This is a genomic window from Hydrogenophaga sp. (assembly GCF_965657535.1).
Taxonomy (GTDB): domain Bacteria; phylum Pseudomonadota; class Gammaproteobacteria; order Burkholderiales; family Burkholderiaceae_C; genus Hydrogenophaga.
Genome location: NZ_CBFHOP010000007.1, coordinates 170926 through 225353, shown reverse-complemented (window position 1 = coordinate 225353; position 54428 = coordinate 170926). Strand labels below are relative to the sequence as shown.

The window sequence follows — 54428 nt, the reverse complement described above, 5'->3', positions numbered from 1 at the left end:
CTTGTGGTGGCCGACGGCCAGACCGCACCCGATGCGCTGCTGGCCATGTGCGAACGGGCTCAAATCCCGATGTTTTCCACCACCGAATCGGCAGCCTTTGTCATCGATGTGTTGCGGGCCTACCTTTCGCGCCATTTCGCCGACCGCGCCTCCATGCACGGCGTGTTCATGGACATTCTGGGCATGGGTGTGCTGATCACGGGCGAGTCGGGTCTGGGCAAAAGCGAACTCGGGCTGGAGCTGATTTCACGCGGCCACGGCCTGGTGGCCGACGACGCGGTGGACCTGTACCGTATCAACCAGACCAGCATCGAAGGCCGTTGCCCCGAGTTGCTGCAAAACCTGCTGGAAGTGCGCGGCATTGGTCTGCTCGACATCAAGGCCATCTTTGGCGAAACGGCTGTGCGCCGCAAAATGCGCCTCTCGCTGATCGTGCACCTGGTGCGCAAGGAAACCATGGAGCGAGACTACGAGCGCATGCCGCACGAGCCGCTGTACCAGGACGTGCTGGGCGTTCCCGTGCGCAAGGCGGTGATTCAGGTGGTGGCCGGGCGCAACATCGCGGTGCTGGTGGAAGCGGCGGTACGCAACACCATTTTGCAGTTGCGTGGCATTGACACCTACCAGGAGTTCGTTTCGCGCCACCGCGCGGCCATGTCGCGGGGAGAGTGAGGAGCAGCTGCCCCCACGCTCCCCGCTTCGCGTGGTTCGCTACACCCCGAGGGGGCTGGCCTTGCTTGGGGCGGCCCGGCGCTGCGGCCTGCTGCCCCCACGCTCCCCGCTGCGTGCGGTTCGCTGCCCCCCGAGGGGGCTGGCCTTGCTTGGGGCGGCCCGGCGCTACGGCCTGCTGCCCCCACGCTCTCCGCTTCGTGTGGTTCGCTGCTCTCTCAGGCCCTTTTGGTGCGGTGCTGGCAGTCGGTCTTGGTGCAATTCGCGTAAAGCGAGAGCGCGTGCTCTTGCAGCACGAAACCACGCGTCTTGGCCACCAGGTGCTGGCGTTTCTCGATTTCTTCGTCGAAAAACTCTTCCACGCGGCCGCAGTCCAGGCACACCAGGTGGTCGTGGTGCTGGCCTTCGTTGAGTTCAAACACGGCCTTGCCCGACTCGAAGTTGCTGCGGGTGAGCAGACCCGCCTGTTCAAACTGCATCAGCACGCGGTACACGGTGGCCAACCCGATGTCGGAACGGTCTTCCAGCAGCACGCGAAACACATCCTCGGCGGTCATGTGGCGCTGCTTGGCGTTTTGAAACACCTCCAGAATCTTCAGTCGCGGTAGCGTGGCCTTGAGCCCCGTGCTTTTGAGTTCTTCGATGTTGGTCATGGGAGGGCAGGATGCAAGGGGTGGGGTGGCCGCCAGCGGCTGGGGTGCTGTCGGCGTGTGGAGCCGGGCCTGCGGGCTGCTGTACCCCGGGGCTACAATGTTTGGATCATATCGCCAGCGCGCGCGATGTGCAGCATGGCCATACTGCTGGTGGCTGTACCACGCGCCTTTCACGGTTTGCCCACATGCATCACCTCACACCTCCTCGCTCTTCTTTATATGAGCGCCTGCCGCGTCTCAGCCGCCCGGGCCGTGTGCTGTGCGCCCTGAGCGCCGTGCTGGCGCTCACCGCCTGTTCCAGCCTGGGTGACCGCATGCCCAGCATCGGCAACCTGGTGACGCCCTACAAGATCGACATTCAGCAAGGCAACGTGGTCACGCGCGAGCAGGCCCAGGCGCTGCAGCCCGGCATGTCGCGCCTGCAAGTGCGCGATATTCTGGGTTCGCCCCTGCTCACCAGCGTGTTCCATGCCGACCGCTGGGACTACGTGTTCACCTTCAAGCGCCAAGGCCAGCCGCCGCAGCAGCGCAAGCTGGCGGTGTTTTTCAAGGGCGAGGTGATGGAGCGTTTTGAAGGCGACGAGCTGCCCACCGAGGCCGAGTTTGTGGCCTCACTGGACGTGCGCCGCAAGTCCGACAAGCCGCCTGTGTTGCAGGCCACCGAAGCGCAGCTGCAAGCGTTTCAGGAACGCAACGCCAAAACCGCGCAAACCCCACCCACTCCGCCCACCGTGGCGCCCGGCACCAGCTACCCGCCCCTGGAAACCCCGGGAGCTGCCCGATGAGCGCCACCACTTCAAGCCCGCTGCGCATTTGTGTGGCCGGCGCCAGTGGCCGCATGGGCCAGATGCTGGTGGACGCGGTGCGTGCCAGCGGCGACTGCGCGCTGTCGGGCGCGCTCGACATCGCCTCCAGCCCAGCCCTGGGCCAGGACGCGGGTGCCTTTGGCGGTCAGTCCACCGGCGTGAACATCACCGCCGATCTGGACCTGGGGCTGGCCGGTAGCCAGTGCCTGATCGACTTCACCCGCCCCGAGGGCACGCTGGTTCACCTGCGTGCGTGCGTGAAGCACGGCGTGAACGCCGTCATCGGCACCACCGGTTTCAGCGAAGAGCAAAAAGCCGAAATTGCCGAGGCCGCGAAGTCCATTGCCATCGTCATGGCGCCCAACATGAGCGTGGGCGTGAACGTGACGCTCAAGCTGCTGGAGATGGCGGCCAAGGCGCTGTCCACTGGCTACGACATCGAAATCATCGAAGCGCACCACCGCCACAAGGTCGACGCGCCCAGCGGCACGGCCCTGAAAATGGGCGAGGTGATCGCTGACGCTTTGGGGCGCGACCTGAAAGACTGCGCCGTGTACGCCCGTGAGGGCGTGACCGGTGAGCGCGATCCGTCCAGCATCGGTTTCGCCACCATCCGCGGTGGCGACATCGTGGGCGACCACACGGTGCTGTTTGCCGGCACCGGCGAGCGCATTGAAGTCACGCACAAGTCGAGCAGCCGCGCCACCTACGCCCAGGGCAGCCTGCGCGCGGTGCGCTTCCTGGCGGGCAAGCCCGCGGGCTTGTACGACATGTTCGACGTGCTCGGCTTGCGCTGAGCGGTCTGCACCCATGGGCATTCTGGACACGCTGGCGCAAGCCGACGCCCTCGGTCGCGCCGTGGCCCTGCTGTTGCTGGCCATGTCGGTGGCCAGCTGGGTGGTGATTGTGTGGAAGAGCTGGCTGCTGCACCGCGCAGCCCATGACGTGCGGCTGAGCACAGCCGCCTTCTGGCAGGCCAGCGACCTGGACGACGCCGACAAGCGGCTCGCGGCCTTTGACGCCCGCCAGTTGCTGCTGCCGCTGCTGCGCGCCGCCCGCGGCCTTGGCGGCGCCCCGGCCCACACGCTGGCCGCCGCCGGCGACCGCTCGCAGCAACTCACACGCGTGCTGCGCGACGCTTTGCACCGCGTCCTGGCCCGGCTGCAATACGGCCAGGTGCTGTTGGCCACGGTGGGCTCTACGGCGCCTTTTGTGGGGCTGTTGGGCACGGTCTGGGGCATTTACCACGCGCTCACCAGCATCGGGCTCGACGGCGGTTTTCGCATCGAGCAGGTGTCGGGCCCGGTGGGCGAGGCCCTGGTCATGACCGCAGCCGGCCTGGCCGTGGCCATTCCAGCGGTGCTGGCCTACAACGTGCTGGGCCGCAAGGTGGCCGAGATTGAGGCCGAGCTGGAAGGCTTTGCGCGCGACCTGCGCGAACTGCTGTGCCACACGGGCACACAGCCAGCGCCCACGGCCTGAGCACCATGGCCTTCGGCAGACTGGAAAAACCCGCCGGCCACCGGCCCATGAGCGACATCAACGTGACCCCGCTGGTGGACGTGATGCTGGTGCTGCTGGTGATCTTCATTTTGGCCGCACCCCTCATGGCCAGCCGACTGGCGCTGGAGCTGCCCCAGGTCGAAGCGGCCGGCACAGCGGCCCCGGACGCACCCGCCGCTTTCGTGACCTTGAGCGTGGACGCGCAAGGCCAGGTTTACTGGGATGACCAGCCCCTGAACGCTGATGCCTTGCGCCAGCGTCTGCAAGCCACCGCCGAGCGCGACCCGGCCACCGAACTGCAGCTGCGCGCCGACACCGCCGTGCCCTATGGCCGCGTGGTGGCGTTGATTGCGTTGGCCCAGGCGGCGGGTCTGTCGCGCATCGGTTTTGTGGCCGATCCATCGACGGTGGCCGCCTCGGTGCCCGTGCCAGCCCGCTGAATTTCGCCGGGGGTCCCCAAGGCCTAAAATCGTGGGTTACCGTCTTGGGCGGTTGCGGGCCGATCGCTATGTGCCCAACCCCGTCCCCGAACCCTCTTTCCCGACAGTCCTCCTTACCGCTCGCCCGGTCCCTGCTTCATGCAAGAAAAATACGCCCACAAGGAAGTCGAGCGCGCCGCGCACGCCCACTGGAACGCCACCGACGCCTACCGCGTGACCGAAGACGCGGGCAAGCAGAAGTTTTACGCCTGCTCCATGCTGCCGTACCCCAGCGGCAAGCTGCACATGGGCCATGTGCGCAACTACACCATCAACGACATGCTCACGCGCCACCTGCGCATGAAGGGCTTCAACGTGCTCATGCCCATGGGCTGGGACGCGTTTGGCCTGCCGGCTGAAAATGCCGCGCTGAAAAATGGTGTGCCGCCCGCCAAGTGGACGTATGAAAACATCGCCTACATGAAGCAGCAGATGCAGGCCATGGGCCTGGCCATCGACTGGAGCCGTGAGGTGGCCACCTGCGACCCGAGCTACTACAAGTGGAACCAGTGGCTGTTTTTGAAGATGCTGGAAAAGGGCATTGCTTACCGCAAGACCCAGGTGGTGAACTGGGACCCGGTGGACCAGACCGTGCTGGCCAACGAGCAGGTGATTGACGGCAAAGGCTGGCGCACCGGTGCGGTGGTGGAAAAGCGCGAAATTCCGGGCTACTACCTGAACATCACGTCGTACGCTGAAGAGCTGCTGGACCATGTGCAGATCGGCAACCCCAAGGCCACGCTCAACGGCTGGCCCGACAAGGTGCGGCTGATGCAGGAAAACTGGATCGGCAAGAGCCAGGGCGTGCGCTTTGCGTTCCCGCACACCATCGCGGGTGCCGACGGTGCGCTGATCGGTGAGGGCAAGATGTACGTGTTCACCACGCGCGCCGACACCATCATGGGCGTGACCTTCTGCGCCGTGGCGCCCGAGCATCCCTTGGCGCAGCATGCGGCTGCGAGCAACCCGGCGCTGGCGGCGTTCATTGAAGAGTGCAAGAGCGGCGGCACCACCGAAGCCGAGCTGGCCACGCAGGAAAAGAAGGGCATGGCCACCGGCCTGTTCGTCACGCACCCGCTCACTGGCGCGCAGGTGGCTGTGTGGGTGGGCAACTATGTGTTGATGTCGTATGGCGACGGCGCGGTGATGGGTGTGCCCGCGCACGACGAGCGGGATTTTGCGTTTGCGCTGAAGTACGCGCTGGCGATCCGCCAGGTGGTGGCGGTTGAAGGCAAGTCGTTTGACGACAGTGCCTGGCAAGAGTGGTACGGCGACAAGCAGAGCGGCGTGTGCGTGAACTCAGGCGATCTCGATGGCATGAATCAGAAGGGCGCGGTCGACCGGGTGGCCGAACTGCTGTCCGCCAAGGGCCTCGGCGAGAAGAAAACCACCTGGCGTCTGCGCGACTGGGGTGTGAGCCGCCAGCGCTACTGGGGCACGCCGATTCCCATCATCCACTGCGATGAACACGGCGCGGTGCCGGTGCCTGAAAAGGACCTGCCGGTGGTGCTGCCGCAAGACTGCATCCCCGACGGCTCGGGCAACCCGCTGCACAAGCACGAAGGTTTCCACGCCGGTGTGGTTTGCCCAGTGTGTGGCAAGCCCGCACGCCGCGAAACCGACACCATGGACACCTTTGTGGACTCGTCCTGGTATTTCATGCGCTACTGCGACCCGGCCAACACCGAGAAAATGGTGGCCGAAGGCGCGGACTACTGGATGCCGATGGACCAGTACATTGGCGGTATCGAGCACGCCATCCTGCACCTGCTGTACGCGCGCTTCTGGACCAAGGTGATGCGCGACCTGGGCCTGGTGAAGGTGGACGAGCCCTTCACCCAGCTGCTCACGCAGGGTATGGTGCTCAACCACATCTACAGCCGGCGCACCGCCAAGGGCGGCAAAGACTATTTCTGGCCGCACGACGTGGAGCATGTGCTCGACGAAGCCGGCAAGGTGGTGGGCGCCCAGCTGAAGAACCCGGCCACCAGCGGCGACGGCATGTTGCCCGTGGGCACGGCCATTGACTACGAGGGCGTGGGCACCATGTCCAAGTCCAAGAACAACGGCGTTGACCCACAGGACCTGATCGAAAAGTACGGCGCTGACACGGCCCGCCTGTACACCATGTTCACCGCGCCACCCGAGGCCACGCTGGAGTGGAACGACGCGGCGGTGGAGGGCAGCTACCGCTTCTTGAAACGCGTGTGGGGCTTTGGCGCCAAGCATGCCGACGCGCTGCGCCTCGCCACGGCCAGCAACCTGTCCAGCGCCGCTTTGCGACCCGAGGCGAAGAAGCTGCGCCGCGAGATGCACCTGGTGCTCAAGCAGGTGAGCTACGACTACGAGCGCATGCAATACAACACCGTGGTGTCGGGTTGCATGAAGCTGCTCAACGCGCTGGAAGATTTCGCTTTCGACGGCAGCGTGGGCGACAACGCCCTGCGCTGCGAGGGCATGTCGCTGCTGCTGCGCATGCTCTACCCCGCGTGCCCGCACCTGGCCCATGCAGCCTGGGTTGAACTGGGCTTTGCCACCGCTGCAGGCGAGTTGCTCGACGCCCCGTGGCCGGTGGTTGACGAAGCTGCCCTGGTGCAGGACGAGCTGGAGCTGGTGCTGCAGATCAACGGCAAATTGCGTGGCAGCGTGACCGTGCCCGCCAGCGCCGACAAGGCCGCCATCGAAGCCGCTGCACTGGCCAGCGAAGCCTTCATCAAGCAGGCCAACGGCGCCGCCCCGAAAAAGGTGGTCGTGGTGCCCGGCCGGTTGGTCAACATCGTGATTTGAGGCCCCTCACCATGCATGGCACCCGTTCCGTTTTGTCCCGCCGCACCGTGTGGCTTGGTGCCCTTGCCGGGGCCTGTACAGCGGCGCTTTCGGGCTGTGGCTTTGCCTTGCGGGGTGCGCCCAAGTTGGCGTTTGAGTCCGTGCGTTTGCAGGGCAGCGAAGCCACGCCCGTGGCGCGCGAGCTGCGTCGGGCGCTCGAAGGCGCGGGGCTTCGCGTGTTCACCTCGGCCACACCCACCAGCCCGGAAGGCGACAGCGGCCAGGTGGTGATGACCGTGGTGAGCGACCAGCGCGAGAAAACCGTGGTGGGCCAGACCGCCGCCGGCCAGGTGCGTGAAATGCAGTTGCGTACCCGCTTCACGTTTCGCTTGGCCACGGCGGCAGGCAAGAGCTTGCTGGACGCCACCGAGCTGCTGCTGGAGCGCGACATCAGCTTCACAGAAACCGCGGTGCTGGCCAAAGAGGCTGAAGAGGCGCTGCTGTTTCGCGACATGCAAAGCGACATCGTGCAGCAGGTCATGCGCCGCCTGGCGGCTGTGCAAGCGCTTTGAGCACGCCCTGAAACCCGCCCATGCAAGTCGCCGCGCCCCAACTCGATGCACAGCTGCAGCGCGGCCTGAAAAGCCTGTACACGCTGCACGGCGACGAGCCGCTGCTGATCCAGGAAGCCGCCGATGCCTTGCGCGCTGTGGCGCGCCAGCAGGGCTACACCGAGCGCACGGTGCACACCGTGGCCGGCGCCCACTTTGACTGGAGCGAGGTGCTGGCCAGCGGTGGCTCGCTCAGCCTGTTTGCCGACAAGCAGCTGATCGAAATCCGCATCCCTTCGGGCAAGCCTGGCAAAGACGGTTCGCAGGTGCTGCAGCAGCTGGCGCAGGCTTCGCAGGGCAGCGACAGCATGCTCACGCTGGTGATCTTGCCGCGGCTGGATGCTGCGACGCAAAAGGGCGCCTGGTTTGCGGCGCTGGACAGTTTTGGCGTCACGGTACGTGTGGACCCTGTGGACCGCAAGGCGCTGCCGCAGTGGATTGCCCAGCGCTTGCAGCAACAGGGCCAGCGTGTGGCGGCGGGTGAAGAAGGCCAGCGCACACTGCGGTTTTTTGCCGACCGGGTGGAGGGCAACCTGCTGGCCGCGCACCAGGAAATCCAGAAGCTCGCGCTGCTGCACCCGGCCGGTGAAGTCGGCTTTGACCAGGTGGAGTCGGCAGTGCTCAACGTGGCGCGCTACGACGCTTTCAAGCTCGCCGAGGCGGTGTTGGGCGGGCAGAGCCTGCGCGTGCAGCGCATGCTGGATGGCTTGCAGGCCGAGGGCGAGGCGGCGGTCTTGGTGCACTGGGCGCTGGCGGAAGACATCCGCACGCTCAACCGCATCCGCCGCGCCATGGACGCGGGCCGCCCGCTGCCCATGGCCTTGCGCGAAAACCGGGTGTGGGGCGCCAAAGAAAAGCTCATGGAGCGTGTGCTGCCGCAGCTGACCACGCCCACCCTCACGCGCTGGCTGCGCGACGCGCACACGGTGGACGGCATCGTCAAGGGCCTGAAACAGCCCGACTGGCCAGCCGATCCCTGGGTGGCGCTGCAGCAACTGGCCCTGCGCGTGTCGCAAGGCTGCGCGCTGCGCTGAGCGGGCGCTGAATCAAACAGCTGCTGACTGGCGCAGCGCAGTTTCCCGGAAATCGCTTGGCGACAGGCCCGCGTGTTCGCGGAACACCCGGCTGAAATGGGCGCCATTGTTGAAGCCCCAGGAAAAAGCGATGTCGGTGATGGTGCGCTGTGCCTGAGCCGGGTTTTTCAGGTCGCGCATGCAGGCTTGCAGTCGCCGGCGCAAGATGTAGTGCGCCAGCGTGTCGTCTTCGGCACTGAAGGCGTTGTGCAGGTGGCGCTTGCTGCAGTTGAGCGACTGCGCAATGCGGTCGATGGACAAACCGGGGTCGCGCAGGTGCTGCCCGATGTGCTCACGGATGCGGTCGCGAAACGCTTCGAGCTGGGTGGTGGCGCTCTCGCGACCGGCCAGTTCCTGCAACGACAGGCGCACCAGCTCAATGATCATTTCACCCGCACCGCGCGCGGTGGTGGCGTTCATGGCGGGCAGCTCTTGAAAGGTGCTGCGCATGGCCTCCAGGGCCACGCGTGAAATGCCGCTGGCGCCGCCCACGTGGCGCGCCATCAGGGGCTCCAGCCGCAGGCCGCGCTCGGCCAGCTGTTCTCTGGGCAGCATCACGATGAGGTGTTCCACCCGCTCCGGGTTGGCAATTTCGTAGCTGCCCGTGGTGTCGTAAATGGCCCAGCCACCCGGCTTCACCCAGGCTTGGCGGCCTTGCTGTTCCACCGCCGCACTGCCTTGCCAGGGCGCCACGATTTTCAGGTAACCGGTGTCGCTGGCGCGAGCCAGGCGGGGGCTGCGCAGCACGCGGTGGCGGTTGGCTTCCAGCTTGGTCAGTACCACGTCACCCGCTTGTGAAGCGCTCATGTGGCCGTCAAAACCGGTATCGCCGTACAAGTCGGATTCCAGCCCGCCGAAGTGCGTCCAGATCCAGTCGCGCCAGGCCGCAGCGCGCTCGCCCGGGGCGACGGCGTCGGTGGTCATCAGGGGCGCGGGTTTCATGGTGGTTGCTTGCGTGGGCTGCGGATAGCAAATTATGGGTGGTCTGTTGAGCCCTTGGGGCGCGGATGGTTGAGGGTTATCCCGCATCCGTGTGCACGTTCAGACAAGCCGCTTGTGCACAGCCAGCAAAGCGCCCGGGGCAGGGCCTGCCTAGTATTCAGTGGTCCGTATTTCTCGAACACCACAGGAGACACACCATGGCTCAAGCCAATCGCCGTCTGGTCATCAAGAGCGCCGCCGCTGCGGTGGGCGCCATGTCGTTCGCTCCCCAGCTCATGGCGCAGTCTGCGCCGGTGCGCATCGGGTATTCGATGTCGCGCACCGGCCCCTGGACGGGCGGTGCGCAGGTGAGCCAGGAGCCCAACTACCTGCTCTGGGCCGAGCAGCAAAACGCTGCGGGCGGCCTGGATGTGAAAGGCGTGAAGCGCCGTATTGAGCTGATCAGCAGCGACGACCGCAGCGACACCGAAACCGTGGTGCGCACCTACGAAAAACTCATGGGCAGCGACAAGGTCGACCTGGTACTGCCGCCTTGGGGCTCCAACGCCAACTTCGCCGTGGCCCCGCTGGCCAACCGCTTTCAGTACCCGTTTCTCGCGCCCACCGCGCTGTCACGCCGGCTGGTCGAAATGCGCTTGCCGTATTTCTTCTTGCTGCTGCAGCAGCCCGCGCCCATGACCAACGCGCTGGTCGACATGCTCAAGGCCAACGGCGTGAAGACCGTGGCGCTGATTTACGTGGACGACCTGTTTGGCCTTGAAAACTACGCCGCGTTCAAGGTGGCGCTGCAGGGCAGCGGCATCACACTGGTGGAAGACAAGAGCTACCCCGGCGGTGTGAAAGACCTCTCACCCGTGCTGCGTTCCATGAAGGACAAGAACCCCGACGCGTTCGTGGGTTTCACCTACCCGCCCGACACCATTTTGGCCAGTCGCCAGGCCAAGGAAGTGGGTTTCAATCCGAAGTTTTTCTACGCTTCGGTGGGCACGGCGTTCCAGCTCTACCGCAACGTGATGACGCCCGCCGGCGCAGAAGGCGTGCTGGGCATGGGTTCGTGGAACGGCAAGACCAGCCCCGGAGCCAAGGCCTACTTTGACGCGCATACCAAGAAGTTCGCCGGTAAGGAACCCGACCGCTGGGCCAGCGGCGCCTGCTGGGCCGGCCTGGAGATCCTCACCAATGCGGTGAAAGCGCAGGGCCTGGACCGCAAGGCCATTCGCGACTATGTGGCCAGCACCACGCACAAAACCATCATTGGTGACGTGAAATTCAACGGCAGCGAAAACGTGGGCACGCCAGGCACCGTGGGGCAGTGGCAGAACGGGGAGTTTGAGGTGGTGTGGCCGAAGTCGGTCGCCACGGCTGCGTTGAACCCCAACAAGCCTGCCTGGAAATAAGGTTCACCCCCGCGCCGCGCCTGCGGCGCGTCACCCCCTCAAGGGGGCAATGCCTGCGGGCCGGCGGAGCCGGACCCGCGGCATTCTTGGTTAAAACCCTTCGCTCCGGTCATCTCCCTCGCTCACCTCTCCATGTCCTTCTCCGCCTGGCTCGAACTCCTCGCCTCCGGCCTCATCACCGGGGGTATCTACGCGCTCGTGGCGCTCGGGCTGAACCTGCAGTACGGGCTGATGCGCATCCTCAACATCGCGCACGGTGAGTTCCTCATGGTGGGGGCCTACCTCACCTGGATGGCGCAGACCACGCTCGGGCTGAACCCGCTGTTCATGGTGCCCATCTCGTTCGGCATGCTGTTCGTGCTGGGCTGGGTGATCCACCGGCTGTGCTTCCGGCGTCTCACCGTCACCTCGCCCAACCTCGACATCTTCGAAGCGCGCGGCCTCATGGTGGCCTTTGGCCTCATGTTTCTGGTGCAAAACTTTGCGTCGTGGATGTGGGGCGGTGACCTGCGCGGTTACGATTTCCTGACCGAGCCGGTGCAGATTCCCCTGCCCGATGGCACCGCCCAGTTCGCTGGCAACAAGCTGCTGGTGTTTGCGTTGGCACTGCTGTTCTCGGGCGCGCTCATCGTGCTCATGCGCACCACGCTGCTGGGCAAGGGCGTGCGGGCGCTCATGCAGTCGCCTACCGGCGCCCAGCTCATGGGCATCAACACCCAGCGCCTGCACCCGCTCATGTTCGGCATCGGCCTGGGCCTCTCGGGCGTGGCCGGGGCGCTCTTGTCCATGTCCTACACCATCAGCCCCTCCATGGGCGAGCCCTACACCGTCACCGCGCTCATCGTCATCACCTTGGGCGGCTTCGGCAGCATGGGCGGCGCGCTGGCTGGCGGCCTGCTCCTGGGCGTGATCGAGGCCCTGGGCATGCACTTCACCAATCCCTCGCTCAAAGCCCTGTTGAGCTACGTCGTCTTCATCAGCGTGCTGTTGCTGCGGCCCGAAGGTCTCTTCACCCGAAAGAGCCGTAAGTCATGACCCCCACGCTCGTCACTTCGTGTACTTTGCTGCCCCCCGAGGGGGTTGTCGACCCCTTGGGGCGGCCCGGCGGAGCCGACCATTCATGAACTCAAGACAATTCCTCATCCGCGACCTGCTGGTCCTCTTCGGTCTCACCGGCTGGGCCATTGCGCTGCCGGGCTTTGCCAGCGAGTTTGCCGTGTCCATGGCGCTCACCTGCCTGATGTACATCGCGCTCTCGTCCAGCTGGGCGCTGTTCTGCGGCACCACGCGCTACCTCTCGCTGGCCACCTCGGCCTTCTTCGGCATCGGCGCCTACACCAGTGCCATCCTGCTGGAGCAGGTGTCGTGGGCGCAGGCCATTGGCCTCGGCGCGCTCATTGCCGCTGGCGTGGCTGTGGTCATGGGCGCGGCCGTGCTGCACCTGCGCGGCACCTACTTCGCCGTGCTTACCTTCGGCATGACCGAACTGATCCGCCACGCCATCAGCTACTTCGAGAAGAGCGTCACCGGCACGGTGGGTCGCGTGCTCATGGTGGTGCCCGAGCGCGACACCATCTACCTCACCGTGCTGGCGCTGGCCGTGATCACGGTGGCGCTGTCCATCTTCATCCGACGCACGCGCTTTGGTTTGGCCATGCTCGGCATTGGGGCTGACGAGCAGCGCGCACAGACCTTGGGTGTGAACACGCGCTGGGTGAAGGTGGCGGGCTTTGCACTCACCGCTGCGGTGGCCGGTGCGGTGGGCGCGGCCATGTCGGTGCGCTGGACCTATATCGACCCCCACACCGTGTTCAACCCCTTCATTGGTTTCCAGACCGTGCTGATCGCGCTCATCGGTGGCGCGGCCACGCTGTGGGGTCCGCTCATTGCGGCCATTGTCTTCAGTGTGCTGGCCGAAACGCTGCGCCTGCAGGTGCCGCAAATCTACATGATGTCGCTGGGCCTGCTGCTCATTCTGTCGGTGCTGTACCTGCCCGGTGGTCTGGCATCGCTGCGCGCCGAGACGTTCCGTGGCTGGCGCGATGGTGCCAAGCTGTGGTGGCAGGAGACCCGCGACGACCTGAGTGGTGAAACCAAACGCCGCAAACAGCTTGAGAAGAGCCTGAGGGAGCGCCGCGATGTGTTTTAAGAAATATCCCCGCCGCGCTTCGCGCGCCCCCCTCAAGGGGGCGGCGCCTACGGCCCGGCAAAGCCGGTTCCGTGGCACCTCTGGGCTCGGTGGTTGCGCGCGTGGCATGGCGCGTTTCGGGGAGCACACATGACCGACACGGGGAAACCCCTCCTCGACGCCCGCGACATCACCGTGCGCTTCGGCGGCCTCACGGCGGTGGACGCTGTTAGCGCGCGTTTCATGCCAGGCGAGCTGGTCGGCATCATCGGCCCCAACGGTGCGGGCAAGACCACCTTCTTCAACGCCATCTCGGGCGTCACCCAGGCCACCAGCGGCAAGCTGCTGATGCAGGGGCGAGAGCTCAGCGGCAAAGGGCCGCACCGCTTTGCGGCTAGTGGCCTGGCGCGCACCTTCCAGACCCCGCGCACATTTCCCGACATGCTGGTGCGCGACAACATCGCTTTTGGCCTCAAGTTCGCCGGCCGCCGGCCGCGCAAGTACATCTGGTGGGGCGAAGAGACCACGGTGCCGTGGGTGCTGCGCACGCCCGAGAGCATTCTGGGCCTCATCGGCCTGAGCGCGCAGGCCGACTTGCCCGCTGCCGCCATCACGCCCTCGCAGCAGCGGCTGCTCGAAATTGGCATGGCGCTGGCCACGCGCCCGCGCATGCTGCTGCTGGACGAAGTGGCCGCCGGCCTGACCGAAAACGAGGTGGAGGAAATGGCGCAGCTGATCCGCCGCCTGCGCGACGAGCTCGACCTCACCGTGGTCTGGATCGAGCACGCCGTGACCACGCTGCTGCGCCATGTGGAGCGCGTGATCGTGCTGCACCAGGGCAAAAAGATCGCCGACGGCACCCCCGCCGAGGTGGTGCGCAACGCCGAGGTGATCGAGGCCTACCTGGGCGACGAGATGAACGAGAACGACAACGTTGTCCAGGAGACCACCGCATGATGTGGTACCGCCCCATCCCCTTCGAACTCGGTGGCGGCGCACGCGCGCGCCTCAAAGTAAACGGACTCTCGGCCGGCTACGGTGCATTTCTCGTGCTGCGGGACATCCAGCTCGACATCCAGCCCGGCCTGACCGTGGTGCTCGGCCCCAACGGCGCGGGCAAGACCACGCTGCTCAAGGCGCTCAACGGCCTGATCCCGCGCGGCGGATCGGTGTTGCTCAACGGCGCCGAAATGCCCGAGAAAACGCACGAGATCGTGCAGGCCGGTGTGGCCCTGGTGCCTGAAGGCCGCCAGTTGTTTCCGCAACTCACCGTGACCGAAAACCTGGAGCTGGGCGGCTGGCTGGTGCCCAAAGCGCAACGCGTCGAGCGCCTGGCCCAGGCTTTTGTGGACTTCCCCAAGCTCAAGGAACGCGCCACCCAGCTGGCCGGCACCATGAGCGGCGGCGAGCAGCAGATGGTGGCCGTGGCGCGCGCCATGATGTGCGCGCCGCGCCTGCTCATGCTCGACGAACCGTCGCTGGGGCTTGCGCCCAAGATGGTGGACGAGCTGCTCAGCATCGTGCGCCGCATTGCGGACGCCGGCACCACCGTGCTCATGGTCGAACAGAACGTGAAAAAGGCGCTGGCCGTGGCCGACCGCGGTTACGTGATGGAGCGCGGCACGCTGGTGGCGAGCGGCCCGGCGAAGCTGCTCGCGCGCTCTACCGTGATCCGCGAGGCGTATCTCGGCGCCGACAAAGACCCCGCCACCGGCACCACCAGCGCGGCCGATGCCGTGCAGCGCCGCAAGGCCGCAGCCACCACCTGAACACCCTGTCATCTGAACCCAAGGAGAACCCCATGTCCGACATGTCCATGCTCATCAACGGCCTCAAGGTCACCGCTGAAAAAGGCGCCACCTTCGAACGCCGCAACCCACTCGACGGCAGCGTGGCCACGCGCGCACCCGCCGCTTCCCCGGCCGACGCCGTGATGGCGGTGGAAGCCGCGGCTGAAGCCTTCAAGACCTGGAGCGAAACCGGCCCGAGCGCGCGCCGCGCGCTGCTGCTCAAGGCGGCCGACGCGCTGGAAGCCAAGACGCCCGCGTTCATCGAAGCCGTGTCCGCCGAGACCGGTGCCACCGGCATGTGGGGCGGCTTCAACGTGATGCTGGCCGCCGGCATGATCCGCGAAGCCGCCGCGCTCACCACCCAGGTGTCGGGCGAGGTGATTCCGTCGGATGTGCCCGGTTCTCTGGCCATGGGCATTCGTCAGCCGGCTGGCGTGGTGCTGGGCATTGCGCCGTGGAATGCGCCCATCATCCTGGCCGTGCGCGCCATTTGCGTGCCGCTGGCGTGTGGCAACACCGTCATCTTGAAAGGCAGCGAGAACTGCCCGCGCACCCATCAGCTGATCATTGAAGCGTTTCAGGACGCCGGCTTCCCGCCCGGCGTGGTGAACTACATCACCAACGCGCCGGCCGACGCGGGTGCTGTGGTCGAAGCCATGGTGGCCCACCCGGCGGTGCGCCGCGTGAACTTCACCGGCTCCACCAAGGTCGGCAAGATCATTGCCGCCACTTGCGCCAAATACCTCAAACCCGTTGTGCTGGAGCTCGGTGGCAAGGCGCCGCTGGTGGTGCTGGACGACGCCAACCTGGACGACGCTGTGAACGGCGCGGCCTTCGGCGCCTTTGCCAACAGCGGCCAGATCTGCATGAGCACCGAACGCATCATCGTGGACAACAAGATCGCGGACGCCTTTGTGAAAAAATTCGCTGACAAGGCCAAAAACCTGCCGCTGGGCGACCCGCGCAAGCCCGAGCCCGTGGTGCTGGGTTCGGTGATTGGCATGGGCACGGTGAACCACTGCAACGAACTCATCGACGATGCGCTGGCCAAGGGCGCCAAGCTCGCTTGCGGCGGCAAGGCCGACACCACCCTCATGCCCGCCACCGTGCTCGACCATGTGACCCCCGCCATGCGCATCTACCACGAGGAAACCTTTGGTCCGGTGAAATGCGTGGTGCGCGTGAACGGTGTGGAAGAAGCCATTGCCTGCGCCAACGACAACGAATACGGCCTGAGTGCCGCTGTGTTCGGCGGCGACATTGCGCGCGCCTTCAATGTGGCCCGCAAGATCGACAGCGGCATCTGCCACGTGAACGGCCCCACCGTGCACGACGAAGCGCAAATGCCGTTCGGTGGCGTGAAGGGCTCGGGCATTGGCCGCTTCGGTGGCAAAGCCGGCATCGCCGAGTTCACCGAACTGCGCTGGATCACGGTGCAGACCACACCGCGCCATTACCCGTTTTAAGCGGGCAGGATACCCGGTCGGTACTTGGCTCAGGCTTCCAGGTCGCGGCGCTTCTGCTCAAACTCGTCGCGATCGATTTCACCTTGGGCGTACCGCTGTTTGAGCGTGTCAAGCGCCGTGTGTTGTGGGGGTTGACTTCGTCGGCTGGTGTCGTTGGACATCAGCCAGCGAACCAGCCAAATGGCACCGCCAATCAGTGCGGCCCAGAGGATCAGCATCAACGGCCCGCCAAACCCGATGCCACCCCAGCCGTGGCCCCAGTCATTTTCCATCATGGCAAACTCCTGCGCGGGCGCCTGGCGATGGTTTACCCCCTTGGGCGTCCACACAGCAGTCTAAACCTCTTGGCGGCGGCCTGCGAGGGAGGCGCCAGCAGGGGCTGGGGTTGCGTCGTCTCAGCCGAACGACGGCATCTCTGGCTTCACCACCGGCTTGCCGGCGGCCACCCAGGCGTCAAAACCGCCAGCGATGGACTTTACGTTCAAGTAGCCCATTTCGTGCATGGCGGCGGCGGCCAGGGCGGCGCGGCCGCTGGTCTTGCAGTACAGCACCACCTTCAGGTCGCGGGCGGTGAGTGCGGGGGTGCTGCTGAGCTTGAATTCGAGCATGCCGCGCGAGGCGTGTACTGCGCCAGGCAAGTGGCCGTTGGCAAACTCGTCGCCTTCACGCACGTCGAGCAACACGTCGGCCTCGCGAATGGCCGCTTCGGCCTCGCTCACGGGAATTTCGCTCACGCGGGCTTTGGCGGCAGCAACGAGGTCGAGGGCGGTTTTCATGGTCGGTTCCGGGGTGGGGTGGGTGTTGGGTGGTCCGTGGCAGGGTTTTCTAGCGTGGGCTGGCGTAAATATACACACCCCGGTACGCACCGAACCGCTTTCTGTGGTGCGCAGGCCTGCCGCTGCGGTGCGAAAATCGTCGGTATGAATGCGACCCACACCACCGAACTTATGAACACCTTGGGCAGCCAGGCCAAAGCCGCTTCGGCCCTGATGGCCAAGGCCAGTGCCGCCACCAAGCTCAAGGCCTTGCGGGGTCTGGCGGCTTTGCTGCGCGCCAACGTGGCGCCGCTGCAGCTTGAAAACGCCAAAGACCTGGAGCGCGCCCGAGCCGCCGGGCTGGCCGAACCCATGGTGGACCGCCTGAAGCTCACACCGCAGGTGATCGAAACCTGCGCCCAGGGCTGCGAGCAGTTGGCTGCCATGCCAGACATCATTGGCGAAATTTCGGGGTTGAAGCAAATGCCCAGCGGCATCCGCGTGGGCCAGATGCGCGTGCCCATTGGCGTGTTCGGCATGATCTACGAGAGCCGACCCAACGTGACGATTGAAGCGGCCAGCCTGTCCATAAAGAGCGGCAACGCCTGCATTTTGCGCGGCGGTTCTGAGGCCATCGACTCCAACCGCGCGCTGGCCACGCTGGTGCAGCAGGCGCTGGCCGGTGCCGGCTTGCCCACCGACGCGGTGCAGCTGGTGCCCACCACCGACCGCGCCGCCGTAGGCCAGCTCATCACCATGCCGCAGTATGTGGACGTGATCATCCCGCGCGGCGGCAAGGGCTTGATTGAACGCATCAGCGCCGAGGCCAAGGTGCCCGTCATCAAGCACCTGGACGGCAACTGCCACACCTATGTGGACGACCCGTGCGACATCGCCATGGCGGTGAAGGTGGCCGACAACGCCAAGACCCAGAAGTACAGCCCGTGCAACGCCACCGAGAGCTTGCTGGTGGCGCGCGCTGTGGCGGCCGAATTTTTGCCGCAAATAGGCGCCATTTACGCCGCCAAAGGCGTGGAAATGCGCTGCTGCCCCGAGGCCCGGGCCGTGTTGGGCGCAGTGGCTGGCGCGCAGCTGAAAGATGCTACCGAACAAGACTGGAGCGAAGAATATTTGGCGCCGGTCATCAGCGTGAAGGTGGTGAGTGGCCTGGACGAGGCCATTGCCCACATCAACCGCTACAGCAGCCACCACACCGAAGCCATCATCACGCGCGACCACATGCACGCCCAGCGCTTCTTGCGCGAGGTCGACTCTTCCAGCGTCATGGTGAATGCGAGCACCCGCTTCGCGGATGGTTTCGAGTACGGTCTGGGGGCTGAAATCGGCATTTCCACCGACAAGTTCCACGCCCGTGGGCCGGTCGGCGTGGAGGGACTGACCTCGCTCAAGTACGTGGTGCTGGGTGAGGGCGAGGTCAGGCTCTGACCCCACGCGGCATGCTTGGTCATACATCGATCATCTGAGCCGACCGGTGCTGCGGCGGGGTGCATGCCACCGCAGCGGACCTTGGAAGCCCGTGCTTTGTGCCGGGCGCGCCTTGTACGCTCCATGATCGCCCCCATTTCTGCCTTCCGACTGCAACGGCCGCTCCCTACAATGGGTCCGATTGACTCCCTTTTTCTGCAAAGGCCCCTATGGTTCCGCACCTCGTCACCGCCTTGACCGGCCCCATCAACGAACTGGAACAGCGCATCCTGGAGTCCACGCCGGTGATCGAGCGCTGGTTCCGGCTGGAGTGGATGGAGCACACGCCGCCGTTTTACAGCTCGGTGGACGTGCGCAACGCCGGTTTCAAGCTCGCACCGGTGGACACCAACCTGTACCCCGCCGGCTGGAACCACCTCACGCCCGAAATGATGCCGCTGGCGGTGCAGGCCGCCATGGCCGCCATCGAGAAGATTTGCCCCGAGGCCAAGAACCTGTTGCTGGTGCCTGAGAGCACCACCGACATTTTTTATCTGAGCAACCTGCGCCAGTTGCAGCGGATTTTTTACCAAGCTGGCTTGAATGTGCGGCTGGGTTCGCTGTCCAACGATATCAAGGCGCCCACCACCATTGAACTGCCGGGCGGTGAATCGGTCACGCTGGAGCCGTTGATCCGCAGCAAGCGCCGCCTGGGTCTGAAGCACTTCGACCCCTGCACCATCTTGCTCAACAACGACCTGAGCGCGGGCGTGCCCGGTATTCTGGAAGATCTGCACGAGCAGTACCTGCTGCCGCCACTGCATGCCGGCTGGGGCACGCGCCGCAAGAGCCACCATTTCAAGGCCTACGAAGAGGTGTCGAAGCGTTTCGGCAAGCTGCTGGGCATGGACCACTGGCTCATCAACCCCTTGTTCAACCAGTGCGGCGAAGTGAACTTTGCCGAAGCGCATGGCCTGGAATGCCTGCGCAGCAACACCGACGCGTTGCTGGGGAAAATTCGCCGCAAGTACAAGGAGTACGGCATCAACGAAAAGCCGTTTGTGGTGGTCAAGGCCGACAACGGCACCGGCGGTATGGGCATCATGACACTGCGCGACGCCAAAGACATTGACGCGCTGAGCCCCCAGGCGCGCGAGCGCATGGCCTCGGCCCAGGGTGGCCAGCCGGTTACCGAAGTGATCATCCAGGAAGGCGTGCTGACCAACGAGCGCATCAACGCGGCCGTGGCCGAGCCGGTGGTGTACATGATGGACCGCTACGTGGTGGGTGGCTTTTACCGCGTGCACGCCGAGCGCGGCGTGGACGAAAACCTCAACGCGCCCGGCTCGCGTTTTGTGCCCCTGGCGTTCGAGCAAAGCGCGCAGCTGCCTCAGCCCGGCGTGAAGCCCGGCGCCAGCGTGCCCAACCGGTTTTACATGTATGGCGTGATCGGCCGCCTGGCCATGCTGGCCGCCAGCTACGAGCTTGAAGCGACCGACCCGGACGCAGAGGTCTACGAGTGACCCCCGCGCCGAAAGATAAGGCCCACCCCCGCGCCGCCTTCGGCGTCACCCCCTGAAGGGGGCGATGCGAGTGGCCCGGCCAAGCCGGTTCCACCGCATCCTGGGTTCGGCCACGCGCTCCGGGGTGGCGCAGTGCTGCACCGGCACAATCGCCCCATGTCTTTTTTTCGTGATCTGAACCTGTCGGCCGCCACGGCCGGTTTTGTGGCCGTGCTGGTGGGGTTCACCAGTTCGGTCGCCATTGTCTTTCAGGCGGCGCTGGCGTTTGGGGCCACGCCCGAGCTCATCACCTCCTGGATGTGGGCGCTGGGGCTGGGCATGGGCTTGTGTTCGGCCATTCCTTCGTTGGTGCTGAGGCAGCCGGTCATGGTGGCCTGGAGCACGCCAGGGGCGGCTGTGCTGGCCACGGCAGGGTTGGCCGGCGGCTTCACCATGCCGCAGGCGGTGGGGGCGTTCATGGCCTGTGCCGTGCTCATTGTGCTGGTGGGCGCTACGGGCTGGTTCGAGCGGGTGATGAACCGCATCCCGGTGGCGCTGGCATCGGCCTTGCTCGCGGGCGTGCTGGCGCGGTTTGGTCTGCAAGCGTTTGCCGCCGCACAAACGGCGCTGCCGCTGGTGGTGCTGATGTTGCTGGCTTACCTGGTGGGCCGGCGCTGGTTGGCGCGTTATGCGGTGCCGCTCACGCTGGCCGTGGCGGTGGCTTATGTGGCGGCTCGGGGACAGTTCAACGGCGGTGCGGTGTCGTTTGCGCTGGCGCGCCCGGTGTTCACCATGCCCGAATTCACACTGGCCGCGCTGGTGAGCCTGGCGCTGCCACTCTTTGTGGTCACCATGGCCTCGCAAAACCTGCCGGGTGTGGCGGCCATTCGCTCGGCGGGGTACACCCTGCCCATTTCGCGCATCATCACGCTCACCGGCCTGGCCACGCTGGTGCTGGCCCCGTTTGGTGCCTTTGCGCTCAACCTCAGCGCCATCACGGCCGCCATTTGCATGGGCGAAGAGGCGCATCCGGACAAGACCAAGCGCTACACCGCCGCGGTGGCCTGCGGCGCCCTGTATGTGGTGATCGGCCTCTTTGGTGCGGCCGTCACCGGGCTGCTGCTGGCGTTTCCCAAAGAACTGGTGCTGGCCATTGCCGGGCTGGCGCTGCTGGGCAGCATTGGCGGCGGCCTGCACGCAGCGCTGCGCGACGACAGCCACCGCGAAGCCGCCCTCATCACCTTCCTCGTCACGCTCAGCGGCGTGGTCATTGCCGGCATCGGCTCCGCCTTCTGGGGCGTGGTCGCCGGCGCGCTGGCGCTGTTTGTGCAACAGTACGGGGCTGCCCGCAATGCCTCTTGAACGCAACATGAACATTCTTTTCGTCGCCGATCCCATTGAGTCCTTCAAGATCTACAAGGACACCACCTTTTCCATGATGCGCGAACTGCAAAAGCGCGGCCACCAAGTGGCCAGCACCGAGCCGCGTTTCATGAGCTGGCGCAGCGGCCAGCCGGTGATCGCGCAGGTGCGCCACCTGCAGCTCACCGGCCATGCCGACGACTGGTTCACCGTGACCAGCGAGACCATGGAGCCGGTGCACGCGTTTGACGCCGTGCTAATGCGCAAAGACCCGCCGTTTGACAGCGAGTTTTTCTACACCACCCACCTGCTGGAGCAAGCCGAGCGCGAAGGCGCACGCGTGTTTAACAGCCCGCGTGCGCTGCGCGACCACCCGGAAAAACTGGCGCTCATGGAGTTCGCTGCCTTCGCACCGCCCACCCTGGTCACGCGCAACGCCAACGAGCTGAAAGCCTTTCACGCCGAACACCGCGACATCATTTTGAAACCGCTCGACGGCATGGGCGGCACCGGCATTTTCCGCGTCAGCGCCGACGGCATGAACCTGGGTTCCATCATTGAAACCCTGAACCAGGGCGGCGCCACGAGCGTGATGGCGCAGGCCTACCTGCCCGAGATTGCGCTGGGCGACAAGCGCCTGCTGCTCATTGGTGGCCGGGTGGCGCCGTTTGTGCTGGCGCGTATACCGCAGGGCAACGAGGTGCGCGGCAACCTCGCGGCCGGTGGCAAAGGCGTGGCGCAGCCGCTGACCGATGCCGACCGCGCCGTGGCCGAAGCCATCGCGCCCACACTGGCCGCGCGCGGCCTGCTGCTGGTGGGCTTGGACATGATCGGCAACAAGGTCACCGAAATCAACGTGACCAGCCCGACCTGCTTCCAGGAAATCACCGACCAGACCGGGTTTGATGTGCCGGCCATGTTTGTGGATGCATTTGAAGCTGCCATGGAGGTGCCCGTATGAATGAAGAACCGGTCGCGCCGCCTGCAGAAGAGGGCCACAAGCCACCCGCGCCACAGGCGCGCAATCCGCTGCATGGCCTCACGCTGGAAACCATCGTGACGGCGTTGGCCGACCACTACGGCTGGGAAGAGCTGGGCCAGCGCATTCCGGTGCGCTGTTTCAATGTGGACCCCAGCGTGGGTTCGAGTCTGCGGTTCTTGCGCAAAACACCCTGGGCACGCGAAAAAGTGGAAGGTTTGTACCTCTTCATGCTGCGCGAAGAGCGCCGTGCCAACAGCGCCCAGGCGCCCCATCGGGGCCACCGCTGATCCGGTTCTCGGGCTGTGTCGTGAGGGCGCAACGCAGCGCCCAAACGGCGTCTTTTGAGGTGTGTTTTGGGCACCCAAAAGAATGGCTCGCAGCCCGTGTCATGGCATACCCGGGTTGTTGGTTGCGCGCGTGTGCAGTACAACAGGTCGGTTGAGCGAACCCTTAACAATCACCGTGACGCAACATGACCGAAACGTTTGATTTAACCACCGCGATTTTTTCCAAGACGCCCGTTGGGCAGCAGGAAATACAGTCCCGCGGGCTGGGCCTGGCGCCACTGGCCCGGCGCATTCTGGTGCTGGTCGACGGCAAACGCAGTGGCCGCGATCTGTCGGCCTTTGTGTCGGGCCACGACGACATTGAGCAGATTCTGGGTGCGCTGTTGTCGCAGGGTTGCGTGGCCGCCGAGGCGCCAAGCAAAGCGGCGGTGGTGCCTGCCGCCAAGGTGGCCGTGTCTGCCGCAGGCACACCACAGGGCTTGCCGGCTCCTGAAACGCGCACCGCCAAAGACAACGACATGGCGCGCCATTTCATGATCAATTCGATCAACTCGATCATTGGCCAGCAAATGCGTATTTCGCTCATTCACGATATTTTTCACGCCAAGTCCACGGAGGCGCTACGCACCGTGTACCACGCCTGGGCCGCCAGCATGGCCGACCACGGCATGGGCTCCAAGCGCTTGCCCGAGCTGCGAGAAAAGCTGTTCAAGGTGCTGTGACGGGCGTGCCCGTTGCCGGGTTGGTCAATGCGCTGCGGCCTTTGAAAACGCGTTGAGCACCACCACGCCGGCCACGATCAGCCCCATGCCGATGAGCCCTGGCAGGTCGATCTTTTGCCCGTACATCACGAACGCCACCAGGGTGATGAGCACAATGCCCAGGCCCGACCAGACGGCGTAGGCGATACCCACCGGTAGCGTTTTGAGCACCAGAGACAGGCCGTAAAACGCGACCGCGTAACCCAGCACCACCACCACCGACGGCACCAGCCGGGTGAAGCCTTCGCTGGCTTTGAGCGCGCTGGTGCCAATCACCTCGGCCACGATGGCCATACCCAGCACCAGCCAGGCGTTCATGGGCATGTTGCCGCGGTGGGCCGCGGCAGGCCGTCCACAAACACCTTGAGTTCGTTGGGCTCGAAAGCGGTCCACTGTTCGTTGCGCGTGAGCGGCGTGGTGACGATCACGGCGGCGCGGTCGCCGGGCTTGTTGAGGTCGGCGAAGTTCACTGTCCAGTCCTGGTCCATCAGGGTGGCCTGAGCAAACGGATGCTGGCGCACCAGGTAATGCAGTTGGGTGCTGCAGTGTGCCCACAGCGCCTCGCCGTTGGACAGCAAAAAGTTGAAGGTACCAAAGCGCCGCACCTGCGGCACCAGTTCGCGCAGGGTGAGCGTTAGCTCCTCAATGCTGGGCAAGCCCGCGTGCGATTTCGCCAGCTCTTGCATGAGCCAGCAAAACGCGCGTTCGCTGTCGGTGGTGCCCACCGGTTGAAACTGGCTGTGCAGTTTGGGTTGGTAGTTTTTCAGGTCGCCGTTGTGGGCAAACACCCAGTGTCGTCCCCACAGCTCGCGGGTAAAGGGGTGCGCGTTTTCCAGCATCACGCCACCCACTGTGGCCTTGCGCACATGGGCAATGATGTTGCGGCTCTTGAGCGGGTAGCTGCGCAGGAACTCGGCCATGCGCGATTCGGCGGCGCATTCGTGGTCCACAAACAGGCGCAGGCCGCGGCCTTCAAAAAACGCAATGCCCCAGCCGTCGGCGTGGTGGTCGGTGGCGCCACCGCGCTGGCAGAAGCCGGTGAAGCTGAACGAGGCGTCGGTGGGGGTGGCGCAGTTAAGGCCCAGCAATTGGCACATGGCGTTATTTTGAATCCTGCGTGGCTGGTGTGGCTTTCAATTTCAAGGCAGCGACCAGCGCCACCGCGCACACGGCGGCCAGCATGAAGAAAGTTTCGTCAAACGCGGCCAGGCGTTCGGGGCTGGTGCTGGCGGTGTCCAGGCGAAAGCCATGCGCGGCGACGCGCCATTCCAGCACGATGCCGCACAAGCTCACCCCGGCCGCGCCCCCGAGCATGCGCAGAAAGTTGATGACGCTGGCGCCTTGCGGAATGTGGGCATGGCCCAGCCCGCGCATGGCGCCGATATTGAGCGAGGGCAAGATGAAGCCCAGCCCGATGCGCCCCAGCACCGCCCACACCACCAGCAAGGGCACGATCTGGGTGGGCCGCCGCACATCGATGGTGAACATCATGGCAAACGACACCGCCAGCAGCACCAGCCCGATGCTCACCAGCACATGGGTGGGCTGCCGGTCGGCCAGGCGGCCCACCATGGCAATGGTGACGGCCAGCACCACGCCCGCTGGCAGCAAGATGGTGCCCACATACGAGGGTGAAAGGCCAAGCCCCATCTGCATATAGACCGGCAACAAGTAGGTGGAGCCAAACAGCGCAATGCCGTAAATGAACGCCACGATGCTGCCCATGGCAAAGCGCCGGTCGGCAAACAGGGACAGGTTCATCAGCGGATCCGTGCCCTGATCGGGGTGACGCTGGCGGGCCTTCAGTGTGCGGCGCTGCAGCACCACAAAACCCACCAGAATCAGCGCGGCGCTGCCCAGCAGCGCGGTGGCGCTGGCGGTGGTGCCGGTTTGCAGTTCGACCAGGCCATTGAGCAGGCACAGCGTGCCGGCGGTGGCCAGCAGCAGGCCGCGCCAGTCAAGTGCGGCGCTTTGCGTGTTGGCTGCCCCGCCACCCGGCGCGGAGTTGGGCACAAAGCGCTGCGCCATCCAGAGCGAGGCGATGCAAAACGGCACGACCATGAAGAAGATGGAGCGCCAGCCAAAGCCGTCCACCAGCAGGCCGCCCAGGCTGGGGCCCAGTGCCGGCGCCAGCACCACGCCCATGCCAAAAATGCCGCTGGCGCGGCCTTGTTCGTGGGGCTCAAAAGCCCGCAGGATGATGATGGCCGGAATGGGCTGCACCACGCCGGCCGCCAGGCCTTCGGCCACGCGGGCAGCCAGCACCAGGGCAAAGTCGTTGGCAAAACCCCCGGCCACACCGCCCGCCAGCAGCAACCACATGCAGCCCGAATAGGTGCGGCGGTAGCCGTAGCGCGACAACAGCCACGGCGTGGTGAGCATGGACACGGTCATGGCCGCCATAAAGCCCGAGGTGACCCACTGCGCCCGGGCTTGGCCAAGGGTGAAGTGCTGGCTCATGTCGGGGATCGCCACGTTGATGATGGTGGACGACATGATGGACGCCATGGTGCCGACCATGACCGAGAGCAGCAGCAACCAGCGGTAGCGTTCGCCGTAGCGCGTTTTCAGGTCGGTGATGGAGTGATTGGGTGGGGTAGCCATGTTTTTCCATGGGATGCGCGGGCATCCCGGTGGTTCATCATAGGCAATTTGCCTGGGCGCTTTCTGGCGCCCGCCACCACGCGTGGTGCGCGGCCGGGGCCTTCAGCGCTTGGCGCGGCGGCGTTGCGCGTCGCGCCACAGCCGCACCGCCAGCAACACCAGCGGCGCGCTGTGCAGCAGCAGGTCAAAGATGTCGATGGGCTTCACCAGCGTGCCCTGGCTGAGCATGCGGAGCTTTTCCACCAGGTGCGGCTCGGGCACGATGGGGGCGACCGCCAGGTACAGCGCAATCACCACCAGCCACACCAACGGGAAACGGTCGAGCCAGCCCATCATGGTGTCTCCTGGGTGTTGAAGGTATTCAGGCAGTTGGCGCAAATGCAGGCCTTGCCTTGCGCATCGGCGGGCAGGCGCGCCAGCAGCTCGGCGCTGAAGGTTTGCGACACGCACCAGCAAGGGCCTTGCTTTAGGCCGGTGGCGCGCTCGATTTCCATGGCACAGCGGTTGTCGCCGCCACACAGGGGGCAGCGCGTGGCGTCATGCGGGGGTGCGTTCAGGTTCATCGGCAGTGCTGGGGGTTTCTGGTACCCCTCAGTGTATCGGTCGTCCGCTGCTATGGTATTTTCAAAAGGTGCTTATGACCCTATTTTCTTTTTGGCCATCCCGCGTACGCGCCGTTTTGCTGTTGCTGGCGGCGGTGTGGTGTGCGGGGGCGGTGCAAGCCGCCGAGCCACCCGCCGCGGCCCATACCGTGCCCGACACCATGGCACAGCGCATGCAGGCCTGCACCCTGTGCCACGGCAAAGAAGGGCGGGCCACCAACAGCGGCTACTTTCCGCGCATTGCGGGCAAGCCTGCGGGCTACCTGTACCACCAGCTCTTGCACTTTCGCGAGGGCCGGCGCCAAAACGCCGGTATGACCGAGCTGCTCGACCCGCTGAGCGACGCTTACCTGCGCGACATCGCCACGCATTTCGCCAGCCTCGACCTGCCGTACCCGCCGCCCCAGGCCAGCACCGCAGCGCCCGCCGAGCTGGCACGCGGGCAAGCGCTGGTGTTGCACGGCGATGCCCAGCGCGACATCCCCGCTTGCGTGGCCTGCCATGGACAGGCGCTCACCGGCGTGCAGCCCGCCATTCCCGGTCTGCTGGGCCTGCCTCGCGACTACCTCATTGGCCAGCTGGGCGCCTGGCAAACCGGGCTGCGCCATGCCCATGCGCCCGACTGCATGGCGCAGATTGCGCAAGCCATGACCGCCGCCGACGTGAGCGCCGTGGCCAGCTGGCTGGCCGCCCAGGCGCTGCCCGCCAACACCCACCCCGCGCCGCCCGCCAGCCGCCCCCTGCCGCTGCGCTGCGGCTCAGCCCCCGAGGCCGCGAAATGACGTCTGCCAAGCCCGCCTGGCATGTCGCGCTGGCGCGCCACGGCCGGCGCTCCCCCACGTTTTAAGTCTGGTTGTTCATGTCTGTTTCGTCTTCGCCGGTGGTTCGGCGGTTGTTGTGGGTGGCGCTGGCAGCGGCCTTGGTGTTGTGCCTGGCTGTGGTGGCCCTGCTGGCGCGCCAGCTGAACGTGGCCGCCTTGCCACCGGTGGCGAGCACGCCCGCTGCCGCCTCGGCGGAACAAGTGCAGCGTGGTGCCTACCTGGCGCGCGCTGGCAACTGCGCCGCCTGTCACACCGCGCGCGGTGGCGAGCCCTATGCCGGCGGCCATGCCATCCAAACCCCGTTTGGCCCCGTGTTTGCCGGCAACCTCACACCCGACCCCGAGCACGGCCTGGGCCGCTGGAGCGCCGACGCCTTCTGGCGCGCCATGCACCACGGCCAGTCGCGCGACGGCCGTTTGCTCAACCCCGTGTTTCCTTACGAGAGCTTCACCCGGGTCAGCCGCGAAGACAGCGACGCGCTGTACGCCTTTTTGCACAGCCTGCCGCCGGTGGCCCAGCCCAACCGGCCGCACGGCCTGCGCTTTCCCTACAACACCCAAGCCGCACTGGCGGTGTGGCGCGAGCTGTACTTTGAACCCGCCAGCTTCCAGCCCGAGCCGGCGCGCAGCGCCGAGTGGAACCAGGGCGCCTACCTGGTGCGCGGCCTGGGCCATTGCGCCGCCTGCCACGCGCCACGCGATGCACTGGGTGGCCTCCAGCAAGCCGGGACCCTCAGCGGTGGCCTGATGGCCGCGCAGGGCTGGTACGCGCCTTCACTGCACGCGCGCAGCGAGGCGGGCGTGGCCCACTGGAGCGCGCAGCAGGTGGTGGACCTGCTCAAAACAGGCGTGGTGCATGGCGGCGGCGGCGGCGTGTCCGTCATGGGACCCATGGCCGAGGTGGTTTTCCAGAGCACCCAATACCTGAACGACGCCGACCTGCGTGCCATGACCGCCTACCTGCAAGCGCTGCCACCCATTGAAGTGGCTGCCACGCCCGAGCCGCGTGCCACCGCCGCGCAGCTGGCACTGGGCGATCAGGTTTACCAGCAGCATTGCGTGGACTGCCATGGCGCCAGCGGCCAGGGCGCGCCCACCGCTTACCCGGCACTCGCCGGCAACCGCGCTGTGACCCTGGCCTCGCACGTCAACCCGGTGCAGGCCATCTTGAGCGGTGGTTTTGCCCCCGCCACCGCCGGCAATCCCCAGCCCTACGGCATGCCGCCGTACCGCACCCTGCTGACCGACACCGAAGTGGCCGCCGTGGCCAGCTTCATTCGCCAGAGCTGGGGCAACCAGGCCGGTGCGGTCACCGCGCTCGACGTGCAGCGCGTGCGCTGAAGCGGCCGCCGGCGTGACGCCTGCGTGACCGCCAGCGGCCCGCGCTTGCCTACCATGCGGAGCATGAACGCACCGCACCCCCACACCAGCCCGGCCGAAGGCCGCATCACCTGCGAGGCCCAGGGCCATGTGCTGCTCATCGGCATCGACCGCCCCGCCAAGCGCAACGGCTTCACGCCGGCCATGCTGCGCGCCCTGGCCGATGCCTACACCCGGCTCGACGACGACCCCACCCTGCGCGTGGGTGTGCTGCACGCGCATGGCGAACACTTCACCGCCGGCCTCGACCTGCCCAGCTTCGCGCCGCTCATGCAGCGCGGCGAATACGCCGTGCCCCACGGGCTGGTCGACCCGCTCAACCTGGGCGATGCCGGCTGGCGCCGCCGCACCAAACCCCTGGTGGTGGCGGTGAAGGGCATCACCTACACGCTGGGCATCGAACTCATGCTCGCCGCCGACATTGTGGTCGCGGCAGACAACGGCCGTTTTTCGCAGCTCGAAGTCAAGCGCGGCATCATGGCCACCGGCGGCGCCACCCTGCGCATGGCCGAGCGCGCCGGGCTGGGCAACGCGCTGCTGCACCTGCTGACCGGCGACGAATTTGACAGCGCCGAAGCGCTGCGCCTGCATTTCGTGCAGCGCGTGGTGCCCGCCGGCACCGAGTTGACGGAGGCCCTGCGCATCGCCCACACCATTGCGCAGCAAGCCCCGCTGGCTGTGGTGGCCACGCGGCTGAACGCGCTCAAAGCGGTGGAACACGGCCCCATGGCCGCCGTGGCCGAGTTCGACGCCGTGCAGCAGCGCCTGGCCAACAGCGAAGACGCGAAAGAGGGCGTAGCGTCATTTGTGGCGAAACGGGCGGCGGTCTTCACCGGGCGCTGAGCGCGCCTGCTATCGGTCGTCGGGCGCCCAGTGCGCCACCAGCGCCTCACCCCATGCCCAAGGCCCGGTCAGCGTCAGCGTCACGGTGGTCCATTCGCCGTCGGTCTGCACCTGTTCGTCGGCGTCCCACGCACCGCCTTCGTCCAGCGGCCCGCGCGGGCCGGGGCTGTGGCGTTCTGCCCAGGCCAGCACAGCCTGCACCTCGGCCTTGACGGCCGGCACGTCGCCCGCGCGCACACTGGCCATGGCGTCCCAGGTGCCGGTGCCTTCGCCATCGTCGCTGGCGTCAAAGATCAGGTAGTCCAGTGTCATGGGGTGATTGTCGGTGTGCCAGCGCCATGAAATACGGCGCCCGTAGGCGCCGTATTTAGGTCAAGAACGCCGCGGAACTGGCTTAGCCAGGCCGCAGGCGTTGCCCCCCTTAAGGGTGTGACGCACCGCAGGTGCGGCGCGGTGGTGTTCACACTCAGGCCGCCTTCACCTTCAAGCGCCACGCATGCAGCAGCGGCTCGGTGTAGCCGCTGGGTTGTGCCATGCCTTTGAACACCAGGTCGCAGGCGGCCTGGTAGGCCATGCTGGTGTCGAAGTGGCCGGCCATCTTCTGGTACAGCGGGTCGCCGGCGTTCTGGGCGTCCACCACGGCGGCCATGCGCTCAAAGGTCTCCTTGATCTGCGCTTCGGTCACCACGCCGTGGTGCAGCCAGTTGGCCATGTGCTGGCTTGAAATGCGCAGCGTGGCGCGGTCTTCCATCAGGCCCACGTTGTGGATGTCGGGCACTTTGGAGCAGCCCACGCCTTGGTCCACCCAGCGCACCACGTAGCCCAGAATGCCCTGGGCGTTGTTGTCCAGTTCCTGCTGTTTCTCGGCGTCGGTCCAGTTGGGGCTGCTGGTCACTGGAATGGTCAGCAGGCCGGTGAGCAGGTTGTCGCGCTCGGCGTTGGCGTCGATCTTTTCCAGTTCTTTCTGCACGTCGCTCACCAGCACCTGGTGGTAGTGCAGGGCGTGCAGGGTGGCGCCGGTGGGGCTGGGCACCCAGGCGGTGTTGGCACCGGCTTTGGGGTGGGCAATTTTTTGCTCCAGCATGGCGGCCATCAGGTCGGGCATGGCCCACATGCCTTTGCCGATCTGCGCCTTGCCGCGGAGGCCGCAGCTCAGGCCCACCAGCACGTTGTTTTTCTCGTAGGCCTGAATCCAGGCGCTGGCCTTCATGTCGCCCTTGCGCACCATGGGGCCGGCGAGCATGGCGGTGTGCATCTCGTCGCCGGTGCGGTCCAGGAAACCGGTGTTGATGAAGGCCACGCGGCTGGCAGCGGCGGCAATGCAGGCCTTCAGGTTGACGCTGGTGCGGCGCTCTTCGTCCATGATGCCCAGCTTGACGGTGCTCTCGGGCAGACCCAGCAGCTGTTCGACGCGGCCAAAGAGCTCGGCGGCAAAGCCCACTTCTTTGGGGCCGTGCATTTTGGGTTTGACGATGTACACCGAGCCGGTGCGGCTGTTGCGGATCGGGCCGCTGGCCAGCTGGCCGTGGCCTTGCAGATCGTGCAGGGCGATGGTGGTGGTGACCACCGCGTCCATGATGCCCTCAGGAATTTCCTTGCCTTCCGCGCCCCACAAAATGGCCGGGTTGGTCATGAGGTGGCCCACGTTGCGCAGGAACAGCAGGCTGCGGCCGTGCAGACGCACCTCGGCATCGCCCTGCGGGCTGGTGTACACGCGGTCGGCGTTCAGGCCGCGCTTGAAGGTCTTGCCGCCCTTGGCCACGTCTTCGGTCAGGTCGCCCTTCAAGATGCCGAGCCAGTTGCTGTAGGCCAGCACCTTGTCTTGCGCGTCCACAGCGGCCACGGAATCTTCCAGGTCGAGGATGGTGGACAGCGCGGCTTCCATCACCAGGTCGCTCACGCCCGCGGCATCAAGTTGGCCAATGGGCGTGGCGCGGTTGATGATCAGGTCAAAGTGCAGGCCGTTGTGCACCATCAGCACCGACGACGGTGCGGCCGCATCGCCCTGGTAGCCCACCAGCTGGGCGGCGTCTTTCAGGCCGGTGGTGGCACCGCCTTTGAGCGCGACCTGCAGCTGGCCGCCAGCGATGGTGTAGCCGGTGGCGTCCACATGCGAGCCGCTGGCCAGCGGGGCCGACTCGTCCAGGAACTTGCGGGCGAAAGCAATCACTTTGGCGCCGCGCTTTTCGTTGTAGCCAGGGCCTTTTTCGCAGCCGTCGGCTTCGGAAATCGCGTCGGTACCGTAGAGCGCGTCGTACAGGCTGCCCCAGCGGGCGTTGGCGGCGTTCAGCGCGTAGCGCGCGTTCAAAATGGGCACCACCAGCTGCGGGCCGGCTTGTACGGCCAGTTCGGCGTCCACGTTGGCGGTGGTGGCCTTGGCGTCAGCGGGCACCGGTACCAGGTAGCCAATGGTTTCCAGGAATTGGCGGTAGCCCGCCATGTCTTTGATGGGGCCGGGGTTCGCCTGGTGCCAGGTGTCCAGCTCGGTTTGCAGGCGGTCGCGCTCGGCCAGCAGGGCGGCATTTTTCGGGGCCAGGTCGGCCACGATGGCGTCAAAGCCTTTCCAGAAAGTTTCGCTGCTCACGCCGGTACCGGGCAGCACGCGGCTGTTGATGAAGTCAAACAGCTCGGTGGCAACTTGCAGGCCGTGAATGGGGGTGCGTTGGGTCATCGGATGGCTCCAGGAAAAAAAGGCTTCGACAGGCTCAGCCCGAAACGGTGTTGAAAAAAGGAAACAGATTCAGTCAAAGAAAGCGAGCACATCGCGCAGGTTGTGCCCGGTGCGCGTGGGCTGTGTGCCCAGCTCTTCAAACGGCATATTCTGGCGGTTCACCCACAGTGTCTGGTAGCCGTACCAGGTGGCGGCCAGCGCGTCCCAGGCGTTGCTGCTCACAAACACGATCTGGCTGGCCGGCAAGCCAGTGGCTTTTTCACCCAGCGCGTAGGCCGCGGGGTGGGTTTTGTACAGGCGGACCGGGTCGGCGCTGATGACGTGGTCGAGCAGGCCGTCCAGCCCGGCGCTGCGCACGGCAATGCCCAGCATGTCGGGGTCGCCGTTGCTCAAGATGCCAGTGGGAACGCCGCGCGCTTTCAGAGCCTGCAGCACTTCGCGGTTTTCCGGGAATGCGCTCAGGCTGCGGTACTGGTTCAGCAACTGCGCGGCACGCGCTTCAAAGGCCGCCCAGTCTTGCCGGGCCGCTGGCGCCACCACCTTGATGGCGTAGGCCAGTGCGCTTTGCGTGAGCGCCCAGAACGGCTGGTAGTGCGCGCCGTGGTTGCTGGTGGTCACCAGGCGGGTGTATTCAATCTGCTTGTCGCGCCACAGCGTGGCCAGGCGCGGCCCCTGGCCTGGGAACAGCTGTTCGGCCAGCAGCCCCACGCTGTACACGTCGAACAGCGTGCCGTAGGCATCAAACAAAACAGCGCGGGGTTTTTCCATGCTTGAACTTTATTCCATACTTGTTCGGCTATTGATTGGGTTGAAAGTGATTTATCCATGACTTTTATGCGGCTAATGGGTGTTTGTGCCCCAGGCGTCCACCCGCTGCCTTGACCGAGCCACGCGCTGTGCTGGGCCCCAAGGTTTACAGTGCGCGGCACACCCGTCCCTGCTGGGCCCGTTGAAGACCGACACCATGCACACCCAACCCACCGCACTCAGCGAAACACCGTCGACCGCTCCGCAGCCGCTCAAGGGCCTGCGCGTGGTGGAATTCACCCACATGGTCATGGGCCCCACCTGCGGCATGGTGCTGGCCGACATGGGCGCCGAGGTCATCAAGGTCGAACCCATCGACGGCGACCGCACGCGCCACCTGCTGGGCTCGGGTGCGGGCTTCTTCCCCATGTTCAACCGCAACAAGAAGAGCATCGCCATCAACCTGCACACGCCCGAGGGCGCCGAGGTGGCGCGCAAGCTTGCCGCCAGCGCCGACGTGGTGGCCGAGAACTTCAAGCCCGGCACCATGAAGAAATACGGGCTTGACTACGAAGCCCTGAGCCAGGTGAACCCGCGCTGTATTTACGTGAGCCACAAAGGGTTTTTGCCTGGCCCCTACGACCACCGCACCGCGCTCGACGAGGTGGTGCAGATGATGGGCGGCCTGGCCTACATGACCGGGCGCCCCGGCGACCCACTGCGCGCCGGCACCAGCGTGAACGACATCATGGGCGGCATGTTTGGCGCGATAGGGGCCTTGGGCGCGCTCATTCAGCGCGGCATCACCGGTAAGGGACAAGAAGTGCAGAGCGCGCTGTTCGAAAACAATGTGTTCCTTGTTGGCCAGCACATGCTGCAGTACGCCATCACCGGCCAGGCGGCGGCGCCCATGCCCGAGCGCATTTCGGCCTGGGCGGTGTACGACGTGTTCACCGTGAAAGACGGTGAGCAGATCTTTCTGGCGGCCGTGAGCGACGCGCAGTGGGTGACCTTCTGCGACGCGCTGGGGTTTGACGACCTCAAGGCCGACCCGCGCTACCCCGACAACAACGCCCGGGTGACACAACGCCCGCAGCTGCTGCCGGTGTTGCGTGAGCGGCTGGCGCACCGCAGCGCGGCCGACTTGGCGGCCCTGTTTGAACAAGTCGGCCTGCCGTTCGCCCCCATTCGCAGGCCCGAAGAGCTGTTTGACGACGAACACCTGCTGGCCACCGGCGGACTGGCCGACATCACCCTGCCCGACGGTGCACGCGCTGGCCAGACCGCCAAGACCACGCTGTTCCCTTTCACCATGGACGGCCAGCGCCTGGGCGTGCGCCTGCAGCCACCCACCAAAGGGCAGCACACGGCCGAGCTGTTGCAAGGCCTGGGCTATGCCCATGCCGAAATCGAGCGCCTGCGCGCCATCGCAGCCGTTTCATGACGACCATGACGCCAAAACCCCACATCCACATCAGCGAAGTCGGCCCGCGCGACGGGCTGCAGTCCGTCAAAGCCACCATGCCCACGGCAGACAAGTGCCGCTGGATCAGCGCACTCGCCGCCGCCGGGCTGCGCGAGATCGAGGTGGGCTCGTTTGTGCCTGCCCATGTGTTGCCGCAAATGGCCGACGTGGCCGAGGTGGTGCGCCACGCCCTCACCCTGCCGGGTCTGCGCGTGATGGCGCTGGTGCCCAACCGGCGTGGCGCCCAGGCCGCGCTGGCCTCAGGCGTGCACAAGCTCACCCTGCCGGTGTCGGCCAGCGAAGCGCATTCGCTCGCCAATGTGCGCAAAACGACCGAGCAGATGCTGGCCGAGCTGCGCGAGGTGATCGCGCTGCGCAACGAGGTGGCCCCCGGCGCGCCGGTGGAAGTGGGTCTGTCCACCGCCTTTGGCTGCACGCTGCAAGGCGCGGTGGCCGAAGACGATGTGATCCGCCTCGCCGTGGCCTGCGTGCAGGCGGGGGTGGACGAGGTGGGCTTGTCTGACACCACCGGCATGGCCAACCCCGCACAGGTGCGCCGCCTGTTCACCCGCCTGCGCGCGGAGCTGGGCGAGCGCGCCGGCGCGGCCCACATGCACAACACGCGTGGCCTGGGCCTGGCCAACTGCCTGGCCGCTTTTGACGTGGGCGTGCGCAGTTTTGACAGCTCGCTGGGCGGCCTGGGCGGTTGCCCCTACGCGCCCGGTGCCAGCGGCAATGTGGTCACCGAAGACCTGGTGTTCATGTTTGAAGCCATGGGCGTGAGCACCGGGCTCGACCTGCACACGCTCATGGCCGCGCGCGCGCCGCTCATGGCCGGCTTGCCCGGCGAGCCGGTGTACGGCATGACGCCCGAAGCCGGCTTGCCCAAAGGCTGGTGAAGCGAGACACCCCCTGCGCCGCTGCGCGGCTTCCCCCTCTCTGGCACGCCTGCGGCGCTTGGAGGAGGACGCACCCTGTGGCAGGGCAAAGCCCGTTCCACGGGTGCCCTGGCATTGGGCAAGCGCGCCGGGAACGCCATTTGGACGCGCAGCGCGCTGCCTTATTGCAACTGCTGCGGTTGTGAATATACGGCTTCGCGTGGTTGATTTGATACCCAAGCTGGGGTAATCTGCCCGCCATGGACAAGCTCAAACAGCTCGAAACCTTTGCTTCTGTGGCCACCCGCGGCAGCCTCACCGCCGCCGCCAAGGCCGAAGGCGTGGCCCCGGCCATCATTGGCCGCCGGCTCGACGCGCTCGAATCGCGCCTGGGCGTCAAGCTCATGGTGCGCACCACCCGGCGCATCACGCTCACGCACGAAGGCAGCGCGTTTCTGGAAGACTGCCAGCGCCTGCTGGCCGACCTGGCCAACGCCGAAGCCAGCGTGAGCGCGGGCGGCGTGAAAGCCAGCGGTCACCTGCGCCTTACCGCGCCGGCGGGTTTTGGCCGCCGCCATGTGGCACCGCTGGTGCCGCGCTTTCGCGAGCTGCACCCCGAGGTCACCATTTCGCTCAACCTGAGCGACCGCGTGGTGGACGTAGCCGGCGAAGCCTACGACTGCGCCGTGCGCGTGGGCGATCTGCCGGACTCGTCGCTGGTGAGTGTGCGCCTGGCCGACAACCGCCGCCTGTGCGTGGCCGCACCGCGCTATTTGCAGCACCACGGCCGGCCACACACCCCGTCCGATCTGGCCCGCTTTGACTGCCTCACCCTCAGCAGCGACGCGTCACAAACCCGAGGCTGGGCCTTTGCCATGCCGGCCGCTGAAGGTGGTGGCAGCGAGCTGGTGCACCTGCGTCCCGGTGGCCCGCTTGACTGCTCAGACGGCCAGGTGCTGCACGAGTGGTGTGTTGCCGGCTACGGCATTGCCTGGCGCAGCACCTGGGAGGTGGAGTCCGACATTGCCGCCGGCCGTCTGGTGACGGTGTTGGACGACTACGCCGCCCCACCCAACGGCATTTACGCCCTGTTCCCCCAGCGCAAACACCTGGCGCTGCGCGTGCGGCTGTGGATCGACTTTTTAAAGCACCACTACGGGCAGGCGGATTTTTGGGCGGGGGCCGCACGCTGAGCGCGTGCAAGGCAAAACATACCGACGGGCAATCCTGTAGGCGCCACCGATGTTTCGTACCGCGTTCATGCTTTCGCTGGTCTGGGTGCTCGCGTCCTGTGCCAGCGTGTCCCGATTTGAAAAAGGCACGCTGACCGCACACGGTGAGCGGCTGGGCGGGGCCACCGAGGTGCTGTATTACGCCATCGACATCCAGTTCGACCCAGCCGCTTTGGCCGAGCCCGAAATGGGTCAGGTGCGGGTGAAACTGGTGGCGGCTGCGCCTGCAATGCCTCTGGCGGGGTTGAGTCCCGCCACCGTGGCGGCGTATTTGCCCAAGTTTGTACCGCCGCCGCAATGGCCCGAGGCATGGAAGATGCGGGCACAAGCCGACGATGCCTATGAGGGTGGCGGTTTTTACATCCGGTTCGAAGGCGGTCGGCTCGCCTCGGTGGGCCTGTGCTCCCATTGTTCGGACGGACGTGCATCGCCGGTCGTGGGCACGCCGGACGGCCAGCGCACTTACGCTCTGCCGCTGACCCGTGTGCAGCTGGTGGATGTGTTTGGCGAACCTTCGCGCGAGCGAAAAGCCCAAGAGGTCAGGTACTGAGGCTTATGGGGATCTGTGTCGCAGGGTCCAGCCGCGCTGCGCGACCCGGCGCCGGTTCGCCTGCCCAGCGCCGCTGACGCCTTCGATCTCCGGGCGCCGAAGGCGGGCGGTAGCATCGACCCAACGGGTACGCGGCGGGACCGTACAACAAGGGGCCGCACCCATGCAAGGAGATACACATGACACAGATGACGGTTTTGAATGCGCCGACGCGGCGCAGACTGCTGTGGGCCGCGGTGGCCTCACTGGCCGGGCTGCAGGCGGGTTGTTCCCTGCCAAGCCGGCAGAGCGGCATTGGCCGTGCCCCCGACTCGCCCGCTTCGCGCGACTACCGCCGCGTGGTGGCCAGCCACCTGTATCGCCGCAACAGCGAACGTATTTACCAGGGCATGATGCCGCCCAACCTGTACGCCATCGGCGTGCTGCAGGTGGACATCAACCGCAGCGGGCAGGTGGTGCGCACCCACTGGCTGCGTGCGCCCAGCCATGCGCCCGAGGTGGTGGCCGAGATTGAGCGCATCGTGCGCCGGGCCGCTCCGTATCCCGCACCCCGTTCGACGGTTACCTACACCGACACCTGGCTGTGGGACCGGAGCGGCCGCTTTCAGCTGGACACCCTGACCGAAGGCCAGCTCTGAATCAACCGCGCTGGGCCACCCGGGTGGTGGCCTTTGCGCCTTTCGGCTCAGGGGGCTGCGCGATCAGGGTGGCGCCGGGCCAGGCCTTGTCGCGACAGAGTTCGCCCACCACCCGCACCACTTGTTGCGCCACGGCCTGTGCTGCCGCCGACAGGGGAATGTGCTCCGAGGCGCACAGGGCGAGCACCCGTTCCAGCGCGGGCGACACCACGGGCGTGGCTTGCAGCAGCCCGGCGTCTATGTCGGTCTTGAGCGGCATCAGCGGCAGCAGCGTCTGCCCCATGCCGGCCAGCAACGAGGTGCGCAGGATGCTGATGGAGCTGATGTCGGCAAACACCTGGGGCGGCGCCAGGCCAGCGCGCTGCGCCGCCGCTTCGATGAGGGGACGCACGCCGTGCGGGCTGGCCGGCAAGATCAGCGGTTGCGCCAGCGCCTGCCGGAGCGTCACGCTGGAGGTGCGGCGCGCGGTCTGTGCCGGTGGGCCGATCAGGTACATGCGCTCGCGCACCAGCGCCGTCCGGGCGAATTCCGACAGCGAGCCGTCGTCGAACAGCACGGCCAGGTGAATCTGCCCGGCGCGCAATTGCGTGGCTAGGGTGCCGGTGAGTTCTTCGGTCAGCTCCAGCTGGACCTTGGGCAGCGCCTGCCGCACGGAGCGCAGCAGTGGCAGGGCCAGCGCGTGAGAAGCGCTGTGCGGAATGCCAAACACCACCTTGCCGGTCGGCCCATCGGTGTTGCTGCGCGCGCTGAGTGCAGCGTCTTCAACCTGGCGCAGGATGGACACGGCATGCGGGTAAAAGCGCTGCCCGGCTTCGGTCAGCGCCACGCCCCGGCGAGAGCGGTGAAACAGGTCGGCGCCCAGTTCTTCTTCGAGCTGGGCCATTTGGTGGCTCAACGCAGACTGCGCCACATACACCCGGTCCGCAGCGCGGGAAAAGCTGCCGCTTTCGGCGATCGCCAGAAAGTACTTCAGTTGCCGCAATTCCATGGTGTGTCGGTCAGATGGGTGGCTGACATGGGTTGGTTCTTGTATCTGTTTTTCAGATGGATGGCCTTTTATTATGTATTGGACAGAATCCTTAACGAAGGCTCCAATACCTCCACCAACCCTGTCAACGATCGTTTGGGGCCACCCGCCCGAAATCCACCGCCCACCCGGCGACCGATCGCGTCAGGCGCACGTCTTACCCGAGGTGCCCGATGTTGGACCAGCCCACCGGCTGGATCGCCGCAGGCGTACAGTTCAACCCGTCGCGAGCGGACCGTAGAGTTCGCCTCGTCGCCAGGGCCGTTGCGAATGGGCCAGGCAGCGCTGCAGCGCTGTCCTGTTGAGCTCTGCCACCACCAAGGCCTCGTCCTGGGCGGCTTGGGCCAACGGGTGCCCATCAGGCCCCAGCACACAGCTCTGGCCGTTGTAGCGGGTGTGGCCTTCGGCACCACACGCATTGGCGTAAGCCAGGTACAGGCTGTTTTCCAGCGCACGGGCGGGCAGCAGCACGCGCTGCACATCGTCAAACGGCACCATGTTGGCCGTGGGCACCAGCACCGCGTCGGCCCCCTGCAGCGCCAGGCCGCGCACAGTTTCAGGAAATTCCACGTCGTAGCAGATCAGCAGGCCCAGCCGCCAGCCGTGCCATCCAAACACCTGTGACGCCGCGTCGCCCGCGCTGAACTGCGCGCGGTCCAAGTCGCCAAACAGGTGGGTCTTGCGGTAGTTCATCAGCCGCGTGCCGTCGGGGGCGATGGCCTGGGCCGCGTTGAAGGGTTTGCCGTGGGGGTTCTGTTCGGGGTAACCGTAGACGATGGCGATGCCGCAGCGCTGCGCGATCTGGGCCACGGCCTGTGCCAGCGGGCCATGCGCGGGCTCAGCCAGAGCGGCCACGCGCTCGGGCCCGATGGCGTAGCCGGTGAGCGCCATCTCTGGCGTGATGAGCAGGTGTGCGCCTTGCGCGCGGGCCGTGCTCGCGGCCCCGTCCAGTCGCTTCAGGGCTTCGGCTGGGGTGGGCGCAAAGCAGGTTTGCCACAGTGCGAGGGTGAGGGTGTCGGCGTTCATGGGCGGTGGCAGGTGCGTGTCGGTGGTTCCGTCAAAGGTACCCGCTTCAGTCCGGCAGCGCCACCGGGCCAATGGCCGCAAACAATTCACCCGGCCCCGGGTTGTCGGCAGCGCATCGCCCGCCGAGCTGGTGAACGATGCCCCACACGGCGTTGAGCGAAGTTTGTACCGCGCCTTCTACCCACGCAGGCGTGAACGACACGTCGTCACCGGCCAGGAAAATGCCGCGTTCGGCGGCGGGCAAACCGTCCTGCATGAAGTGGCCGTACATGCGCTGGTTGTAGCGGTAGTGGCCGGGCAGGGCGCCTTTGAAGGCGCCCAGAAAATACGGGTCGGCTTCCCACGAGATGGTGATCGGGTCGCCCACGATGTGGCTGGCAATGTCCACGTTTGGGTATATTTTTTTCAACGCGGCCAGCGCCAGCTGCACGCGCTTGTGCGGCGGGTGCGGCAGCATCTTCAGCGCGTCGCTCATCCAGGCGTAGCTCAGGCACATCACCGCAGGTTTGTCCGGCCCGTTGTCAAACAGGTAGGTGCCGCGCGTCAGCCGGTCGGTGAGCGTCATGCTCATCACCTCGCGCCCGGTGGCGGGGTCCAGGTCTTTCCAGAACGGGCGGTCCACCATCACAAAGGTTTTGCTCGACTGCATGTAGCGCGTGCGGTCCAGCGCCATCCACAGCTTCTGCGAAAACAGGCTTTCTTCCACCGCGATCTGCGTGGTCAGCAGCCAGCTCTGGCAGGTCACCAGCACCGCGGGGTAGGTGCGCACGGTGCCCCAGGTGTCGGTGACGGCGAGCTGCCCGCTGGGCGCGCGGGCAATGGCTGTTACGCCCGGGCGCGTGGCACCGCCGTGCAGGCTGGCCAGCGATGTGCCGGGTGGCCAGTGCGTGATCTGTGCCGGCGCGTGCGCCCACAGGCCCAGTGGCACCTGCTGCACGCCGCCTTCAATCAGGTGCTGGTCTTCGTCGCACCCGGTGAGCACCACGCGCAAGATCTCCAGCATGGTGTTGGGAAAGTCCGAGTCCCAGCCGCCGGTGCCAAAGCCCACCTGGCCAAACACCTCGCGGTGGCGAAACGAGAGTTTAGAGAACGCTTGGGACTGCGCAATGAAGTCGTAGAAGGTGCGGTCGTCCCACAGTGGCACCAGCCGGTCCCACAGGGCTTTGAGGCGCGGCACGTCGCGCTCCCGCAGCGCTTGCTGCAGGTCGCCAAAGCCCAGTTCGGCGAGTGCGGCGCTCCAGGCGTCGGCCACCTCGGCAAACAGCGGTGGCAGGTCGGCCAGCGATCGGGCGTAATGCGTCTGGCCTTCCAGGTCCACCACGGTGCTGCCTGCGGCGGGCGTGAGCGGGTTCGGAAAGGGCTGGGTGGCCAGGCCCAGCAGGTTCACGTAATGGAAAAACGCGGTGCTCGACGCCGGAAAGCGCATGCCGCCCAGCTCGGCCACCACGCCCTGGCCGCCTTCAAAGGGCTGCGAGCGCAGCCGCCCGCCCATGCGCGAAGCTTCGTACACCACTGGCTTCAGGCCCAGCTTCATCAGCTCGTAGGCCGCGACCAGCCCGGCTATGCCCGCGCCCACAATGGCCACTTCGGTGCCGTGCGCGCGGGCGGGCAGCGTGGCCAGGCCCTGTGGGTGTTTCAGCCAGTCGTCGAAAGCAAACGGGAAGTCCGGGCCGAAAACGGTGACCGGGGCCGTGGTGGGGCGGGAGGTGGTCATGGGCTTACACCAGCGACGACAGCAGCCAGGCGGCGGTGCCCCACATCATCAGGGCCACGGCGCCGTCCAGCACGCGCCAGATGTGCAGCGAATTGAGCCGGCGGCCGAGCCAGAAAGCGGCGCTGCCCAGCACCACAAACCACACCAGCGAGCCGGTGGCTGCACCCAGACCAAACGAGGTGCTGCCTTGCCCGTAGGCCAGCGACGCGGTGCCGATCAGCACGGCGGTGTCGAGCCAGGCGTGTGGGTTGAGCCAAGAAAACGCCAGCGCCGAAAGGATGGCCTGGCGCTGCGTCACCGGTGCGGCGGCCAGTTGGGGCTTGCCCTGGTCATCGTTCACCAGCGCCAGCGCTTGCGGTTTCAGAAAGCGCTGGAACGCCTGCCAGCCATACACCCCCAGAAACAACACACCCGCGCCAATGAGCGCGCCCAGGAGCTTGTCGCTGAGGCCGCCGAGCTGGGCCAGGCCCAGCACGCCCAGGCCAATCAGCACCACATCGGCCAGGGCGCACACCGCCACCGTGAGCCACAGGTGTTGGCGCTGCAGGCCCATGCGCAGCACATGCGCGTTTTGCGGGCCAATCGCCATGATCAGCGAGATGCTGAGCACCATGCCGGCGGTGAAGGTGGGGAAGGTCAGGACCATGGAAATCTCCGGGAGCGGGGCTGTTGTGGGGGTCGAATCGGGTTCGAATGACCGCCAGTGTGTGTCAAACAGACTTTTATTTAAATCAAGGTAAATTAAACTCTTATCACTCAATAAATTTTTAACAAAAAGATGCTGGACGCCCGCCAACTTGAAGCCCTGGCCGCCGTGGTGGAACACCGTGGCTTTGGCCCGGCCGCCCAGGCCCTGTCGCTCACGCTGGCGGCGGTGTCGCTGCGCATCAAGGCGCTGGAAGACGCCCTGGGCCAGCGCCTGCTGGTGCGCGGCAAGCAGGTGCGCGCCACCCCGGCCGGGCAGGCGCTGCTGGGCCATGTGAAACAGGTGCGCCTGATGGAAGCCGACTTGCTGAGCGGCCTGCAAGGGGCCGAGGCGCGTGGGGGCGTGCGCTGGCAGAGCCTGAGCGTGGCGATCAACGCCGACTCGGTGGCGAGCTGGTTTTTGCCCGGCGTGGCCCCGGTGTTGCAGCGCCACCGCTTGCTGCTTGAAATCTTGATCGACGACCAGGACCACACCCACGACGCGCTCAAAAGCGGCGACGTGATCGGCTGCGTGACCACCCTGGCTGAGCCCATGCGCGGCTGCGTGGCCGAGCCGCTGGGTGTGATGCGCTACCGCTGCGTGGCTGCGCCCGCCGTGGCCCAGCGCTGCCGCACGCCCGCCGGCGCGGTGTCGCCGCACAAGCTGCTGTCGCATCCGGCCATCATCTTCAACCGCAAAGACGCCCTGCAAGACGCGTTTCTGGCGCAGCACTTTGGTTTGCGCCAGCCCAACTACCCGCGCCACTTTGCCCCGGCGGTGGAGGCGTTTGAAACGGCCATTGAGCTGGGCCTGGGCTGGGGCATGGTGCCCGAACAGCATTTGGTCAGCCGCCCCGGTTTGCAAGAGGTGCTGCCCGGCGCCACGGTGGACGTGGCGCTGTACTGGCAGCACTGGGCCCGCGAGGCGCCGTCGGCCCAGCGGCTGACACAGGCGGTGAAGGCCGCCGCCGCCCAGCACCTGCGGGCCGTTTGAATGCTTTGCGGCCGGGGAGCGGCCGCGCCCTAAAATCGCCGCATGCTCAAGATCAAACAAGAACTGCTCACCGGCCTGGCCATTGAGTTGGAAAAACTGTCCCCCGGCGCTGGCGCACGTGCCGCGTTCGAGTCGCCCAAGGTGGCCGCCCACGGCGACTTTGCCTGCACCGCAGCCATGCAGCTGGCCAAACCGCTCAAGCTCAACCCGCGCCAGCTGGGTGAAACCCTGCGCGCGGCGCTGCTGGTGTTGCCCGCCTACGAGCGCTGGGTGGCCGACATCGACATCGCCGGGCCCGGTTTTCTGAACATCCGCCTCAAGCCCGAGGCCAAGCAGCAGATCGTGCACGAGGTGCTGCAAGCCGGCGACGCGTTTGGCGTGCAGCCGTCCAACGGCCAGCGGCTGATGGTGGAGTTCGTCTCGGCCAACCCCACCGGCCCGCTGCACGTGGGTCACGGCCGCCAGGCGGCGCTGGGCGACGCCATTTGCAGCCTGTTTGAAACCCAGGGCTGGAGTGTGCACCGCGAGTTCTATTACAACGACGCGGGTGTGCAGATTGGCACGCTCGCCAACAGCACGCAACTGCGCGCCAAAGGCTTCAAGCCCGGTGACGAGCAGTGGCCCGAAGCCGCCTACAACGGCGACTACATCCAGGACATTGCCAACGACTACCTGGCGAAAAAGACGGTGCATTCGGACGACCGCGCATTCACCGCCAGCGGCGACGTGGACGCGCTCGACGACATCCGCCTGTTTGCAGTGGCCTACCTGCGCCACGAGCAAGACCTGGACCTGCAGGCCTTTGCCGTCAAGTTCGACCACTACTACCTCGAATCCAGCCTCTACACCAGCGGCAAGGTGGACGCTGCCGTGCAAAAACTGCGCGAGGCCGGCAAGACCTACGAACAGGACGGCGCGCTCTGGCTCAAGTCCACCGACTACGGCGACGACAAAGACCGCGTCATGCGCAAGGGCGACGGCAGCTACACCTACTTTGTGCCCGATGTGGCCTACCACATCAGCAAGTGGGAGCGCGGCTTCACCAAGGTCATCAACATCCAGGGCACCGACCACCACGGCACCATCGCCCGCGTGCGCGCCGGTCTGCAGGCGGCCAATGTGGGCATTCCTCAGGGCTACCCCGACTACGTGCTGCACACCATGGTGCGTGTGGTGAAGGGCGGTGAAGAGGTGAAGATCAGCAAGCGCGCTGGCAGCTACGTGACGCTGCGCGACCTGATCGAATGGACCAGCAAAGACGCCGTGCGCTTCTTCCTGCTCAGCCGCAAGCCCGACACCGAATACACGTTTGACGTGGATCTGGCGGTGCAGAAAAACAACGACAACCCGGTGTATTACGTGCAGTACGCCCACGCGCGCATTTGTTCGGTGCTGTCGGCTTGGCAAGACAAAGGCGGCGGCGACCCCGCCACGCTCAACAGCGTGAACCTGGCCGCGCTGCAAAGCCCGGCCGCGCAAGCGCTCATGCTGCAGCTGGCCAAATACCCGGCCATGCTGGCGTCGGCCGCGCAAGACTTCGCGCCGCACGACGTCACGTTTTACTTGCGCGAGCTGGCCGCCTGCTACCACAGCTACTACGACGCCGAGCGCATTCTGGTGGACGACGAAGCGGTGAAGCAGGCCCGTCTGGCGCTGGTCAAAGCCACGGCACAGGTGTTGCACAATGGTCTGGCGGTGCTGGGCGTTAGCGCCCCGCAAAAAATGTGAGACTGGAATCCTTTATGAAACAACCTTCCCTTCGGGCTCGAAAACAGCTGGGCGGCACCCTTGTAGGCTTTGTCATTGGGCTGTTGGTGGGCTTGGGCGCTGCGCTGTCGGTGGCCATTTATGTGACCCGCGTGCCCGTGCCGTTTGTGGACCGTGGCGTGTCGCGCAAGCCCGCGCAAGACGTGGAAGAAGCCGAGCGCAACAAGGGCTGGAACCCGAACGCCGCCCTGGGTAGCAAAGACGCGCCCGCGCCACCACCGGTGCCCGCAGCGCTCGAAGCCGGCACCATCGTGGTACCCCCGGCCGACGGCCAGGCCTTGCCCGTGCCCAGTGCCGCCACGGCCAGCACACCCGCTACCGACACATCGGCCACGGCTACCAAGGCCGCACCCGCCCGCCCGGCCGACCCGCTGGGCGAATTGGTGCAGTCGCGACTGGGGCAGGCCACGCCCGCACCAACCGCTGCCGACGCACCGGCTGCCGATCCCTTTGTCTATTTCGTGCAAGCGGGTGCTTTTCGCACGCCTGAAGACGCCGAAACCCAGCGCGCCAAGCTGGCCATGCTCGGCATTGACGCCCAGGTCAGCGAGCGCGAGCAGTCGGGTCGCACCGTGTTTCGTGTGCGGGTGGGTCCGTTCAACCAGAAGAGCCTGGCCGACGTGACGCGCGAACAGCTTGAAGTCAGCGGCGTCGAAGCGGCGCTGGTGCGCGTCCAGCGCTGAAAGCTGCTGCGGGGCAGTGCGGGCGCGGGAACTTTTCCCCTGTCAGCCGCCCCCAAATGCCCCAACCAGGAGTTTGAATCCATGCAACGTCGCGAATTTTCCCGTTCCCTGCTGGCGGCTGGTGCCACCACCGCCTTGGGCGCCACGGCGGCCCTGACCCTCACCCCCGCGCACGCCCAGCCCGCCGGCCTGAAGGAAGGCGCCGACTTCGTGCGCCTGGGCCGTCCGGCCCCGGTCGACAGCCCGGTGGGCACGATCGAGGTGGTGGAGTTTTTTGCCTACTCGTGCATCCACTGCTACAACTTCGAGCCGCTGCTGGCCGACTGGATGAAGAAGCTGCCCGCCAAGGTGGTGGTGCGCCGCACGCCCGTGGCGTTCAACGAAGCTTTTGTGCCCATGCAGCGCCTGTATTACGCGCTGGAAGCCATGGGCCAGGTCGACGCACTGCACGAAAAGGTGTTCCGCGCTTTCCATGTGGACAAGCAGCGCCTGCAAGACCCGGCCGTCATCGCCGACTGGATGGGCAAGCAGGGCGTGGACATGAAGAAATTCAACGAACTGTTCGGCTCGTTCACCGTGGCCGGCAAAGCCAAAAAAGCCACCTTGTTGCAAGACGCCTATCAGGTCGAAGGCACGCCCTCGCTCGGCGTGGGTGGCCGTTACTACGTCACTGGCCAGGGTCCGCGCACCTTGGTGGTGGCCAACGCGCTGATCGCCGACCTGCGCAAAGCCTGACAGACCGAGCCCGCCTGCTGCCCACAAAGCCCGCTGCATGCGGGCTTTGTGCATTTTGGGTGTTCAGCGGGGTCTGGCCCCCGAAATCCGGGTTCACGCCGCTACAATGAATGCAAGTTTCGTGCCCTACATTGCCATGCCCACTTTCCACCTGTTTCGCCCCCTCCGCTCACTGGCCACTGCGCTGGTGATCGGCCTGCTGTGTGTGGGGGCTGCTCAGGCTGAGCGGGCTGACCGCAACAAACCCATGAATGCCGAGGCCGACGCCTTGCGCTACGACGACGCTCGCCAGACCAGTGTGTTCACCGGCAATGTGGTGATCACCAAGGGCACCATCGTCATCCGGGGTGCCCGTGTTGAAGTGCGACAAGACGCTCAAGGCAACCAGTTTGGTACCGTGACGGGCAGCCCCGCCTTCTTCCGCCAAAAGCGCGATGCGGGCGACGAGTTCATTGAGGGTGAAGCCCAGCGCATTGAGTACGACAGCCAAACCGAGACCGTGCGCTTCATAGGTAGTGCCGTGCTGCGGCGCTACAAGGGCACGCAAGTCAATGACGAAACCTCGGGCAGCCTGATCATCTACAACAGCAGCAACGACACGTTTGCGGTGGACGGTGGCGCTGCCAACCGCACCCCCGGCAACCCCACAGGCCGCGTGCGGGCCATGCTCACGCCCGTGCCCAAAGACGGTGCACCCGCTGCGCCTGCCGCCTCACCCGTGCCGCTGCGACCCAGCGGCCAGATAGGCGAGGGCCAGCGGTGACGGCGCCCGCCACGGCAGCGGCGGCCAGCACCGACACCCGGCCCAACACCAGCCGCCTGGAAGCGCGCGGGCTGAAAAAAGCCTATGGCAGCCGCCTGGTGGTCAAAGACGTGTCGCTCGCTATCGACAAAGGCGAAGTGGTGGGCTTGCTCGGCCCCAACGGCGCGGGAAAAACGACTTCGTTCTACATGATCGTGGGCCTGCTGCGTTCCGACGCGGGCCAGATTTTGCTGGATGGCCAGTCCATCGAGCGCCAACCTATTCACCGCCGCGCCCGCCTGGGTCTGGGCTACCTGCCGCAAGAAGCGTCCATTTTTCGCAAGCTCTCGGTGGCCGAGAACGTACGCGCCGTGCTGGAACTGCAGCTGGACGACGCCGGCAAGCCGCTCAAGCCCGCCGCGATTGAAGCGCGGCTGGATGCCCTGCTCAAAGACCTGCACGTGGACCACCTGCGCGATTCGCCCGCGCCCGCGCTCTCGGGCGGCGAGCGCCGCCGCGTCGAAATTGCCCGCGCCCTGGCCACCAACCCGCGCTTTATCTTGCTCGACGAGCCCTTTGCCGGCATTGACCCGATCGCCGTGATCGAGATCCAGCGCATCATCGGTTTTCTGAAATCGCGCGGCATCGGGGTGCTCATCACCGACCACAACGTGCGCGAAACGCTGGGCATTTGCGATCGCGCTTACATCATCAACGAAGGCCACGTGCTCACCAGCGGCACGCCCGCCGAGATCGTGGAAAACGCCGACGTGCGCCGGGTGTACCTCGGCGAGCACTTCAAGATGTGATGAAGATGGCATCTCCGTTTTTCTCTACACGCCGTTGGCGGCCCGCCAGTGGCACGGGCGCTCTGGCTGGCGGCAGCGTTGGGCTTGGTTGCGTGGCCCACACGGGTGCCCGTTCATGAAGCAAGGTCTCTCGCTCCGCGTCTCGCAGCATCTGGCCCTCACGCCGCAACTGCAGCAGTCCATCCGTTTGCTGCAGCTGTCCACGCTGGAAATGGCGCAGGAAGTCGAGCAAATGCTGGACGAAAACCCGTTTCTGGAGCGCACCGAAGAGATCGCCGACCGCGAAGCGTTTGGCCTGCAGCAGACCGACGCGCCGGTGAGTGCGGGAGAGCAGATCACCGACGCCATGCAGGCCGGGGCCGAGGTCGTGGCGTCCGAGACGCCATACGATGGCCCGGTGTCGGACCGTGTGTCCACCTCCGAAAGCACGGCCGACAGCGCACCCGGTGACGACCTGGAAGGCCGGCTGGACGGTGCCACCCCGGTGGAAGAAAGCTGGGAAGGCGACGGCACCGTGGAAATGGCGCCCGACGACAGCGAATGGGGCGGTGACGCCCCGCCGCGCAACAGCGGCTCGGGCGACGACGACGAAACCGCCACCGCCGCTGATCTGGCCCGCGTACCTGTCAGCCTGCAAAACCATTTGCACGACCAGGCGCGCTGCCTGCGCTTGAGCGATGAAGACCGCGCCGCGCTCTATTTCCTGATCGAGTCGCTCAACGACGACGGCTACCTGGAAGACACGCTGCTCGACCTGGCCACCGCCTGGCTCAGCCTGTCCAACCCCGGCGTGCTGATAGCCGACCCCGAAGCTGGGGAAGACCCGGAACAGCTGGAAGCGCGCGAGGCCCTGGAACAGCGCCTGAGCATGGCCTTGCATTTGCTGCAGCACATGGAGCCCGCTGGTGTGGGCGCGCGCGACCTGGGTGAATGCCTGCGCTTGCAGATCGAGGAAATGCGCAACAGCCCCGAGGCCCGCGCCGCCCTGGCCATTTGCAAGCAGCCGCTGGAGCTCATGGCCAAGCGCGACGTGAAGCGCCTGTGCAGCCTGTGCGGCATTGACGACGAAACCGCCCGCGCCGCGCTGGGCCTCATTGCGCGGCTGGAGCCCAAGCCCGGCCGCCGCTTTGTGGAAGTGGAGCGCAACGTGGTGGTGCCCGACGTGCTCGTGACCCGCGCCGGTCGGGGCTTCAAAGTGCAGCTCAACGCCGAGGTGATGCCGCGTCTGCGTGTGCACGACGTCTACGCCAACGCCATGCGTGGCAACCGCGGCGGGCGCGACGGCGGTGCCAGCGGCGAAGCCGGCCACGCCGCCATGCAGCAGCGCCTGCAAGAAGCGCGCTGGTTCATCAAAAACATCCAGCAGCGCTTTGACACCATCTTGCGTGTGTCCAGCGCCATCGTCGAGCGCCAGCGCAACTTCTTCATGCACGGCGAACTCGCCATGCGCCCGCTGGTGTTGCGCGAAATTGCCGACGAACTCGGCCTGCACGAATCCACCATCAGCCGCGTGACCACCGCCAAATACATGGCCACGCCGTTTGGCACCTACGAGCTCAAGTATTTCTTTGGCTCGTCGCTGGGCACCGAAACCGGCGGCAACGCGTCGAGCACCGCGGTGCGTGCGCTGCTCAAGCAGTTCATCGCGGCCGAAGAGCCCGCCAAACCGCTGTCTGACAACCAGCTCTCCGACCTGCTCAAAGAGCAGGGCATCGAATGCGCGCGGCGCACCGTGGCCAAGTACCGCGAAGCGCTGCGCATTGCGCCCGCCAACCTGCGCAAAAGTTTGTAACCCCCGCGCCGCTTCGCGTCACCCCCAAGGGGCTGCACCTACGGCCCGGCAAAGCCGGTTCCGTGGTGCATGCTGGTAGGGTTCAACGCACCGGACGCCCTGTAGCCATTGCCGAAGTAACCTGCCATGAACCAACTCAAACTCTTCCTCCCCTGCGCCGCTGGCGTGGAGGACTACCTGGCCGCCGAGGTGCAGCGCATCACCGGCGAGCCGCTGGCCTTCAAGGCGCGCGGTGGTGTGGGGGTGCAGGCCTCGTGGCGCGACGCCATGCGCCTGAACCTGCACAGCCGACTCTCTCAACGGGTATTGGTGCAGTTGTGGCACGGCGGCTACCGCAGCGAGCAAGACCTGTACAACGCCGCCAGCGAGATTGCCTGGGAAATCTGGTTCAGCCCGGCGCAGACCATCAAGGTCGAAATCACGGCGCAGCACAGCCCACTCACCTCGCTCAACTTCGCCGCGCTCAAGATCAAAGACGCCATTTGCGACCGCTTTCGCGCCAAGCGCGGTGAGCGCCCCAGCGTGGACACCACCTGGCCCGACGTGCGCATTTACGCCCACCTCACCACCGAGGAGCTCACGCTCTACATCGACACCTCGGGCGAGCCGCTGTTCAAGCGCGGCTGGCGCGAAGACAAAGGTGACGCCCCGCTGAAAGAAACCCTGGCCGCCGCCATGATCGCCGCCACCGGCTGGAACGGTGGCGAGGCCGAGTCGCTGGATGCCATCACCCCGCTGTACGACCCCTGTTGCGGCAGCGGCACCGTGGTCATTGAGGCTGCGCAAATCGCGCTCAACATCGCGCCGGGCTTGCTGCGCCGCTTTGCGTTCGAAAAGATGGTACCTTTCCAGCCCCACGTGTGGACCGCCATCCAGGACGAAGCTGAGCGCGACATCCGCCACTGGCCCGAGGGCCACCCGCCCATCGTGTTTGGCAGCGATGTGTCGTTTCGCATGGTCGACTTTGCCCAGCGCAACGCCGAGCGTGCGGGCGTGGCCCACGCCATGGAGCTGCGCGGCGGCGACGCGCTGCAGCGCCTGCCCCCCACCTCCAAGCCCGGCGTGATGCTGCTCAACCCGCCCTATGGCGAGCGCATTGCCGCGGCCGGTGTGGCCGGTGAAAGCTCGGAGCAGCGCGCCAGCGCCCGCGCCCAGCGCATGGAACCCCGCGCTCCGCGTACCTTTACGGTGGGCAAGGCCGCGCCACCCGCACCAGGCCTGGGCCGCGAGCGTGCGCAAATGGCCGACGGCGGCGACGGCAGCGAATTTTTTCAGCAGCTCGCCGCCCACTGGAAAACCCACTACGCCGGCTGGAGCGCCTGGCTGCTCACGCCCGACCTCAAGCTACCCGGCAAGATGCGCTTCAAGGAATCGCGCCGCGTGCCCATGTGGAACGGCCCCATCGAATGCCGGCTGTTCCGTTTTGACCTGACCGCGCGCCGCATCCAGCCGCAGCAAGACCCGACCGCTGCCCCCTGATGCCCGACCACACCGCCCCTTCGTTGCCTTTGGTGCCGCCCGCTTCCGGGCTGGCACGGCAGCCCGCGGGCGGCGCAGCGCTGGCTTGGGCGCCCGCGGTACCGTTTGTGCTCGACACCAACATTGCGTTGGACCTCTTCGTGTTTGCCGACCCCGCCACGGCACCGCTGCGTGCCGCCATTGACGGTGCCGCGCACGGTTGGTTGGCCACCCAAGCCATGCGCGAAGAACTGGCCCGCGTGCTGGCCTACCCGCAAATTGTGAAGCGCCTGGCGGCCCAGGCCTTGGCCGCCGGGGCCGTGCTGGAGGCCTTTGACCAGCGCGTTTGCGTCGTGCCCGCCGCCGCCAAGGCGGCCTACACCTGCAAAGACCCGGACGACCAGAAGTTCATCGACCTCGCTGTGGCCCACCGTGCCGCCCTGGTCAGCAAAGACGCCCATGTGCTGTCCATGACGAACCGGCTGGCTCGGCTGGGCGTGGTGGTCTGCCGCCAGTGGCTGCCGCCTGTGGCGGTGGCGGGCGCAGGCCCCGCGCCGTTGATCCCATTAATCCATGTTGCACCTGGCCCGGCCCACTGAACGCCCACGTGCAGTGCGGGCTGCGCTGCTGGGGCTGTGCCTGGGGCTGCTGGCCAGCGCGGCCCATGCGGTGCCGCAGTGCGAACTGGCTGGCGCGCCCGTGAACCCGGCCAACGGCTTCACCACCGCCGGCCAAAGCGGCCTTATGCGCTGCACCGATCTGGACGGCCCCGTGCGCCTGCGCGAACAAACCCTGCAAGACGGGCGCCTGATGGGGCCAGCGCGCTGGGTCTACCGCGACGGCTCGCGCAAAGAGCACAGCACCAACGCCCGTGGCAACCGCCATGGCCTGGCCCGCGCATGGGACGCCCAGGGCACGCTGCGCCGCGAAGAAAACCTGGACGACGGTGAGCCCGTGGGGCCGCAAAAAACCTACGCCGAATCCGGCCACCTACAGCGGCTCGACTACGTGGTTGACCGGCGCATCGCCGTTAGCCTCAGCACGCTGACCGACGGCACCTTGAGCGAACTGCGCTGCGCCCCGGTGTCGCTGCTGCCGCAAGACCAGGCCGTGTGCGGGCACCAGGGCCGCGCCAGCGCCGTCACGCTGCACCGTGCGCCGGGCCAGCCATCGGGCACCGTAAGCTACCTTGGCGGCGCGCTGCAGCGCCTCACCGTGTTGAACGCCCAAGGCGCGCTGGTGCGCAGCGAAGCGCTGCACCAGGAAGCCGGGCAACCGCTCCGGCGTGTCAAGCGCGTGTACTACCCCTCGGGCCAGATGCGGTCTGAAACCGACCTGCTGGAGCGAGAGCCTGGCGCAGCGCCTGCGGGGCGCGAAGGCGTGGGCCGCGAGTGGGCCGAGAGCGGCCAGCTCACCCAGGAAATCCGCTGGGCGCTGGGCCTTGAGCGCAACATTCAGCAGTGGTACCTGAATGGTCAGCACAAGCTGCAGCAAAACATCGCCCGTGAAGGCCGCGTTGAACTGCGCACCACCGAAAGCTTTTGGGACAACGGCAAGCCATCGGCCATGAACGTGGAGCGCAACGGCCGCCTGTGGGGCTGGCAACGCTATTTCAACGAGGCCGGCCTGCTGCTGCGCGAAGACGAACACGGCGAGCGCGGCGTGTTGCTGCGCCGCAAGCATTTCAACGCGCAAGGCGCGCTGGAGCGCGAAGAGCGGTTTCTGGAAGACGGCTCACGCATCTGATGCCACCCGCTAGTACGCCCATCACACCTTTATCTGATTCCTTTCGCCGCAAGGCTTTGAAACTTTCCCAACCCCATGAAAACCGTCATCAGAGCCTTCTTCAGAACCGTGCGCACCGTACTGGGCCCGTTCATGCTGCTCAAAGAGCGCCTCACCCAGCCCAGCGGCGTGGTGCGCGAGCCGTCGGCGCAAACCACCGTCAACCTGCAGTGCAAAAACCTGGTGTTGTATCAGTTCAACACCTGCCCGTTTTGCATCAAGGTGCGCCAAGAAATGCGGCGCCTTTCGCTGCCCATTGAAAAGCGCGACGCCCAGCACAACGCCGCATACCGCGCCGAGCTGCTGCAGGGCAGTGGCGCCACCAAAGTGCCGTGCCTGAAGATCACCGACGCCACTGGCCAGAGCCAGTGGCTCACCGATTCGGCCGCGATCGTGGCCTACCTGCGTGGGCGTTTCGCCAAGGTCTGAGGCCTTTGCGCTTGGGCGGTCGCCGGCAAGATCGCTCAGTCGGCCAGCAAACGGGCGCTCACCTCGGCCGCATCCAGCCGCTCAAACACCGCGTTGTGCCGGTGCGTCAGCGGTCCACCGCCCGGCTCCAGCTCGCCCGAAGCGGTGAGGCCCACCGCCTTGAACTTCCACACCGCGCCAATGCGCTTGAGATTGCCCACGGGCTGACCTAGCGCGTCAAACACGGCGCATACCGTGTCGTTCAAGGGGCGCAATGACAAACCCGGCGGGCGCTGGAGCGGTGTCACGGTGTGGAGCCTGGTGGTTGTGCGGCGGTTGCTGTGCGTTCAACCCAGCGCAAAGTGGGTCGCCTTGGCCTGCGCCCAGTAGGTGGTGAACACCGGGTGTTGTCCTTGCAAGTCGCCCAAGAGGGCTCCGGGCAGGGTCGAAGGCAGCAGATTGGCCAGCAGGCGTACGTCGTTTTCATTCACGCGGCGCACAATGTGGTGGGCGGTGATTTCGCTGGGGTGCTGCAGGCCGGCGGCTTGCACCAGTTCTTGCAGGGCGTGCAGGGTTTGCTGGTGAAAGTTGAACACGCGCACGGCTTTGTCGGGCACCACCAGGGCTTGCTGGCGCACGGGGTCTTGGGTGGTGACGCCGGTGGGGCACTGGCCGGTGTGGCAGGCCTGGGCCTGGATGCAGCCGAGCGCAAACATGAAGCCGCGTGCGCTGTTGCACCAGTCGGCGCCGGTAGCCATGGCTCGGGCGATGTCAAAGGCGCTGACGATCTTGCCCGACGCGCCCACTTTGATGCGGTCGCGCAGGTTCACGCCCACCAGGGTGTTGTGCACCAGGCGCAGGCCTTCTTGCAGCGGGGCGCCCACGTGGTCGGTGAATTCCAGCGGGGCAGCGCCGGTGCCGCCTTCGGCGCCGTCCACCACGATGAAGTCGGGCGTGATGCCGGTTTCCAGCATGGCTTTGACGATGGCGAACCATTCCCAGGGGTGGCCAATGCAG

Annotated in this window: 57 protein-coding genes (2 of these 57 only partly in view); 39 read left to right on the top strand and 18 right to left on the bottom strand. The window is 66.1% G+C overall.

The window, feature by feature from the left end; all coding sequences use genetic code 11:
- Positions 1–672: the 3' portion of an HPr(Ser) kinase/phosphatase gene (gene hprK / locus ACTG4K_RS14100; RefSeq protein WP_439114843.1), read on the top strand. It extends 279 nt beyond the left edge of the window; the window shows 672 of its 951 coding nt (coding positions 280–951); the start codon falls outside the window, past its left edge; its stop codon occupies positions 670–672.
- Between the two features lie 215 nt (positions 673–887).
- Here the strand turns inward: hprK and fur are convergent, their stop codons facing one another.
- Entirely contained in the window at positions 888–1322 is a 435-nt protein-coding gene (gene fur, locus ACTG4K_RS14095; protein WP_439114842.1) for a ferric iron uptake transcriptional regulator, read from the bottom strand.
- Positions 1323–1507: 185 nt separating this feature from the next.
- Here fur and ACTG4K_RS14090 point away from each other — a divergent pair, with 185 nt between their 5' ends.
- From ACTG4K_RS14090 to holA, 7 genes are all read left to right on the top strand, one after another.
- The gene (locus ACTG4K_RS14090) at positions 1508–2107 is read left to right on the top strand and encodes an outer membrane protein assembly factor BamE (protein WP_439114841.1); all 600 of its coding nucleotides are present in this window, start codon (positions 1508–1510) and stop codon (positions 2105–2107) included.
- Positions 2104–2925, top strand: coding sequence for a 4-hydroxy-tetrahydrodipicolinate reductase (gene dapB / locus ACTG4K_RS14085; protein ID WP_439114840.1), 822 nt, complete (start codon positions 2104–2106; stop codon positions 2923–2925). The genes ACTG4K_RS14090 and dapB overlap by 4 nt, the downstream gene beginning before the upstream one ends.
- A 13-nt stretch (positions 2926–2938) precedes the next feature.
- Positions 2939–3610 carry a MotA/TolQ/ExbB proton channel family protein gene (locus ACTG4K_RS14080; protein WP_439114839.1) on the top strand — a complete coding sequence of 224 codons (672 nt, stop codon included), beginning with the start codon at positions 2939–2941 and terminating at the stop codon, positions 3608–3610.
- A gap of 5 nt (positions 3611–3615) precedes the next feature.
- Entirely contained in the window at positions 3616–4071 is a 456-nt protein-coding gene (locus tag ACTG4K_RS14075) for an ExbD/TolR family protein (protein ID WP_439114838.1), read from the top strand.
- Between the two features lie 138 nt (positions 4072–4209).
- Positions 4210–6897, top strand: coding sequence for a leucine--tRNA ligase (gene leuS / locus ACTG4K_RS14070; RefSeq protein ID WP_439114837.1), 2688 nt, complete (start codon positions 4210–4212; stop codon positions 6895–6897).
- 11 nt (positions 6898–6908) lie between these two features.
- The gene (locus ACTG4K_RS14065) at positions 6909–7448 is read left to right on the top strand and encodes an LPS-assembly lipoprotein LptE (RefSeq protein ID WP_439114836.1); all 540 of its coding nucleotides are present in this window, start codon (positions 6909–6911) and stop codon (positions 7446–7448) included.
- 20 nt (positions 7449–7468) lie between these two features.
- Positions 7469–8521, top strand: a complete 1053-nt coding sequence (holA, locus tag ACTG4K_RS14060; protein ID WP_439114835.1) for a DNA polymerase III subunit delta — start codon at positions 7469–7471, stop codon at positions 8519–8521.
- 12 nt (positions 8522–8533) lie between these two features.
- On the opposite strand, the gene ACTG4K_RS14055 is transcribed toward holA, so the two are convergent.
- Positions 8534–9502 (bottom strand): helix-turn-helix domain-containing protein, encoded by a 969-nt coding sequence (locus ACTG4K_RS14055; RefSeq protein ID WP_439114834.1) that lies wholly within the window; start codon positions 9500–9502, stop codon positions 8534–8536.
- A 197-nt stretch (positions 9503–9699) separates the two neighbouring features.
- Here ACTG4K_RS14055 and ACTG4K_RS14050 point away from each other — a divergent pair, with 197 nt between their 5' ends.
- From ACTG4K_RS14050 to ACTG4K_RS14025, 6 genes are all read left to right on the top strand, one after another.
- Complete coding sequence (locus tag ACTG4K_RS14050; RefSeq protein WP_439114833.1) at positions 9700–10899, top strand: amino acid ABC transporter substrate-binding protein; 1200 nt, start codon at positions 9700–9702, stop codon at positions 10897–10899.
- A 132-nt stretch (positions 10900–11031) separates the two neighbouring features.
- On the top strand, positions 11032–11934 hold the full coding sequence (locus ACTG4K_RS14045; RefSeq protein WP_439114832.1) for a branched-chain amino acid ABC transporter permease: 903 nt from the start codon (positions 11032–11034) through the stop codon (positions 11932–11934).
- Positions 11935–12019: 85 nt separating this feature from the next.
- Positions 12020–13048: a branched-chain amino acid ABC transporter permease gene (locus tag ACTG4K_RS14040; protein ID WP_439114831.1), complete on the top strand. Its 1029-nt coding sequence runs from the start codon at positions 12020–12022 to the stop codon at positions 13046–13048.
- Between the two features lie 129 nt (positions 13049–13177).
- A complete protein-coding gene (locus ACTG4K_RS14035; RefSeq protein ID WP_439114830.1) occupies positions 13178–13984 on the top strand; it encodes an ABC transporter ATP-binding protein in 807 nt (268 codons plus the stop codon).
- Complete coding sequence (locus ACTG4K_RS14030) at positions 13981–14796, top strand: ABC transporter ATP-binding protein (protein WP_439114829.1); 816 nt, start codon at positions 13981–13983, stop codon at positions 14794–14796. The genes ACTG4K_RS14035 and ACTG4K_RS14030 overlap by 4 nt, the downstream gene beginning before the upstream one ends.
- 32 nt (positions 14797–14828) lie before the next feature.
- Positions 14829–16283 (top strand): aldehyde dehydrogenase, encoded by a 1455-nt coding sequence (locus ACTG4K_RS14025; RefSeq protein ID WP_439114828.1) that lies wholly within the window; start codon positions 14829–14831, stop codon positions 16281–16283.
- Between the two features lie 29 nt (positions 16284–16312).
- On the opposite strand, the gene ACTG4K_RS14020 is transcribed toward ACTG4K_RS14025, so the two are convergent.
- Positions 16313–16558: an SHOCT domain-containing protein gene (locus ACTG4K_RS14020; RefSeq protein WP_439114827.1), complete on the bottom strand. Its 246-nt coding sequence runs from the start codon at positions 16556–16558 to the stop codon at positions 16313–16315.
- 120 nt (positions 16559–16678) lie between these two features.
- The gene (locus ACTG4K_RS14015; RefSeq protein ID WP_439114826.1) at positions 16679–17059 is read right to left on the bottom strand and encodes a rhodanese-like domain-containing protein; all 381 of its coding nucleotides are present in this window, start codon (positions 17057–17059) and stop codon (positions 16679–16681) included.
- A 144-nt stretch (positions 17060–17203) separates the two neighbouring features.
- Between ACTG4K_RS14015 and ACTG4K_RS14010 the strand changes: the two genes are divergently transcribed.
- From ACTG4K_RS14010 to ACTG4K_RS13985, 6 genes are all read left to right on the top strand, one after another.
- Positions 17204–18484 carry a glutamate-5-semialdehyde dehydrogenase gene (locus ACTG4K_RS14010; RefSeq protein ID WP_439114825.1) on the top strand — a complete coding sequence of 427 codons (1281 nt, stop codon included), beginning with the start codon at positions 17204–17206 and terminating at the stop codon, positions 18482–18484.
- A gap of 209 nt (positions 18485–18693) precedes the next feature.
- Entirely contained in the window at positions 18694–19986 is a 1293-nt protein-coding gene (gene gshA, locus ACTG4K_RS14005; RefSeq protein ID WP_439114824.1) for a glutamate--cysteine ligase, read from the top strand.
- A 156-nt stretch (positions 19987–20142) separates the two neighbouring features.
- Positions 20143–21327 carry a benzoate/H(+) symporter BenE family transporter gene (locus ACTG4K_RS14000; RefSeq protein ID WP_439114823.1) on the top strand — a complete coding sequence of 395 codons (1185 nt, stop codon included), beginning with the start codon at positions 20143–20145 and terminating at the stop codon, positions 21325–21327.
- A 7-nt stretch (positions 21328–21334) separates the two neighbouring features.
- Entirely contained in the window at positions 21335–22288 is a 954-nt protein-coding gene (gene gshB / locus ACTG4K_RS13995; RefSeq protein ID WP_439114822.1) for a glutathione synthase, read from the top strand.
- A complete protein-coding gene (locus tag ACTG4K_RS13990; RefSeq protein ID WP_439114821.1) occupies positions 22285–22596 on the top strand; it encodes a VF530 family DNA-binding protein in 312 nt (103 codons plus the stop codon). The genes gshB and ACTG4K_RS13990 overlap by 4 nt, the downstream gene beginning before the upstream one ends.
- 185 nt (positions 22597–22781) lie before the next feature.
- Positions 22782–23318 carry a hypothetical protein gene (locus ACTG4K_RS13985; protein WP_439114820.1) on the top strand — a complete coding sequence of 179 codons (537 nt, stop codon included), beginning with the start codon at positions 22782–22784 and terminating at the stop codon, positions 23316–23318.
- A 24-nt stretch (positions 23319–23342) separates the two neighbouring features.
- On the opposite strand, the gene ACTG4K_RS13980 is transcribed toward ACTG4K_RS13985, so the two are convergent.
- The 5 genes from ACTG4K_RS13980 to ACTG4K_RS13960 all read right to left on the bottom strand — a co-directional run bounded on the left by ACTG4K_RS13980 (position 23343) and on the right by ACTG4K_RS13960 (position 26524).
- Entirely contained in the window at positions 23343–23675 is a 333-nt protein-coding gene (locus ACTG4K_RS13980) for an SMR family transporter (protein WP_439114819.1), read from the bottom strand.
- Positions 23672–24454, bottom strand: coding sequence for a class II glutamine amidotransferase (locus tag ACTG4K_RS13975; RefSeq protein WP_439114818.1), 783 nt, complete (start codon positions 24452–24454; stop codon positions 23672–23674). The genes ACTG4K_RS13980 and ACTG4K_RS13975 overlap by 4 nt, the downstream gene beginning before the upstream one ends.
- Positions 24455–24458: 4 nt before the next feature.
- Positions 24459–25961, bottom strand: coding sequence for a DHA2 family efflux MFS transporter permease subunit (locus ACTG4K_RS13970; RefSeq protein WP_439114817.1), 1503 nt, complete (start codon positions 25959–25961; stop codon positions 24459–24461).
- A 102-nt stretch (positions 25962–26063) separates the two neighbouring features.
- A complete protein-coding gene (locus tag ACTG4K_RS13965) occupies positions 26064–26297 on the bottom strand; it encodes a hypothetical protein (RefSeq protein ID WP_439114816.1) in 234 nt (77 codons plus the stop codon).
- Positions 26294–26524: a cysteine-rich CWC family protein gene (locus ACTG4K_RS13960; RefSeq protein ID WP_439114815.1), complete on the bottom strand. Its 231-nt coding sequence runs from the start codon at positions 26522–26524 to the stop codon at positions 26294–26296. Before ACTG4K_RS13960 ends, ACTG4K_RS13965 begins: the two co-directional genes overlap by 4 nt.
- Before the next feature lie 74 nt (positions 26525–26598).
- On the opposite strand from ACTG4K_RS13960, the gene ACTG4K_RS13955 reads away from it, so the two are divergent.
- The 3 genes from ACTG4K_RS13955 to ACTG4K_RS13945 all read left to right on the top strand — a co-directional run bounded on the left by ACTG4K_RS13955 (position 26599) and on the right by ACTG4K_RS13945 (position 29606).
- Entirely contained in the window at positions 26599–27345 is a 747-nt protein-coding gene (locus ACTG4K_RS13955; protein WP_439114814.1) for a c-type cytochrome, read from the top strand.
- A 77-nt stretch (positions 27346–27422) separates the two neighbouring features.
- Positions 27423–28724 (top strand): c-type cytochrome, encoded by a 1302-nt coding sequence (locus ACTG4K_RS13950; RefSeq protein ID WP_439114813.1) that lies wholly within the window; start codon positions 27423–27425, stop codon positions 28722–28724.
- Positions 28725–28787: 63 nt separating this feature from the next.
- On the top strand, positions 28788–29606 hold the full coding sequence (locus ACTG4K_RS13945) for a crotonase/enoyl-CoA hydratase family protein (protein ID WP_439114812.1): 819 nt from the start codon (positions 28788–28790) through the stop codon (positions 29604–29606).
- A 9-nt stretch (positions 29607–29615) separates the two neighbouring features.
- Here ACTG4K_RS13945 and ACTG4K_RS13940 read toward each other — a convergent pair whose 3' ends face one another.
- From ACTG4K_RS13940 to ACTG4K_RS13930, 3 genes are all read right to left on the bottom strand, one after another.
- Positions 29616–29918, bottom strand: a complete 303-nt coding sequence (locus ACTG4K_RS13940; RefSeq protein WP_439114811.1) for a hypothetical protein — start codon at positions 29916–29918, stop codon at positions 29616–29618.
- Positions 29919–30072: 154 nt separating this feature from the next.
- Positions 30073–32277, bottom strand: coding sequence for a malate synthase G (locus ACTG4K_RS13935; protein WP_439114810.1), 2205 nt, complete (start codon positions 32275–32277; stop codon positions 30073–30075).
- 69 nt (positions 32278–32346) lie between these two features.
- Positions 32347–33045, bottom strand: a complete 699-nt coding sequence (locus tag ACTG4K_RS13930) for a haloacid dehalogenase type II (protein ID WP_439114809.1) — start codon at positions 33043–33045, stop codon at positions 32347–32349.
- A 196-nt stretch (positions 33046–33241) separates the two neighbouring features.
- Between ACTG4K_RS13930 and ACTG4K_RS13925 the strand changes: the two genes are divergently transcribed.
- The 5 genes from ACTG4K_RS13925 (at position 33242) to ACTG4K_RS13905 (ending at position 37787) form a co-directional block, all read left to right on the top strand.
- Positions 33242–34468, top strand: coding sequence for a CaiB/BaiF CoA transferase family protein (locus tag ACTG4K_RS13925; protein ID WP_439114808.1), 1227 nt, complete (start codon positions 33242–33244; stop codon positions 34466–34468).
- A 5-nt stretch (positions 34469–34473) separates the two neighbouring features.
- Positions 34474–35388 (top strand): hydroxymethylglutaryl-CoA lyase, encoded by a 915-nt coding sequence (locus ACTG4K_RS13920; protein ID WP_439114807.1) that lies wholly within the window; start codon positions 34474–34476, stop codon positions 35386–35388.
- Between the two features lie 239 nt (positions 35389–35627).
- The gene (locus ACTG4K_RS13915) at positions 35628–36560 is read left to right on the top strand and encodes a LysR family transcriptional regulator (protein ID WP_439114806.1); all 933 of its coding nucleotides are present in this window, start codon (positions 35628–35630) and stop codon (positions 36558–36560) included.
- 49 nt (positions 36561–36609) lie between these two features.
- On the top strand, positions 36610–37149 hold the full coding sequence (locus ACTG4K_RS13910) for a hypothetical protein (protein ID WP_439114805.1): 540 nt from the start codon (positions 36610–36612) through the stop codon (positions 37147–37149).
- Between the two features lie 179 nt (positions 37150–37328).
- Positions 37329–37787 (top strand): hypothetical protein, encoded by a 459-nt coding sequence (locus ACTG4K_RS13905; RefSeq protein WP_439114804.1) that lies wholly within the window; start codon positions 37329–37331, stop codon positions 37785–37787.
- A 1-nt stretch (position 37788) separates the two neighbouring features.
- Here the strand turns inward: ACTG4K_RS13905 and ACTG4K_RS13900 are convergent, their stop codons facing one another.
- The 4 genes from ACTG4K_RS13900 to ACTG4K_RS13885 all read right to left on the bottom strand — a co-directional run bounded on the left by ACTG4K_RS13900 (position 37789) and on the right by ACTG4K_RS13885 (position 42200).
- On the bottom strand, positions 37789–38775 hold the full coding sequence (locus ACTG4K_RS13900) for a LysR family transcriptional regulator (protein ID WP_439114803.1): 987 nt from the start codon (positions 38773–38775) through the stop codon (positions 37789–37791).
- A gap of 255 nt (positions 38776–39030) precedes the next feature.
- Positions 39031–39840 (bottom strand): carbon-nitrogen hydrolase family protein, encoded by an 810-nt coding sequence (locus tag ACTG4K_RS13895; protein ID WP_439114802.1) that lies wholly within the window; start codon positions 39838–39840, stop codon positions 39031–39033.
- A 46-nt stretch (positions 39841–39886) separates the two neighbouring features.
- Positions 39887–41554 carry a flavin monoamine oxidase family protein gene (locus tag ACTG4K_RS13890; RefSeq protein WP_439114801.1) on the bottom strand — a complete coding sequence of 556 codons (1668 nt, stop codon included), beginning with the start codon at positions 41552–41554 and terminating at the stop codon, positions 39887–39889.
- Between the two features lie 4 nt (positions 41555–41558).
- Positions 41559–42200, bottom strand: a complete 642-nt coding sequence (locus ACTG4K_RS13885; protein WP_439114800.1) for a LysE/ArgO family amino acid transporter — start codon at positions 42198–42200, stop codon at positions 41559–41561.
- A gap of 132 nt (positions 42201–42332) precedes the next feature.
- On the opposite strand from ACTG4K_RS13885, the gene ACTG4K_RS13880 reads away from it, so the two are divergent.
- The 11 genes from ACTG4K_RS13880 to ACTG4K_RS13830 all read left to right on the top strand — a co-directional run bounded on the left by ACTG4K_RS13880 (position 42333) and on the right by ACTG4K_RS13830 (position 53432).
- Positions 42333–43232, top strand: coding sequence for an HTH-type transcriptional regulator ArgP (locus ACTG4K_RS13880; protein ID WP_439114799.1), 900 nt, complete (start codon positions 42333–42335; stop codon positions 43230–43232).
- A 42-nt stretch (positions 43233–43274) separates the two neighbouring features.
- Positions 43275–44960, top strand: a complete 1686-nt coding sequence (gene argS / locus ACTG4K_RS13875; protein ID WP_439114798.1) for an arginine--tRNA ligase — start codon at positions 43275–43277, stop codon at positions 44958–44960.
- Positions 44961–44974: 14 nt separating this feature from the next.
- Positions 44975–45682, top strand: a complete 708-nt coding sequence (locus ACTG4K_RS13870; RefSeq protein WP_439114797.1) for an SPOR domain-containing protein — start codon at positions 44975–44977, stop codon at positions 45680–45682.
- An 81-nt stretch (positions 45683–45763) separates the two neighbouring features.
- Positions 45764–46417, top strand: coding sequence for a thiol:disulfide interchange protein DsbA/DsbL (locus ACTG4K_RS13865; protein WP_439114796.1), 654 nt, complete (start codon positions 45764–45766; stop codon positions 46415–46417).
- Positions 46418–46553: 136 nt separating this feature from the next.
- Complete coding sequence (gene lptA / locus ACTG4K_RS13860) at positions 46554–47180, top strand: lipopolysaccharide transport periplasmic protein LptA (RefSeq protein WP_439114795.1); 627 nt, start codon at positions 46554–46556, stop codon at positions 47178–47180.
- A complete protein-coding gene (gene lptB, locus ACTG4K_RS13855; RefSeq protein ID WP_439114794.1) occupies positions 47177–47968 on the top strand; it encodes an LPS export ABC transporter ATP-binding protein in 792 nt (263 codons plus the stop codon). The genes lptA and lptB overlap by 4 nt, the downstream gene beginning before the upstream one ends.
- A 115-nt stretch (positions 47969–48083) precedes the next feature.
- Positions 48084–49760, top strand: coding sequence for an RNA polymerase factor sigma-54 (gene rpoN, locus ACTG4K_RS13850; RefSeq protein WP_439114793.1), 1677 nt, complete (start codon positions 48084–48086; stop codon positions 49758–49760).
- Positions 49761–49886: 126 nt separating this feature from the next.
- Positions 49887–51239, top strand: coding sequence for a THUMP domain-containing class I SAM-dependent RNA methyltransferase (locus ACTG4K_RS13845; RefSeq protein ID WP_439114792.1), 1353 nt, complete (start codon positions 49887–49889; stop codon positions 51237–51239).
- Complete coding sequence (locus tag ACTG4K_RS13840) at positions 51239–51817, top strand: putative toxin-antitoxin system toxin component, PIN family (RefSeq protein ID WP_439114791.1); 579 nt, start codon at positions 51239–51241, stop codon at positions 51815–51817. Before ACTG4K_RS13845 ends, ACTG4K_RS13840 begins: the two co-directional genes overlap by 1 nt.
- The gene (locus tag ACTG4K_RS13835; RefSeq protein ID WP_439114790.1) at positions 51792–52964 is read left to right on the top strand and encodes a toxin-antitoxin system YwqK family antitoxin; all 1173 of its coding nucleotides are present in this window, start codon (positions 51792–51794) and stop codon (positions 52962–52964) included. Before ACTG4K_RS13840 ends, ACTG4K_RS13835 begins: the two co-directional genes overlap by 26 nt.
- Positions 52965–53039: 75 nt before the next feature.
- The gene (locus tag ACTG4K_RS13830) at positions 53040–53432 is read left to right on the top strand and encodes a glutaredoxin family protein (protein ID WP_439114789.1); all 393 of its coding nucleotides are present in this window, start codon (positions 53040–53042) and stop codon (positions 53430–53432) included.
- A gap of 35 nt (positions 53433–53467) precedes the next feature.
- Here ACTG4K_RS13830 and ACTG4K_RS13825 read toward each other — a convergent pair whose 3' ends face one another.
- Positions 53468–53719, bottom strand: a complete 252-nt coding sequence (locus tag ACTG4K_RS13825) for a hypothetical protein (RefSeq protein ID WP_439114788.1) — start codon at positions 53717–53719, stop codon at positions 53468–53470.
- 39 nt (positions 53720–53758) lie between these two features.
- Positions 53759–54428 carry the 3' portion of an FMN-binding glutamate synthase family protein gene (locus tag ACTG4K_RS13820; protein WP_439114787.1) on the bottom strand. Its footprint extends 950 nt past the window's final position, so the window shows 670 of its 1620 coding nt (coding positions 951–1620); the start codon falls outside the window, past its right edge — the gene reads right to left on this strand; the stop codon is at positions 53759–53761.

Excerpts from the sequence above, each read along its gene's own strand:
- ACTG4K_RS13865 (WP_439114796.1), top strand. The coding sequence starts at position 45,764 with ATGCAACGTCGCGAATTTTCCCGTTCCCTGCTGGCGGCTGGTGCCACC.
- ACTG4K_RS13975 (WP_439114818.1), bottom strand. The coding sequence starts at position 24,454 with ATGTGCCAATTGCTGGGCCTTAACTGCGCCACCCCCACCGACGCCTCG.
- ACTG4K_RS13935 (WP_439114810.1), bottom strand. The coding sequence starts at position 32,277 with ATGACCCAACGCACCCCCATTCACGGCCTGCAAGTTGCCACCGAGCTG.
- ACTG4K_RS13870 (WP_439114797.1), top strand. The coding sequence starts at position 44,975 with ATGAAACAACCTTCCCTTCGGGCTCGAAAACAGCTGGGCGGCACCCTT.
- leuS (WP_439114837.1), top strand. The coding sequence starts at position 4,210 with ATGCAAGAAAAATACGCCCACAAGGAAGTCGAGCGCGCCGCGCACGCC.
- ACTG4K_RS13920 (WP_439114807.1), top strand. The coding sequence starts at position 34,474 with ATGACGCCAAAACCCCACATCCACATCAGCGAAGTCGGCCCGCGCGAC.
- ACTG4K_RS13845 (WP_439114792.1), top strand. The coding sequence starts at position 49,887 with ATGAACCAACTCAAACTCTTCCTCCCCTGCGCCGCTGGCGTGGAGGAC.
- ACTG4K_RS14055 (WP_439114834.1), bottom strand. The coding sequence starts at position 9,502 with ATGAAACCCGCGCCCCTGATGACCACCGACGCCGTCGCCCCGGGCGAG.
- ACTG4K_RS13905 (WP_439114804.1), top strand. The coding sequence starts at position 37,329 with ATGACACAGATGACGGTTTTGAATGCGCCGACGCGGCGCAGACTGCTG.
- ACTG4K_RS14025 (WP_439114828.1), top strand. The coding sequence starts at position 14,829 with ATGTCCGACATGTCCATGCTCATCAACGGCCTCAAGGTCACCGCTGAA.
- ACTG4K_RS14090 (WP_439114841.1), top strand. The coding sequence starts at position 1,508 with ATGCATCACCTCACACCTCCTCGCTCTTCTTTATATGAGCGCCTGCCG.
- ACTG4K_RS13915 (WP_439114806.1), top strand. The coding sequence starts at position 35,628 with ATGGACAAGCTCAAACAGCTCGAAACCTTTGCTTCTGTGGCCACCCGC.
- ACTG4K_RS13960 (WP_439114815.1), bottom strand. The coding sequence starts at position 26,524 with ATGAACCTGAACGCACCCCCGCATGACGCCACGCGCTGCCCCCTGTGT.
- ACTG4K_RS13925 (WP_439114808.1), top strand. The coding sequence starts at position 33,242 with ATGCACACCCAACCCACCGCACTCAGCGAAACACCGTCGACCGCTCCG.
- rpoN (WP_439114793.1), top strand. The coding sequence starts at position 48,084 with ATGAAGCAAGGTCTCTCGCTCCGCGTCTCGCAGCATCTGGCCCTCACG.
- ACTG4K_RS14020 (WP_439114827.1), bottom strand. The coding sequence starts at position 16,558 with ATGATGGAAAATGACTGGGGCCACGGCTGGGGTGGCATCGGGTTTGGC.
- ACTG4K_RS13835 (WP_439114790.1), top strand. The coding sequence starts at position 51,792 with ATGTTGCACCTGGCCCGGCCCACTGAACGCCCACGTGCAGTGCGGGCT.
- ACTG4K_RS13900 (WP_439114803.1), bottom strand. The coding sequence starts at position 38,775 with ATGGAATTGCGGCAACTGAAGTACTTTCTGGCGATCGCCGAAAGCGGC.
- ACTG4K_RS13985 (WP_439114820.1), top strand. The coding sequence starts at position 22,782 with ATGACCGAAACGTTTGATTTAACCACCGCGATTTTTTCCAAGACGCCC.
- ACTG4K_RS14000 (WP_439114823.1), top strand. The coding sequence starts at position 20,143 with ATGTCTTTTTTTCGTGATCTGAACCTGTCGGCCGCCACGGCCGGTTTT.
- ACTG4K_RS13910 (WP_439114805.1), top strand. The coding sequence starts at position 36,610 with ATGTTTCGTACCGCGTTCATGCTTTCGCTGGTCTGGGTGCTCGCGTCC.
- ACTG4K_RS13830 (WP_439114789.1), top strand. The coding sequence starts at position 53,040 with ATGAAAACCGTCATCAGAGCCTTCTTCAGAACCGTGCGCACCGTACTG.
- lptA (WP_439114795.1), top strand. The coding sequence starts at position 46,554 with ATGCCCACTTTCCACCTGTTTCGCCCCCTCCGCTCACTGGCCACTGCG.
- ACTG4K_RS13940 (WP_439114811.1), bottom strand. The coding sequence starts at position 29,918 with ATGACACTGGACTACCTGATCTTTGACGCCAGCGACGATGGCGAAGGC.
- ACTG4K_RS13970 (WP_439114817.1), bottom strand. The coding sequence starts at position 25,961 with ATGGCTACCCCACCCAATCACTCCATCACCGACCTGAAAACGCGCTAC.
- holA (WP_439114835.1), top strand. The coding sequence starts at position 7,469 with ATGCAAGTCGCCGCGCCCCAACTCGATGCACAGCTGCAGCGCGGCCTG.
- argS (WP_439114798.1), top strand. The coding sequence starts at position 43,275 with ATGCTCAAGATCAAACAAGAACTGCTCACCGGCCTGGCCATTGAGTTG.
- ACTG4K_RS14035 (WP_439114830.1), top strand. The coding sequence starts at position 13,178 with ATGACCGACACGGGGAAACCCCTCCTCGACGCCCGCGACATCACCGTG.
- ACTG4K_RS14080 (WP_439114839.1), top strand. The coding sequence starts at position 2,939 with ATGGGCATTCTGGACACGCTGGCGCAAGCCGACGCCCTCGGTCGCGCC.
- ACTG4K_RS14065 (WP_439114836.1), top strand. The coding sequence starts at position 6,909 with ATGCATGGCACCCGTTCCGTTTTGTCCCGCCGCACCGTGTGGCTTGGT.
- ACTG4K_RS14050 (WP_439114833.1), top strand. The coding sequence starts at position 9,700 with ATGGCTCAAGCCAATCGCCGTCTGGTCATCAAGAGCGCCGCCGCTGCG.
- dapB (WP_439114840.1), top strand. The coding sequence starts at position 2,104 with ATGAGCGCCACCACTTCAAGCCCGCTGCGCATTTGTGTGGCCGGCGCC.
- ACTG4K_RS13930 (WP_439114809.1), bottom strand. The coding sequence starts at position 33,045 with ATGGAAAAACCCCGCGCTGTTTTGTTTGATGCCTACGGCACGCTGTTC.
- ACTG4K_RS13945 (WP_439114812.1), top strand. The coding sequence starts at position 28,788 with ATGAACGCACCGCACCCCCACACCAGCCCGGCCGAAGGCCGCATCACC.
- ACTG4K_RS14015 (WP_439114826.1), bottom strand. The coding sequence starts at position 17,059 with ATGAAAACCGCCCTCGACCTCGTTGCTGCCGCCAAAGCCCGCGTGAGC.
- ACTG4K_RS13955 (WP_439114814.1), top strand. The coding sequence starts at position 26,599 with ATGACCCTATTTTCTTTTTGGCCATCCCGCGTACGCGCCGTTTTGCTG.
- fur (WP_439114842.1), bottom strand. The coding sequence starts at position 1,322 with ATGACCAACATCGAAGAACTCAAAAGCACGGGGCTCAAGGCCACGCTA.
- ACTG4K_RS13840 (WP_439114791.1), top strand. The coding sequence starts at position 51,239 with ATGCCCGACCACACCGCCCCTTCGTTGCCTTTGGTGCCGCCCGCTTCC.
- ACTG4K_RS13890 (WP_439114801.1), bottom strand. The coding sequence starts at position 41,554 with ATGACCACCTCCCGCCCCACCACGGCCCCGGTCACCGTTTTCGGCCCG.
- gshA (WP_439114824.1), top strand. The coding sequence starts at position 18,694 with ATGGTTCCGCACCTCGTCACCGCCTTGACCGGCCCCATCAACGAACTG.
- ACTG4K_RS14030 (WP_439114829.1), top strand. The coding sequence starts at position 13,981 with ATGATGTGGTACCGCCCCATCCCCTTCGAACTCGGTGGCGGCGCACGC.
- ACTG4K_RS13885 (WP_439114800.1), bottom strand. The coding sequence starts at position 42,200 with ATGGTCCTGACCTTCCCCACCTTCACCGCCGGCATGGTGCTCAGCATC.
- ACTG4K_RS13980 (WP_439114819.1), bottom strand. The coding sequence starts at position 23,675 with ATGAACGCCTGGCTGGTGCTGGGTATGGCCATCGTGGCCGAGGTGATT.
- ACTG4K_RS13950 (WP_439114813.1), top strand. The coding sequence starts at position 27,423 with ATGTCTGTTTCGTCTTCGCCGGTGGTTCGGCGGTTGTTGTGGGTGGCG.
- ACTG4K_RS14040 (WP_439114831.1), top strand. The coding sequence starts at position 12,020 with ATGAACTCAAGACAATTCCTCATCCGCGACCTGCTGGTCCTCTTCGGT.
- ACTG4K_RS14045 (WP_439114832.1), top strand. The coding sequence starts at position 11,032 with ATGTCCTTCTCCGCCTGGCTCGAACTCCTCGCCTCCGGCCTCATCACC.
- ACTG4K_RS14075 (WP_439114838.1), top strand. The coding sequence starts at position 3,616 with ATGGCCTTCGGCAGACTGGAAAAACCCGCCGGCCACCGGCCCATGAGC.
- ACTG4K_RS13895 (WP_439114802.1), bottom strand. The coding sequence starts at position 39,840 with ATGAACGCCGACACCCTCACCCTCGCACTGTGGCAAACCTGCTTTGCG.
- ACTG4K_RS13990 (WP_439114821.1), top strand. The coding sequence starts at position 22,285 with ATGAATGAAGAACCGGTCGCGCCGCCTGCAGAAGAGGGCCACAAGCCA.
- ACTG4K_RS14010 (WP_439114825.1), top strand. The coding sequence starts at position 17,204 with ATGAATGCGACCCACACCACCGAACTTATGAACACCTTGGGCAGCCAG.
- gshB (WP_439114822.1), top strand. The coding sequence starts at position 21,335 with ATGAACATTCTTTTCGTCGCCGATCCCATTGAGTCCTTCAAGATCTAC.
- ACTG4K_RS13880 (WP_439114799.1), top strand. The coding sequence starts at position 42,333 with ATGCTGGACGCCCGCCAACTTGAAGCCCTGGCCGCCGTGGTGGAACAC.
- ACTG4K_RS13965 (WP_439114816.1), bottom strand. The coding sequence starts at position 26,297 with ATGATGGGCTGGCTCGACCGTTTCCCGTTGGTGTGGCTGGTGGTGATT.